34 protein-coding genes, 1 tRNA gene and 2 pseudogenes (1 of these 37 only partly in view) are annotated in these 40,812 nt (G+C 58.4%); 16 read left to right on the top strand and 21 right to left on the bottom strand.

The features are described 5' to 3' along the window. Positions 1-210 precede the first annotated feature (210 nt). The 10 genes and pseudogenes from CQW31_RS13495 (at position 211) to CQW31_RS13450 (ending at position 13,478) form a co-directional block, all read left to right on the top strand. On the top strand, positions 211-1,977 hold the full coding sequence (locus CQW31_RS13495; protein WP_099814685.1) for an NACHT domain-containing NTPase: 1,767 nt from the start codon (positions 211-213) through the stop codon (positions 1,975-1,977). A 266-nt stretch (positions 1,978-2,243) separates the two neighbouring features. Beyond that, a pseudogene (locus CQW31_RS13490) lies at positions 2,244-3,498 on the top strand (integrase domain-containing protein). 954 nt (positions 3,499-4,452) lie between these two features. After that, the gene (locus CQW31_RS13480) at positions 4,453-5,433 is read left to right on the top strand and encodes an integrase domain-containing protein (protein WP_099814684.1); all 981 of its coding nucleotides are present in this window, start codon (positions 4,453-4,455) and stop codon (positions 5,431-5,433) included. Then, positions 5,430-5,705, top strand: coding sequence for a hypothetical protein (locus tag CQW31_RS31635; RefSeq protein WP_099814683.1), 276 nt, complete (start codon positions 5,430-5,432; stop codon positions 5,703-5,705). The genes CQW31_RS13480 and CQW31_RS31635 overlap by 4 nt, the downstream gene beginning before the upstream one ends. 206 nt (positions 5,706-5,911) lie before the next feature. Further along, positions 5,912-5,979 (top strand) — tRNA-OTHER (locus tag CQW31_RS31155). Between the two features lie 42 nt (positions 5,980-6,021). Then, positions 6,022-6,756 (top strand): hypothetical protein, encoded by a 735-nt coding sequence (locus CQW31_RS13470; protein ID WP_099814682.1) that lies wholly within the window; start codon positions 6,022-6,024, stop codon positions 6,754-6,756. 668 nt (positions 6,757-7,424) lie between these two features. Further along, complete coding sequence (locus CQW31_RS13465) at positions 7,425-8,183, top strand: hypothetical protein (protein ID WP_099814681.1); 759 nt, start codon at positions 7,425-7,427, stop codon at positions 8,181-8,183. A gap of 1 nt (position 8,184) precedes the next feature. Then, on the top strand, positions 8,185-10,653 hold the full coding sequence (locus tag CQW31_RS13460; RefSeq protein WP_099814680.1) for a DEAD/DEAH box helicase: 2,469 nt from the start codon (positions 8,185-8,187) through the stop codon (positions 10,651-10,653). Positions 10,654-11,201: 548 nt separating this feature from the next. Beyond that, positions 11,202-11,585, top strand: a complete 384-nt coding sequence (locus CQW31_RS13455) for a nucleotide pyrophosphohydrolase (RefSeq protein WP_090365758.1) — start codon at positions 11,202-11,204, stop codon at positions 11,583-11,585. A gap of 24 nt (positions 11,586-11,609) precedes the next feature. Beyond that, positions 11,610-13,478 carry a DUF2075 domain-containing protein gene (locus CQW31_RS13450; protein ID WP_099814679.1) on the top strand — a complete coding sequence of 623 codons (1,869 nt, stop codon included), beginning with the start codon at positions 11,610-11,612 and terminating at the stop codon, positions 13,476-13,478. A 409-nt stretch (positions 13,479-13,887) separates the two neighbouring features. Here the strand turns inward: CQW31_RS13450 and CQW31_RS13445 are convergent, their stop codons facing one another. The 10 genes and pseudogenes from CQW31_RS13445 to CQW31_RS13400 form a co-directional block, all read right to left on the bottom strand. Beyond that, entirely contained in the window at positions 13,888-15,831 is a 1,944-nt protein-coding gene (locus CQW31_RS13445; RefSeq protein WP_099814678.1) for a response regulator, read from the bottom strand. Continuing rightward, positions 15,821-16,684: a sensor histidine kinase KdpD gene (locus CQW31_RS13440; RefSeq protein ID WP_054883954.1), complete on the bottom strand. Its 864-nt coding sequence runs from the start codon at positions 16,682-16,684 to the stop codon at positions 15,821-15,823. Before CQW31_RS13440 ends, CQW31_RS13445 begins: the two co-directional genes overlap by 11 nt. Beyond that, entirely contained in the window at positions 16,677-17,687 is a 1,011-nt protein-coding gene (locus tag CQW31_RS13435) for an ATP-binding protein (RefSeq protein ID WP_099814692.1), read from the bottom strand. Before CQW31_RS13435 ends, CQW31_RS13440 begins: the two co-directional genes overlap by 8 nt. Then, complete coding sequence (locus CQW31_RS13430; protein WP_054883953.1) at positions 17,684-18,088, bottom strand: anti-sigma regulatory factor; 405 nt, start codon at positions 18,086-18,088, stop codon at positions 17,684-17,686. Before CQW31_RS13430 ends, CQW31_RS13435 begins: the two co-directional genes overlap by 4 nt. Further along, a complete protein-coding gene (locus CQW31_RS13425; RefSeq protein ID WP_054883952.1) occupies positions 18,085-18,447 on the bottom strand; it encodes an STAS domain-containing protein in 363 nt (120 codons plus the stop codon). The genes CQW31_RS13430 and CQW31_RS13425 overlap by 4 nt, the downstream gene beginning before the upstream one ends. 4 nt (positions 18,448-18,451) lie before the next feature. After that, on the bottom strand, positions 18,452-19,303 hold the full coding sequence (locus tag CQW31_RS13420; RefSeq protein WP_054883951.1) for an STAS domain-containing protein: 852 nt from the start codon (positions 19,301-19,303) through the stop codon (positions 18,452-18,454). A gap of 281 nt (positions 19,304-19,584) precedes the next feature. Further along, a pseudogene (locus CQW31_RS13415) lies at positions 19,585-20,156 on the bottom strand (DUF1016 N-terminal domain-containing protein). A gap of 39 nt (positions 20,157-20,195) precedes the next feature. Continuing rightward, a complete protein-coding gene (gene gabP / locus CQW31_RS13410) occupies positions 20,196-21,587 on the bottom strand; it encodes a GABA permease (protein WP_054883950.1) in 1,392 nt (463 codons plus the stop codon). A 487-nt stretch (positions 21,588-22,074) separates the two neighbouring features. Next, positions 22,075-23,418 (bottom strand): MFS transporter, encoded by a 1,344-nt coding sequence (locus CQW31_RS13405; RefSeq protein ID WP_099814677.1) that lies wholly within the window; start codon positions 23,416-23,418, stop codon positions 22,075-22,077. 175 nt (positions 23,419-23,593) lie between these two features. Next, positions 23,594-24,544, bottom strand: a complete 951-nt coding sequence (locus CQW31_RS13400; RefSeq protein ID WP_099814676.1) for a 2-hydroxyacid dehydrogenase — start codon at positions 24,542-24,544, stop codon at positions 23,594-23,596. A gap of 99 nt (positions 24,545-24,643) precedes the next feature. Between CQW31_RS13400 and CQW31_RS13395 the strand changes: the two genes are divergently transcribed. Beyond that, positions 24,644-25,531 carry a LysR substrate-binding domain-containing protein gene (locus CQW31_RS13395; RefSeq protein ID WP_054883947.1) on the top strand — a complete coding sequence of 296 codons (888 nt, stop codon included), beginning with the start codon at positions 24,644-24,646 and terminating at the stop codon, positions 25,529-25,531. Between the two features lie 92 nt (positions 25,532-25,623). On the opposite strand, the gene gudD is transcribed toward CQW31_RS13395, so the two are convergent. Together gudD and CQW31_RS13385 are read right to left on the bottom strand one after the other, a co-directional pair. Further along, positions 25,624-26,979 (bottom strand): glucarate dehydratase, encoded by a 1,356-nt coding sequence (gudD, locus tag CQW31_RS13390; RefSeq protein WP_099814675.1) that lies wholly within the window; start codon positions 26,977-26,979, stop codon positions 25,624-25,626. Positions 26,980-26,998: 19 nt separating this feature from the next. Beyond that, positions 26,999-28,351, bottom strand: a complete 1,353-nt coding sequence (locus tag CQW31_RS13385) for an MFS transporter (protein ID WP_099814674.1) — start codon at positions 28,349-28,351, stop codon at positions 26,999-27,001. Positions 28,352-28,610: 259 nt separating this feature from the next. Between CQW31_RS13385 and CQW31_RS13380 the strand changes: the two genes are divergently transcribed. After that, positions 28,611-29,306 (top strand): FadR/GntR family transcriptional regulator, encoded by a 696-nt coding sequence (locus CQW31_RS13380; RefSeq protein WP_054883944.1) that lies wholly within the window; start codon positions 28,611-28,613, stop codon positions 29,304-29,306. 19 nt (positions 29,307-29,325) lie between these two features. On the opposite strand, the gene CQW31_RS13375 is transcribed toward CQW31_RS13380, so the two are convergent. The 4 genes from CQW31_RS13375 to CQW31_RS13360 form a co-directional block, all read right to left on the bottom strand. Continuing rightward, the gene (locus CQW31_RS13375) at positions 29,326-30,336 is read right to left on the bottom strand and encodes an NAD(P)-dependent alcohol dehydrogenase (protein WP_099814673.1); all 1,011 of its coding nucleotides are present in this window, start codon (positions 30,334-30,336) and stop codon (positions 29,326-29,328) included. 161 nt (positions 30,337-30,497) lie between these two features. After that, positions 30,498-31,088, bottom strand: a complete 591-nt coding sequence (locus CQW31_RS13370) for an HAD family hydrolase (RefSeq protein WP_054883942.1) — start codon at positions 31,086-31,088, stop codon at positions 30,498-30,500. Continuing rightward, positions 31,085-31,954 (bottom strand): acyl-CoA thioesterase II, encoded by an 870-nt coding sequence (tesB, locus tag CQW31_RS13365; protein WP_054883941.1) that lies wholly within the window; start codon positions 31,952-31,954, stop codon positions 31,085-31,087. Before tesB ends, CQW31_RS13370 begins: the two co-directional genes overlap by 4 nt. A 173-nt stretch (positions 31,955-32,127) precedes the next feature. Continuing rightward, positions 32,128-32,700, bottom strand: a complete 573-nt coding sequence (locus CQW31_RS13360) for a GNAT family N-acetyltransferase (protein ID WP_099814672.1) — start codon at positions 32,698-32,700, stop codon at positions 32,128-32,130. A 167-nt stretch (positions 32,701-32,867) separates the two neighbouring features. Between CQW31_RS13360 and CQW31_RS13355 the strand changes: the two genes are divergently transcribed. From CQW31_RS13355 to CQW31_RS13345, 3 genes are all read left to right on the top strand, one after another. Beyond that, a complete protein-coding gene (locus CQW31_RS13355; RefSeq protein ID WP_099814671.1) occupies positions 32,868-33,554 on the top strand; it encodes a histidine phosphatase family protein in 687 nt (228 codons plus the stop codon). Between the two features lie 38 nt (positions 33,555-33,592). After that, entirely contained in the window at positions 33,593-34,507 is a 915-nt protein-coding gene (locus tag CQW31_RS13350) for a histone deacetylase (RefSeq protein WP_054883938.1), read from the top strand. 149 nt (positions 34,508-34,656) lie between these two features. After that, positions 34,657-35,898: a TIGR03862 family flavoprotein gene (locus tag CQW31_RS13345; RefSeq protein ID WP_099814691.1), complete on the top strand. Its 1,242-nt coding sequence runs from the start codon at positions 34,657-34,659 to the stop codon at positions 35,896-35,898. Between the two features lie 120 nt (positions 35,899-36,018). Here CQW31_RS13345 and CQW31_RS13340 read toward each other — a convergent pair whose 3' ends face one another. The 5 genes from CQW31_RS13340 to CQW31_RS13320 all read right to left on the bottom strand — a co-directional run bounded on the left by CQW31_RS13340 (position 36,019) and on the right by CQW31_RS13320 (position 40,369). Then, entirely contained in the window at positions 36,019-37,350 is a 1,332-nt protein-coding gene (locus tag CQW31_RS13340; RefSeq protein ID WP_054883937.1) for a DEAD/DEAH box helicase, read from the bottom strand. Positions 37,351-37,405: 55 nt separating this feature from the next. Continuing rightward, positions 37,406-38,323 carry a drug/metabolite exporter YedA gene (gene yedA, locus CQW31_RS13335; RefSeq protein WP_054883936.1) on the bottom strand — a complete coding sequence of 306 codons (918 nt, stop codon included), beginning with the start codon at positions 38,321-38,323 and terminating at the stop codon, positions 37,406-37,408. A gap of 109 nt (positions 38,324-38,432) precedes the next feature. Beyond that, complete coding sequence (locus tag CQW31_RS13330; RefSeq protein WP_099814670.1) at positions 38,433-39,038, bottom strand: PolC-type DNA polymerase III; 606 nt, start codon at positions 39,036-39,038, stop codon at positions 38,433-38,435. 9 nt (positions 39,039-39,047) lie between these two features. Next, positions 39,048-39,527 (bottom strand): NYN domain-containing protein, encoded by a 480-nt coding sequence (locus CQW31_RS13325; protein WP_054883934.1) that lies wholly within the window; start codon positions 39,525-39,527, stop codon positions 39,048-39,050. Between the two features lie 68 nt (positions 39,528-39,595). Then, on the bottom strand, positions 39,596-40,369 hold the full coding sequence (locus tag CQW31_RS13320) for a DUF2076 domain-containing protein (protein WP_099814669.1): 774 nt from the start codon (positions 40,367-40,369) through the stop codon (positions 39,596-39,598). A 156-nt stretch (positions 40,370-40,525) separates the two neighbouring features. Between CQW31_RS13320 and CQW31_RS13315 the strand changes: the two genes are divergently transcribed. Then, positions 40,526-40,812, top strand: partial view of a YciC family protein gene (locus tag CQW31_RS13315; protein WP_099814668.1) — the beginning only. It continues 370 nt past the right edge of the window; the window shows 287 of its 657 coding nt (coding positions 1-287); it begins with the start codon at positions 40,526-40,528; the stop codon falls past the right edge of the window.

Genomic DNA, 40,812 nt, shown 5'->3' with positions numbered 1-40,812 from the left:
TTGCCGGCGTACTCGAAATCGGAAAAGCTCATCTGACTCATGGGATGGCAGACTTGTAGAAGGCAGTTGGACGGAGGGCTATTTCAGCACAGGTCAGATGGCCTGTGCTGACTTGATCGGAGAATCCCTAGGACGGATAGTGAAGCAATCCTGTTTACTTCAGAGGGAGAGTGATAGCATAACGCCTTTAACTCAACTGAGATTACCAGGATGGAACCTAATACAGTATCTGCGGCAAACTTTCTGGCAAAAAACTGGGACAAAATCTCAAGAATATACAAATCTGCAGACGAAGCACTGAAGATCAATATAAAAAGCGCTTATTCAACTTATTTAACAAGAGCCGCAGAAAAGCATTCCAAAGGTAAATCCTTTTTTATACGCCAGCCGACCGATATCTATAAGTACTACGTCCCAATTAGCCTTCAATACCAAGCAAAAGAAATCGAAGCACCTGATATTCAGAAATGTGTATCTCACAGCCGAACGTTGGTGATATCAGGAAGCGGTGGATCTGGAAAAAGCGTTCTACTCAAACATTTATTCCTGGACTGCATCAATAGCGGATTGTATGTCCCAATACTTTTGGAACTGCGCGACCTAAACCAGCAGTCTATCACACTTAAGGACTTCATAAGCGAAACATTAGAGGCCTATGGTTTCCGCATCGACGGAGGGTTGGTGGAGTCTTCTAAAAAAAATGGTACGTTTTGTTTTTTTCTGGATGGATACGATGAGGTAATCCATAGTAAGCGAACGAAGCTCTCCAGAGAGATCAAGCAGCTTTCAAATAAATATCCGAGCTGCCCAGTCATCATATCTTCAAGACCTGATAATACCTTATCAGGTATGGATGAATTCATGACGCTGTCAGTCGCACCATTGAATCTGAAGCAAGCGCAAGAATTGGTCAAAAAGTTGGAATTTGATGATGACATAAAAAACAATTTCTCGAAAGACTTAGAAGCCACTCTGTTTGAGAAACACAAATCTTTTCTGTCAAACCCGCTTCTTCTCTCCATCATGTTACTAACATATGGTGAGTACGCAACAATCCCAAACAAATTGAGTGTTTTTTACAACCAGGCCTTCGAAGCCTTATTCATTAAACACGACTCGTACAAAGGTGGATACAGTCGAGATTTTCTTACAAAATTAGATATTTTAGATTTCTCAAGAATTTTCTCAATATTTTCCTTGCAAACATATGACAAGCAGGTTTTTAGCGCCAGTAGAACCGACTGCTTGAAATACTTTGCGAAAGCACAAGAATCTACGCGCCTACAATTCAGCCCTGAAGACATATTATCCGATTCACTTAATGCTGTTTGTATGCTGATTGAAGACGGGCTTGAGGTGGCATTCACCCACAGAAGCTTTCAAGAGTATTTTGTAGCGCTGTATATATCCAGCGCAGCGCCGGATGTCCAGCAGCGCCTAGTAGATAGGTATTGGAACAGAATGCGCTCCGACGTGGTCATCCAGTTGCTACATGAAATCAATCCAGAACTGGTGGAGAGAACTTTAATAATTCCTGCCTTGGATCGAATGATAAAGAAAATAGGAATTAAAAATAAAGCTGGCATAACACACGCAGTCAAAATCTTTAAAACTTATTATAAAGCCCTCACAATCAGTAAAGATCGAATTGCCGCCACTTGCAACTCAATGAATGCCGATGAGATGGACGTAGTGCACTTTGCAGTCCAAAACTACGGAAAGTTTGTTCTGGCCACATCAGACGAGTATCAGAATCAGACTAAAACTTTGATCGAGAAATACTGTCCCACAACGAAAAATATTCGATATGAACGCAGTGAATTGAACATGCGAAACCAATGCTTGAAAGACTTATTAGCAGGAAAAGGTGGATTCTCCGTGGTCTACTATAACGCAGCCATTACGGTCTGGCGTGCGCTAAAAGAGAAGCATGATCGTCGCCTGGATCGGCTAGATGATCTTCTTACCTTGAAATGACAGGGTTTTGACAGCATTCACTCTGTAAACCCTGAATAATAGGGTCTCGACGGGGGTTCAAATCCCCCCGGCTCCACCAAATGATCAAAAAAAGACGTCCACGGACGTCTTTTTTTGTGCCTGCGATCCAGTAAATACGCGGCTTCCAGAGCTTTTGCGGTCTTTGGAGAGTTTTTGAGTTCCAGCCATTCGGGTATTCCAGACGGTATTCCAGCTCACCTGGTGCTAATCTTTGGAATACCGAATCAGTGCCTGAGGACAATCTCATGCCTGCTCAAAACCTCCGCCTCTCCGATCGACAGCTCAAGGGAGTCAAACCCGCGTCCAAGGATTACGTCCTCACGGACGGTGACGGTTTGCAGCTCCGCGTACGCAGCAACGGCTCGTTGCTGTGGAATTTCAACTACCGCGAACCGGTGACCAAAAAGCGCATCAACATCGGCTTCGGGACCTATCCCGAACTGTCACTGGCGAATGCACGAAAGATGGCAGTCGATGCACGCGAGCTGCTCGCCCAAGGCATCGATCCGAAGGTGCAGCGAAATACGCTGAATGAAGCCAAGCGCGCAGAAACGGAACACACCTTCGAGAACGTGGCCACCGCCTGGTTCGAGCTCAAAAAAGACTCGGTCACCCCGGCCTACGCCGAGGACATCTGGCGGTCGCTAACGCTGCATGTGTTTCCCGACTTGAAAACGACACCACTGGTGAAAATCACCGCGCCGATGGTGATCGCATTGCTTCGTCCTATCGAAGCGAAAGGCAGCCTGGAGACGGTCAAGCGTCTTAGCCAGCGGCTAAACGAGATCATGACCTACGGTCAATTCCGGCTTGATCTTCGCCAACCCGCTCAGCGGTATCCGAGCGGTATTCAAGAAGCCCAAGAAAGAGAACATGGCCGCGCTTCCACCCGAGGAGCTCCCCGAGCTCATGCTGGAGATCGCGAACGCCAGTATCAAACGCACCACCCGCTGCCTGATCGAATGGCAGTTGCACACGATGACTCGCCCTGCCGAGGCGGCAACCACTCGCTGGGCAGACATCGACTTTGATAGGCGGGCCTGGACCATCCCAGCAGAGCGGATGAAGAAACGCCGCCCACACAGCATTCCGTTGAGTGATCACGCTGTCGCACTGTTGTAGTCACTAAAGACTCACAGCGGCCATCGCGAATACGTCTTCCCGGCAGACAGAAATCCACGCACCCACGCCAATAGCCAAACGGCCAACATGGCGTTGAAGCGCATGGGCTTCCAAGATCGCTTAGTCAGCCACGGCATGCGCTCGATGGCCAGCACCATCTTGAATGAGCATGGCTGGGACCCGGAGCTTATTGAGGTCGCACTGGCGCATGTCGACAAGGATGAGGTGCGCAGCGCCTACAACCGAGCCGACTACATTGAGCGTCGCCGACCGATGATGGCTTGGTGGAGTGAGTACATACAGAAAGCAGCGACCGGTAGCTTGCTTGCCTCAGCGTACGGCCAAGTCAGAGACAAGAACGTGGTGCCGATACGCTAGTGCTATGCAGGCGCATCAACGCCAGCAACAACAATTGAGCGTTCAAGATTCAGGGCGAGCAGCCTCGCTTTTCCGCTTCTTAGCGCGGGTCCATCCAAACAGGGCTGCAAAGCCGCCCTGTTTGGATGGACCTTACTTTGAAGAGCTAAAAGCAACCACGCTGTCCGCGGTTCGCCACGGAGTTACACCGATGGACAATCGTTCTTCAAGTCCAATGTGACCCTGAATTTCGAACCTTGACCCGGTTTATCCACAGGCGTAGAACTGGCCTTGCAAGCGCTGTCGATGACAGCAACCCAGGTGACCCGAACCTTGAAGGTCACGCCGTTCTCGCGGTGGTTCTCCCCCCAAATGGCGATTCGCATCCGGTAGCTCGCCCGGTCACCTCCCCGGTGATGGATGCCTACTTCAGATCATGGCCCTCGTGCGCCAGACGACACTTGCTACTTCGCTGCCCTGCAGCAACCTATCCGCTTGGCAGAATCTTGCGCCAACCTGCGCCCGTCTCTTTCTCCTGGAAAGAGACGGGCGCTTCTAGCACTGCTGCAGCCCATATAGAACGGGGCGTTGCCGCAACCCTCCTCATGACAATCGGCGTGACAAACGCTGATGTCACCAGCAACAGCGCTGTAGATGATGGTGCCGCAGACCAGGGAATGGACTGCACCTGACTGACAGTCAGGCATGCCCCGGTCATCGCATTGCTGCTTACACCTGGCTCAGGATCTTCAGGCACTGGTCTCGTCAGCCAATGCAGCCTCCACCCGCCCACCGGTAACGGTGCTCAGGAGGCCAGATCATGAGATGCCCAAGCTCCCGGTCGTAAAGAGCCGTCAGTCCCGCGTTAGTGGACATCCCCACAGGTCGCAGGGGCCTTGATCCCTGATAACACTCAGCATTCTTGGCGGGATGACGTGGGGCGAGGACTGGAGAGCTGAACATGAGGTGACCGATATGGCTTTGGTGGGTAGACGCGATGGCCGTAATTTCGGCTACTGCAGGCAGTTGAGCTACGCGGGGCCGCAAGCGCTGAAAGAAATGTTTGGCGGTGGCCACTACGGCACGGTCAAGGCGCACAGTGATCGGTGTCAGGCATTCGTCAATTGGTGTCGCTCCGAACAGGGGCCCGGTATCAATGATGCGCGGCAGATTGATCGGAAAGTGTTGGCCGACTATGCGGCGGATCTGCGCGACGTGGTTGGGCGCGGTGACCTTGCTGTCAGCACCGCACAAAACCGCCTATCCAGTGTTAACAGGACCATGGCAGCGCTTCGCGGTGATCAATGCGTGAAATTACCCAGTCCGAGCAAAGCGTTGGGTATGCAGCGCACCGGAGTTCGCCAGTCGATGCCACAGGGCCAAAACCGTGAACAGGTCAAGCAGATCATCAATGCGCTTTGCAGCCAGCATCAGCTACGAGCCGCCGCGATCGTCCTGTTGGCGCGAGCCACCGGCATGCGTTTGCGTGAGGCCATCCTAGCTGACCTGCCACGGCTGAGCCGTGAGGCTGAAGACCTAGGCAGGATCAACATCCAGGACGGCACCAAAGGTGGCCGCGCTGGCGCCTCGGCGCCACGTTGGATTGCAGTGAACGACAATGTTCGAGTTGCTCTTGAGTTTGCACGGCAAGTGTCGCCTGCAAGTAGCCGCAACCTGATTGCCTCACACGAAAGCTACCTGAGTCTTCTGCAAGAAAGCATCCGCCCGGCGCGGGACATCCTGCATGCACACAACCTCAAGGGCTTCCATGAGCTACGAGCGGCGTACGCATGTGAACGCTATGAGCAAATCACTCAACACCCTGCGCCTATCAACGGGGGCCAATGTTGCCAAATAGATCGGCAACTTGATCGTCAAGCCCGAAGGCAAATCAGCTATGAACTGGGGCATGGTCGAATCGATGTGATCGCCGCGTACATCGGAAGGCAGTCATGAGTAAGCCATTCGATATGGAGCTGTTCTTGGCTGGCGTGCTGACCGGGTCACTTGCGACGCGGCAACGCCATCTGCGGCAAGCGAGTATTATCCGATCCACCATCGCCGAGCGATGGAAGCGAGAGACGCCTTGGGCTTGGAGGAGAAAACACTTGGCTTGGTTTCTTGAGCATAACCTGAGCAATTACAGTCTGGAAACTCGATATTACTACGTGCTGACTGCGAGGCTACTCGTTCGTAGGTTAAAGAAGTCATGGGTTTTCAGTTGCTGAGGGCGGCGTCCGCTCGAGAGTCGATGCACGCTGCATGATGGATTGATTGGTCACGCGATTTTCAAGGCCTCAGCGTGCACGAAAACTGCACTCATTTGAGTGATAACCTCTAAGCTAACCAACCAAATGAATACACTCTGTTCACGGACTACACCATGACATTTGAAAATGTTTGACAAGCCTTGAAAGATCATTATCATTCTGGGCGGGCGATGGTGTAAAGGTAACACGCTTCCTCGGAAGAGTATTGTGAGGTTCGATTCCTCACCGCCAAAGATCATTCTGAGAGTGATCTTTGGCGGTGGATATCTAATTTATGACTAGAAACCCTTCAAAAATCTACAAATACCATGTCGCTAACCTCAAAGAACTTGAACTAGCGATTTCACAGGTAGCTCGCTTAACAACAGCAGCTATCGCCTCCAGTGATCCTCAGCGAAGTCTAAGGACGCTCAATCGTCTCCATGCATTTTTAATTGGGTCGTGGGCTGAAACTAGGCTGAACAAACTCTTAAATGAAGAGTTTGGCTTCACCGATTCTGAGCGACAACGCATTGAGTCTTTCTCGACTCAGCTTGATCGATGGACAAATACAATCGATCTAGCATTTCGCAAACACCATAATAAGCCTAAAGCTGAACTTAACGCTGACAATATTGGTGTTGCGCACGCGGCTAGACGACATGCGCTGCACGATGTCCTTGAGAAAGAGCTACGTATCATCATTGAGATACGAAACAAGTTAGCACACGGTCAGTGGTTCTACCCGCTCAACAGCGACAACACGGCTGTCGAGCAGGAGAAATATAAGCTGATAAACAACGAAAATGCCTTATCACTTCGTATCAAATATTCGCTTGTTGGATATCTCGCTGATGCGACTCATGATTTGGTCGTAAGCCCTAAGACATTTGAGCGTGACTTCGAAAAACATTTCCGCGGATTATTCCAGGCACGTAAAAACTTAGTTACACGTAAGTACGCAGACTACGCGGCGCGCCTAGTACAGGATAGGCAAAGAGCGAGGCAAGCTAAGAAAAAAGTCGATTGATCACTCAGCATTCACATCGAAATGATCCTAAATTGCACCCCAAACAAAAGCCCGACCTTAGTGTTGGGCTTTATTTTTCCTGCAACAATGTGCTTTGAGGTTTTTTACCAAATTTAATGCCACAAGAGATTCATCTGAGTCTGACCCCAAGCATATTTAGCCCGATAAATTATATCTGCCAACACTGCACTGCCATTAAAAACAAAAGCTACAACTTTTAACTACATATGAAACACCCTCTATAAACCATCAATCCTTAACCACCTAATTTCAAAAATTTTCCTCGGTCATTGCAAGATAATGCACCTAACGCACCGTAATGCCATAGTGCCACACGCCTGTTTTTTGGTACTATGCAAGTGGTTAAGAATTTTTGAGAAGGTGAAGAAATGGATCTCCCCCTCGATCGGGACCCACTTATAGGGCTACCTATACTTGATTTTTCCGTTTGTGCATTTTCTCGTCCGGCTAAAGACGCTAAACCTATCGTCTCAGGATCGACTCTCGCTAAACCCGGTAATCTGAAAGATCGGCTAACGGACCTACAGCCCCCCGCTTTATCTCGTATAAGATATATCTGGAAATACTACACAGGCGAGGTTCTGCGAAATGACCTAAGACTTGTCGTGCCTACTATCTAACCTAGCTAACAAATCTGGGCTATTGAAATGCTTCCAGTCGAAATAAAGCCAATATCGCCACAGCACGAACTTCATGTCATTGACATAAAGTTGCTAGATACCAAAATCACAAAATACCTAGATGAATTTCTGGTATCAATATGTGAGGGAAGCTCTGACAGCGAACTAGAACTAGTAAAAATAAGGTTAAAGCAGTTCCTTGCGGATAAAGACGAAAATACTCGCATGGGAGCCACTGCTGAACTTTTCGCGCACCTATATTTGAGAACCGTTGGATACAAGCAAGAGTTCCTATTTTTCAATCTAGAAGAGGGCTCAATAAAAAAAGGTTTTGATGGATTTTTCTCTAAGGACTCCGAAACCTACCTGCTTGAAAGTAAATCCGGCTCTATCAACACCAAACAAATAAGCCATAAAGATAAGTTGAAGCATGCATATGCTGATTTGGCAAAATATGTTGCTGGAAAAAGTGATAAAGGCAAAAACAACCCATGGAAAAACGCCTACAATCACGCATCCCATGCAGATGTAGGGACAGAAAAATCAATAAGAAAGAAAATAAAAGCCCTTCAAGACATGTTTGACAAGGGCACATTTAACAAAATAAATGAGTTCAACATAATAACATGCTCAACGATATTCCTAAATAACTCATGGGAAGCAAAGATAAGCCATGAAATCCTAAGCGACAATAGCTTTGTGTTGAAATTCGACGGAAAGACCACAAAAGCCATGTGCTTAACAAAGTCAAGCCTTAGTAGCTTTATACAGTATCTGGAGAAGTAATATGCCAATCAGCCTAACTTGGCTAAAGGACAATGAACTCTTCTCGGAGGTCATGAGAAAAACCTCACTCAACATCGAGCTAGACGATAGAGAGCTGGAATTCATCCTAAGCTGTGCAATTGTATTTTTCGACGAATACAACGGTGACAAACGAAAATCTACCTATTTCGAAATAGCGTATTACATAACTTTGAAATGTGCCATAAACAATGATTACTACCAACCACTATTAGACGCAAGCTCAAACTTTGGCATCTATCCAGTAGCAAAGTACATATCAAAAAACAAGTTAACCGACAATTCAACGAGTACAAATTTCACTTTAGAATACCAGTTAGACAAATTCATTAGAAATGACATCACTGAAACCTACGAACAAAAAAAATATCGAGAACAAATAATTAGTAGTGACAGCAAAGAAAACTGCTATATAGCGCCCACCTCGTTTGGAAAAAGCACACTAATCACAGACATCATAAAATCAGGGAACCCCAAGACTGTTGCAATCATCGTACCGACCAAGTCGCTACTCATTCAAACATACAAATTAATCAAAGAAAACTTTCCGCAACGTCACGTTATATTTCATGATGAAATGTACGACGGTGAAGGGGAGTTTATTGCGATTTTTACCCAAGAGAGAGCGCTTCGGCTTTTAAAAAATAGCGACATTTCTTTCGAACTGCTAGTAATTGATGAAGCCCACAACCTATTCGAAATGGATGGACGCAGTATACTTTTGACTAGGCTGATACGTAGAAATCGCCTAAGGAATCCAAACTCAAAGAACTATTATCTATCCCCATTAATCTCTGACACAGACAATCTCAAAATACATGAAGGCCAAAGTTTTTTTGAGCGCCGCATATCAAGCAATATTAAAGAGCCAGAAATATATGAGCTCAGGACAAATGGGGATCAATATACATACAACAGATTCTTAGATGAGTTCTATAAATCTGGCTTTGAGGAAGACATTGTTAGGTACATCATAGGTAAGGGAAAAGACAAGAATTTTTTATATCTTAGGGCTCCCAAGAGGGTTGAAGAACTTTCTATGTTGCTAAGCAAGGGCCTTAAGTATAAAAACTCGGCCACACTAAATGAACTATCTGAAATCATTTCAAACAACGTTCACAGTGATTTTTATTGCGTAGATCACATAAAAAAGGGATTGATTTATTTACATGGGAAACTGCCAGACCTTATAAAGGAGTACTTGGAGCACAAATTCTCCAAAATCAAAGATTTAGGATACATGGTTGCAAATTCGGTAATTCTTGAGGGTGTCAATTTACCTATTGACAACCTTTACATCTTGAACACTTACGACCTTGATGCGAAGTCACTAACCAATTTAATCGGCAGAGTCAACAGACTTAACGATGTATTCGACGACAGCAGACGATCGCTTGAGAGACTCGTACCGCCCATACACTTTGTTAACTCAGACCAGTTTAACAGGAAGGGTGGAAAAATGGAGAACAAAATAAGACTTCTGAAAAACGGCGCATTCAAGGATAAAGTGGAAAACCCTCTACTACTAAGCTTTGATCTAGACAAAATCCATAAGACATTAGATGCGGCACGAGAAAACTCAGACCAAGAGGATATAAATCACCTAGAGCGCAAGATCAGTCAATTTGAATACTTGAAAAATAAAGAGGACTTTCTGATAAATCACGACGGAATTGAGGATAGCAAAGTAAAGCATACACTTATGGAATCAGGGATTTCTACTGTTTACCATAATGCAGAATCAATTTTCCAATTACTTGAACAGCGACTCTACACGATCCCTTCTAGCGAAGAGTGGGCTATCGCCGACGTAATTGATAAAGTTTACTTGTACTTCATCAAGTCTCTTGAAAGTCAGGTTTCAGATGCAGCATTCCTTCGTCTTCAGCACCCAAAAGCTCGCGATTTCTACAAGCTATTCATAAGAAATTTACATCGCTTAAATCTTAAAGATCACTTAGCAGAAACAGTCAAATTTTTCCATAGCATAAAATCTAACGAAAGCGGAAAAGAGTTCTTTATTGGTACGTCTTACGGTGAAATAGCCAAGACCAGGGACGATGGAACTTACGGAAACAACGTATATGTTGATCTTTCAAAAAAAACAGATAAGGAATTGGTAAATCTAGCACTTGTAAAAATAAAGATAGAAAGCGACTTTGTTTCTTATCAACTGAATGAATATGTAAAGGCTCTCTATGACTTGCGCCTTCTAACTGAAAATGAGTACAACCTACACATCTACGGAACCACCAAAAAAACAAACACTAAATTTGTCAAAATGGGAATAAGCGGAGCCTTAGTCAATAAGCTGGAACGTGACAAGCAGACAGACAATATCTCAATAACTGAGCTGGGCGAAATAAAATACAACGCCGACTTTTACAATTATCTAATCTCTCAAGATGACCTTACACAATTTGAAATCAGGAAATACATAGACATCAAATAAACTTTTTATAGATTGATATTAAAACCTGACCGCAGCACCTCAAATTCCCTCTTCTCATAAATCAGCTGAGGCAATCAAGAGGTGCAAGGGCATGAATAGAATGCAGTGCAAAATTATCCTTCCAGCTCTGAGCGTCCTGACGCACCCCAGTTCGATTCCAGCGAACTCCACAAAGAACCAAATAATATATAGCTACTGTATGGGGTACGCTCGAAAACCCACCAAATTCCAGCACCGCGAATCCTATGCCCTCTCAGCAAGAAACCGTTCGTCTGGTGCCAATTGCCATCACCTGCAACCAGAATCGGTCCAGCCTGAAAACCAACGAACAGAGCGAGAAAAGGCCGCTAGTCGGCGGGCGTGAGGTCGTCGCGGCCTATTTAGCCACGCTCAAAGTACCTAGCGAACACTGACGAGCAATGCGGCCAGCAGAAAGCGTGTGAGAAAAACACAAAAAAGCTGCGCAAGCAGCGAAAACTCTTACAATCTTAGGCCAGATTTCCTACACATTTTTTTGCCCCCCCCCCCGATACTCAAGAGATAGCTCCGTGAGTGACTCAGACACATCATCCGCACCACTGGTTGACGTAGTGAAGCTTGCCGCATCCCTTCAGCGTTTCGCAGATGATCGCGACTGGCAGCAGTTCCACTCCCCAAAGAATCTCATCCTGGCGCTCACTGGTGAGGTAGGAGAGCTGTGCGAGATTTTCCAATGGATGAGCGATGCCGATTCGCTCTCCGTAGCTAAAGATCCCGAAATCGGCCTCGCCGTAAAAGACGAATTGGCGGACGTACTGATGTACCTGGTTCGCCTGAGCAGCGTGCTCGGCATCGACCTCAACGAGGCGGTGACACGGAAACTCGCCTCGAACGGCCAGAAATACCCTGTGGATAAAGCCAAAAGCAGCAGCAAAAAGTACGACCGACTCTGAACAACTCGAATCCAAGGACAGCCCGTGATCGTCTACGCTGCGACCAAACAGCAATTTCTTAAAGACAACGATAACGATGACATTGAGGAAGTGATCCTCAGGCATTACAAGGAAGCTACCGGAAAGAATGTTGGCACATCGGAAATCAGGTCGTGGCAAGGATCCCTAACGTACATGGCCAAGGTCCTTAGAGATGAGGGCCTGCCGAGCGACGCAGGCCTGGCAATTGAATTGCACATTCCACAGTCGTCGAAGCGAATCGACTTTCTACTCACCGGTCGCGACGAAAACCAGGCAAAAAAGGCCGTACTGATAGAGCTGAAGCAATGGAGTAAGGCCAACGCCACAGCCAAGGATGCCATCGTCAAAACGGCGTTGGGTGGCGGCCTCATCGAGACCATTCACCCATCCTATCAGGTATGGTCATATGCAGCTCTGCTGGAAGGCTTCAACGAGGCGGTGTATGACAAAAGCATCGAAATCCGTCCGTGTGCCTACCTCCATAACTACGTCAGCGACGGGGTTATAGATTCAGCTCACTACGAGCCCCACATCAGCAAGGCTCCGCTGTTTCTGAAAGGCCCGGAAGAGCTCAGTAAACTCAGAAGCTTTCTGAAGAAGCATATAAGTCATGGCGACAACAAAGAGGTTCTTTACGAGCTGTCCGAAGGAAAAATTCGCCCGTCCAAGGCGCTAGCCGAAGCCCTCGGTGGGTTGATGAGAGGCAAACCCGAGTTCGTATTGATTGACGATCAGAAAGCAATTTTTGAGTCGGCACTGGCGGCGGCAAGCGAGGCCTCGGACCAAGCACCCAAGGTGATGATCATCGAAGGTGGACCGGGCACCGGGAAAACTGTTCTCGCTATCAATCTGCTGGTGAAGCTCACCGAATTGAAGCTGATGAGCAAATACGTCTCCAAGAATGCTGCCCCACGCAAGGTCTACGAAAGCAAACTGGTTGGCACCATCAAGCGCAGCCATTTCTCGAATTTCTTTTCAGGCTCTGGGGCATTCATCGACACTGAGCCCAACACATTCGATGCGCTTATCGTGGACGAAGCTCATCGGCTGAATGAGAAAAGCGGGCTTTATGGAAACCTTGGGGAAAACCAGATCAAGGAGCTGATTGATTCAGCTAAATGCTCAATTTTCTTCATTGATGAAGACCAGCGTGTAACCTTGAGCGATATCGGCAGCAAGCAGGCGATACGCGCCTTTGCAAAGGCCAAGGGTGCTGTGGTTGAAGAACACGTGCTGTCTTCGCAGTTTCGCTGCAGTGGTTCTGACGGTTACCTGGCATGGCTGGATGACACGCTAGGCATTCGCTCGACGGCAAATCCGACGCTTGAGACTCAAGAGTACGAGTTTAAGGTGTTCGACTCACCCCAAGCGATGCATGAAGCAATCAACGAGAAAAACCACGGAAACAAAGCTCGTGTGGTCGCGGGCTATTGCTGGCCTTGGTTGAGCAAGAAAGACCCCGCCGCCGCTGATATCGTGATTGGTGACTACAAACGCCAATGGAATCTGGATCAGGATGGCAGCCTATGGATCATCGCTGAAAACTCCATCGAGCAGGTTGGCTGCATTCATACCTGCCAAGGTTTGGAAGTCGACTACATCGGGGTGATTATCGGACCAGATCTGGTCGTACGTGACGGTCAGGTAGTGACCTCCCCGGATGAGCGCGACAAGCACGATAAATCGATTCGCGGCTGGAAAAAAATGATGAAAGAGCAACCTACCCTCGCGAAAAGTGAAACAGATCTGATCATCAAAAATACGTACCGAACCCTGATGACAAGGGGGATGAAGGGTTGCTACCTGTACTGCACCGACAAAGAGACGGCGCAATACTTCGAGAGTCGGCTTAGCCAACACAGCAATCATTGACGGTATCGTTTGCTAGGAGCCCCTGTGCCGGCGAGCGCAGGGGCAACAATCAACAGTGCGACCATCTGCTTTATCCCGATTCGTTTTTGGGCGCGGTTCTCAAAAAGCACCGTCCATCGGAATCCAGGCCACTCAGCGTTCCAACTGGTATTCCAAGCAAGTTGATCTAAAAATTATTTACTAGCCAAAACAGATAGATACCGACTTGTTTCAAATTACCCCGGCCCACCAAATTCCAAAAAAGAAGACGCCCTAGGGCGTCTTTTTTTGTGTCCGGATTCAGAAACCCATCGATCCGCAGGCGCTGCACTGACCCGCAGCATGCTCCGCCTGGCCTGCCAGGCCGGGCCGGGCCTTTACACAACGCCTTGAAACAACTTCAAGCCGCTCTGCTCTTGAGGGCGGCTGTTCAAACGCGCCCCACCGCCCGCCTCACCTTGTCCAGCAACTCGCCCAACCGAAACGGCTTCACCAGCATATCCATCCCCACCCCCAGAAACGCCTGCCGGTCCAGCGCTTCATCGGCATACCCGGTCATGAAAACCACCGGCAACCCTGGCCTGCAAACCCTGGCCATATCCGCCAGTTCGCGCCCGCTCAGGGTCGGCAGCCCCACATCGGTCAACAGCAAATCCGGCCCTGGTTCATGCCGCAGATGGAAAAGCGCCTCGTCGATCGTCGAAGCCAGTGTGCAGCGGTACCCCGCATCGGTCAGTGCCTCGGCCACCGACAGGCGCACCGAAGCCATGTACTCGACAATCAGCACATGCTCGCCATTGCCGCGGGCATCTTCCGCCACTTCGCGGTGCGGGGGCACGGCGATATCCTCGGTGGCGGGCAACATCAGGGTCACTTCGGTGCCTTCACCCAATACGCTGCGCAGCACTACGTGGCCGCCCGACTGCCGGGCGAAGCCGTATATGGTCGACAGCCCCAAACCGGTCCCCTGGCCCAGCGGTTTGGTAGTGAAGAACGGGTCGAAAACCTTGTCGAGCACATCAGGCTCGATGCCGCTGCCGTTGTCACGCACCGTCACCGCTACATAGGGACCGTCTTGCAGGTTGGGGTCGCCATGGACCAACGCCATACAGGTCTTGACCCAGATCTGCCCGCCCTTGGGCAGGGCATCACGGGCGTTGATCACCAGGTTGAGCACGGCACTTTCCAGCTGCACGGGGTCGACCAGGGCGATGGCAGGATGGGTAGACAAATCCAGGCTGAGGGTGACGCGTTCGCCGATGGTGCGGGTTAGCAGCTCCTCCAGCGAGCTGACGTGCTGATTGACGTCCACCGGCCGGGTGTCCAGCGGTTGCTGGCGAGCGAAGGCCAACAGGCGGTGGGTCAGCACGGCGGCGCTGTTGGCGGAACTGAGCGCTGCATCGACGTATTTCGGCACCTTTTCCATGCGGCCTTCGGTGACGCGTTTGCGGATCAGCTCGAGGCTGGTGATCACCCCCGTCAGCAGGTTGTTGAAGTCATGGGCGATGCCACCGGTCAGGCTGCCCAGGGCTTCCATCTTCTGCAACTGCAGCAACTGGGCCTCGGTGCGCGCGTGCTCGGCGACTTCCTTGGCCAACTGCGTGGTGGCGTCGTCCAGGCGCGCCAGATGCGAGCGTTCGCGATGGAGGTGCTCGGTGATGTCTTCGATGAACACCAGGCAAAGCCCAGGCGCGCGATACGGTGACAGCTGCCATTCGGTATCGCGCCGCTCGCCGTGCAGGCGCATGCCCAGGTTGCCGCGCCAGCGCTTGCCGGCGCGCAGGTGCTCGCGCAGTTCTTCCAGCACCAGTGCCTGGCCTTCGGCAAAGCACTCGCGCAGTTGCTGCGGGTCGCGGTTGTCCTGCATCAGGTGGGCGAATGCGTGGTTGCATTCATGCACCTTGAACTCGGCGTCGAGCACGGCGATAGGCGCCGATACGCTGCGGAAGATTTCCTGAAAACGCGCCTCGCTTTCGCGCAGCGCACGTTCGCTGTCGCGTACCCGCAACAGCGTACGCAGGGTGGCCAGCAATACGTCCGGGTCGACCGGGTGGATCAGGTAGGCATCGGCACCGGCGTTGAGGCCGGTGATGATGTCGCCGCTCTGGATCGATGCTGCCGACACGTGGATCACCGGCAACAAGGCTGTGCCCGGGTCCTGGCGCAGCAGGCGAACGATGTCGAAACCGCTCATGTCGGGCAGGTTGACGTCGAGGATGAGTGCATCCACCTGCTGCTCCCTGATCAGCGCCAACCCTTCGCCGCCGGTGCCGGCTTCGAGCACCTCATAGCCATGCACGCCCAACCGCCGGCGCAAGGCGTAGCGGGTAGCCGCGTTGTCGTCGACGATCAGCAGGCGCACATCAGGTTTCATCGGCGTTCTCCTGGGCCAGGGCCAGCGGGATGATCACGAAGAAGCATGAACCGATCCCTGGTTCGCTGGTCACGCCCACCTCACCGCCCAGCAGCGTGGCGAAGCGCTTGCACAGCGACAGCCCCAGGCCGGTGCCGCGCAGGCGTTTCTGCAGCGGCGAGTCGACCTGGGCGAAATCCTCGAACAAGGTGTTCAACAGCCCGGTAGGGATGCCGATGCCGGTATCGCTGACGGCGAAGCGGATCTTGTTTTCGCCTTGCAGTCGGGCAGAAACGCGCACCTCTCCGCGCGAGGTGAATTTCACGGCGTTGGAGATGAAGTTGCGCAGGATCTGCGCAAGCTTCTTGTCGTCGGTGTACAACCTTGGCAGGCCGACCGGCTCTTCGAAAATCAGGTCCACCGCGCTGGCGTCGACAATTGGCCGGAACATTCCGCGCAGGGCCGCGAACAGGTCGAGCATGTCGAACCAGGCCGGCGAAATGGTGATGCGCCCGGCCTCGATCTTGGCCAGGTCGAGGAGGTCGTCGACCATGTCCGACAGCTCGCGGGTGGCGGTACTGACGAACGCGACCTGGCGGTGCTGCTCTTCGGACAAGGGGCCATCCAGTTCGTCGGCCAGCAGGCTGGTGATGCTCAGGATCGAGCCCAGCGGTGTGCGGAATTCGTGGCTCATGTAGGACAGGAAGCGGCTTTTCAGGTCCGAAGCCTGGCGCAGTTGTTCAGCCTGGATGTCCAGTTCGGCATACAGCGCCAGCACGCCCTGGTTGGTCTCGTCGAGTTCGGCGCGCAGTGCCTGGTTTTCGGCCTGCAGGCGGGCGACCAGTGCCACTGGGTCGGTCAAGGGTTCAGCCATGGGTGGGCTCCAGGTCGACGACCAGCACTGTCACATCATCCCGCCCACGGCAGAAATCACGGTGCAGCACGGTCGCGATCACGGCCGGATGGCGATGCACCAGGCCAGGGTAGTCTTGAAGGTTCCAGCGCGATTGCAGGCCGTCGCTGTACAGGATGAGCAGGTTGCCGTTTACCTGAGCGTAGTCGAAGGCCTGCGCCTTGCGGTACTGGCCGCCGACAATGCCCGGCAGCGAGGCCAGGCCACGTGCCTGGGCGCCCTGGATCAGGCTGGCGCCGATATTGCCGATGCCGGCGAAGGACAGGCGGTTCTGGCTGGCATCATGCTGGGCGATGGCGACCGCGCCACCGCGGGTGCCGGCCATTGCCCGGTGCAGCCGCTCGATCAGCAGCAGCGGATCGATGAATGCATCGGCAGCGAAGGCCACAGCTCCTGCCTGCGCGGCCGTCTCGGCATCTGGCCCGTGGCCCAGGCCATCCACCAGCAGCGCGCTGAGGCGGTCGCCGTCGATCGCCACGTGCCAGGTGTCGCCACAGGCCGGGTCGTCACGCAGGGCGTGATGGCTCACGCCGATACGGATGTCGTGACCGGCGTCCTGGCGCCGGTACAAGCGCGCCATGATCACCGAACCTCGCGCATCGGTATATACGTCGAACACCTGCGCCAGGCGCGCAATGGCACCCAGGCCAATGCCTTGGGTGCCGCCGGTGGAATAACCGTCGGCCAGGCAGGTGGCGGTATCGAAGCCCTGCGCCCGGTCCACGGCCAGCAGTTCGACGCCGCAGCCGTTGGCGCCGGGTATCGCGCGCAGGTGCAGCTCGCCGCGTTGTGCATGCTTGAGCACATTGCTGCTCAGTTCGGTCGCCAGCAGGGCCACGCGCCCGGCATCTTCACTGTCGAAGCCTTGTTGCTCGGCCAGTTTCTGCGCCATGCGCCGGGCGTGGCCGACCTGGCTGCTGTCTTCCAGCGGCAACACCAGCGTGAGGCTGGCATGGATGTTCATGCCCATCGCGTGATCGTCACTCGTGTGCCCTCGCCTGGCGCGGTGTCCAGTTCAAATTCGTCGACTAGCCGCCTGGCTCCGGTCAGGCCAAGGCCCAGACCATTGCCGGAGGTCCAGCCGTCGGTCAGCGCCAGGTTGATGTCGGGGATGCCCGGGCCTTCATCGCGGAACACCAGGCGCAAGCCGGTTCGCCCGGCCTCTTCCAGCACCTGCCAGTCCATGTCGCCGCCACCGCCGTAGACCACGGTGTTGCGCGCCAGCTCGCTGACCGCGGTCACCAGTTTGGTCAGGTCCACCAGGCGCATGCCGCATTCGCCGGCCAGCTTGCGGGCCAATTGACGGGCCAGCACCACGTCCTGCTCGATACGCACCGGCAGACTGCCACTGTCATGGGCATTCATACACGCCTCACGGTCTGGCGCAGGCGCTGCATGCCACGCTCGACGTTCAATGCCGTGCTGACACCGGGCAGGTTCAGGCCCAGCTCCACCAGGGTGATGGCCACCGCTGGCTGCATGCCAACCACCATCACCTGGGCGTCCATCAGCCGCGACAGGCTGGCGATGTCGGCGATCATCCGGCCGATGAAGGAGTCGACCATGTCGAGTGCTGAAATGTCGATCAGCACGCCACGGGCCGAGGTGCTGCTGATACGGTCGGTAAGATCGTCCTGCAGGCGCATGGCCAGTTCGTCATGCATGTCGACCTGAATGGTCACCAGCAAGAATTCGCCCATTTGCAGGATCGGTATGCGTTCCATGGCCTTATCCCCGCTCGGCCAGGCTCACACCCAGGCGTGACAGGGCCAGTTTCAGCGCGTCGGCAAGGTTGGCCTTGGTGGTCAGCGTGCCCAGGTCGAGCCCCAGGTGAACGATGGTCTGGGCGATCTGTGGGCGCACCCCACTGATGATGCAGTCGGCCCCCATCAGGCGGATTGCAGTCACCGTCTTGAGCAGGTGCTGGGCGACCAGGGTATCGACGGTCGGCACGCCGGTGATATCGATGATGGCGATTTCCGAACCGGTGTCGACGATGCGTTGCAGCAACGATTCCATCACGGTCTGGCTGCGTTGCGAGTCCAGGGTGCCGATCAGCGGCAGCGCCACCACGCCGTCCCACAGTTTGACCACGGGGGTGGATAGCTCCAGCAGCTCTTCCTGCTGACGCTTGATCACCGCTTCGCGGGTTTTCTGGTAGGTGCGCATGGTGTGCATGCCCAGGCTGTCGAGCAGTTCAGAGATGGCCCACTGCTGCTCGGCGAGGCGCGCAGGCTCATCGCTGTAATGGGCCTGGAGCAAGCCAAACAACGGGCCTTTGAGGGCGAAGATGAAGAACACCGTCTGGTGCGAATCATGACCGAGCTGGGCGCGGCTGGCAGACAACTTCTCCAAAAAGCGCCGGGTTTCCTCCCATTCACCCGTGGCGACATTGCTGTCGCCATCCGATTGCATGCCTTGCGACAGCAGCTGGATGAATTCGCGGGCTTCCTGGTTGAGCGTCTGCTCTTTGATGTTGCGCGTGGCGCCGCTGGCTTCCAGGGCCGCAAGCCACCCATTGATCAGCTGAGCCTGGTTTACCTTGATTGCTTCCAACGTGCTGCCTTGCAATGCTGCCATGTGCCTTTCGCTCCTGTGCGTTAAGGTCGGCATCCTCAGGTGGGCGCCAGTCTGTTGAGAGTGACATCTTCACATTCAAATAGTTGTGGCGCACGGGAAAGATAGTTGCAATGGGCCATATCAGCGCGCTGTCTTCAACACCCAGGTGGGCAGCGAGCAGTTCAGCAGCGCACCAACAAGCTCAGCGAACACCAGGGCCGCGCTTCAGGCACAGCGTAGCAGCGCCTGGCATCCATCCATGAAGGCCTGCTGCACGAGGGGTACGATAGTTTGACCCGAGCTCAAGCGCCGTCATCAGAAACAGTTCCCAAGGCGTAGAACTCGTGCAACTTGGCCTGCAGTAGTGCCTTGTCTGGCAGTCGTGTCTGGTACTCCGCAATCAAAGCGGGTGACAAGCTGCGGTTGAGCGCGTATTCGACCACCTCGTCGTCCTTGCTGGAAGCCCACGAAGCAGAAGTCTCTCCCGGAAAACATCCATGGCAGCAGGATAATTCTGTCTCAGCGCTGCTGAGACTTTTGCCGGACTGGCGATGCTGCGTTCATACAACGCTGCCTTCAACTGTCGCTCAAGCTCACGCCTCGACCACCGCTCCTGAACGGCCATGCGCACATAGAACTCGCACTCATCGCACTGCTTGCACTGCCCCATGATGATGAGGTTATGACTCCAGAATAATTGTCGCACCAGTGGTGCGACTTTCTCGTCACCCTGATATGACTCGTAGAACTGACGCATCCGGAACAGATTCGCGCGGGTGAAACCGCGCAGCCCCGGCTGCGTTTGGGCGAGATGTGCGGCCAGTTGGCTGACCACCGAATCGCCCCAGTGTTTCAAAAAGCAAAGGGCACCCATCCACTGGGTGCCCTCGCCTTTGTTGCAAGGTGAATTCAATCACCCCATCGACCTCGCCCCCACCGTTTGCGCATGGCCCCGGGAGGTCACGATTCCCAGGAAGGAAATCACGATCGCCAGGCCCAAGGTCGAACTCACTTCCGCCCGGTGTTCAGGCGTGTACATCATCACGGCCAGCGCGCCGGCGATGAAAATGATGACCGCCCAGGTCAGGTACGGGAACAACCACATGCGGAACTTGAGCTCCGTGTTCTCGCGCTCCAGGCGGCGGCGCATGCGCAGCTGGGAGATGGCGATGACCATGTAAACCAGCAGCGCGATGGCGCCGGAGCTGGCCAGCAGGAACTCGAACACGCCCTTGGGTGCGAAATAGTTGAGGATGGCGATGGCGGCGCCGATCAGGGTGCTGCCGAATACTGCGGCGCGTGGCACGCCGACCTTGGAGGTCTTGTTCAGCAGCGCCGGGGCGTCGCCGCGCTTGGCCAGCGAGTACATCATCCGCGAGGCGATGTAGATCGACGAGTTCATGCAGCTGGTCACGGCCACCAGCACCACCAGGTCGACCATGAAAGCCGCATTGGGGATGTTCATGATTTCCAGCGCACGCTGGTAAGAACCCACCACTGCCAGCTGTGGATCGTTCCACGGCACCACCGAGATGATCACGAAGATCGACAGGATGTAGAAGGTGCTGATCCGCCAGATCACCGAACGGGTGGCCTTGGCGATGTTGCGCGATGGGTCGCTGGATTCGGACGCGGCGATGGTCACGGCCTCGGTGCCGATGAAGCTGAACATCACTGTGATGAACGCGCCGACCACCGCCGACCAGCCCTTGGGCACGAAGCCACCATGTTCGGCCATCAGCCCGCTCAGCCCACTGACTTCACGCTCGGGCAGCCAGCCCAGCAGCGCAGCGAAGCCAAGGCCGATGAAACCGAGAATGGCGGTGACCTTGAGGATGGCGAACCAGAACTCGAACTCGCCGTACTTGGCCACGCTGAACAGGTTGGTGCCCGCCAGCAACAGCACCGAGGCGAGGGCGAAGATCCAGCTGGGGATACCGGGGAACCAGGCGTTGAGCACGTGCCCTGCCGCCAATGCCTCGATCGGGATCACCAGCACCCAGAACCACCAGTACAACCAGCCGATGGTATAGCCGGCCCAGCGGCCGATGGCCTGGTCAGCGTAGGTGGAGAACGATCCCGTGTCCGGATGCGCCACGGCCATTTCGCCGAGCATGCGCATGACCAGTACCACCAGGGTCCCGGCCACGAAGTAGGAAAGTATGGTGGCTGGCCCGGCAGCCGCGATGGCGTGCCCGGAGCCTACGAAAAGTCCGGCACCGATGATGCCGGCAATGGACAGCATCGTTACATGACGTGGCTTGAAACCTTGTGCAAGGTTGCCATCAGATCCCACGGTGTTCATTGATCTTGTTCTCTTTTTGCTGACACAAGGAAGGACGGGCAGGCGTAGGCGAAAATATCTCCTTTCAAATCAGGAAGTCGACACGTTGCTGGTGCGCTGTTGTTGATCTTTGGCACACGTCACAGAGCAAGATGCCGGTGTGGTTCGGGCTTCATTTAAGCCCCGTAAGGCTGCGGGAAATTACACGAGAACGCCTCGGAACTGTTCGATCACGACAGGGCATTTCCCTGAGCGCCAGATGTCGCGAATGGCATATCCGATCACGCCAGGGATCCATCTGGCGCTTTAGTTTTCATCTGGATGTGTGTTGGCAGGCCCGGCCCTTTCGCGGGCACGCCCGCTCCCACAGGGACCGCACACATTTCAGATCTTGTGTAATACCTGTGGGAGCGGGCGTGCCCGCGAAGAGGCCGGTAAAGCCCATTCAAGTCTCAATGCAAACAAAAAAGCCCCGGTCTCCCGGGGCCTCTGTTGCTCAGGCGTCTGCCTACGCCTGCCCAGTGCGCTCGAAACGCCTGGCCAGCAACAGGTAAGCGAAGATCCCCAGCACGCCATGGGCGGCCACGAACCAGAGTGCGTTGTGGAACGAACCGGTGCTGGCAACCACGTAACCGATCACCAGCGGGGTGACGATGCCCGCGATATTGCCGATGCCGTTGAACACGCCACCACACAGGCCGACCATCTTCTTCGGCGCCACATCCGACAGCACCGCCCAGCCCACCGCCGCCAGGCCCTTGCCGAAGAACGCCAGGGTCATCAGAGCGATCACCGCCGCGTTGCCGTCCACATAGTTGGCCAGCACCAGGCTGGTGGACAGCGCCATGCCGATCACGAACGGGGTCTTGCGTGCCTTCGACGGGTGTACGCCGTGGCGGATCAGGCAGTCCGAAACGAAGCCGCCGAGGATGCCGCCGGTGAAACCGCAGATGGCTGGCAGCGCAGCGACCCAGCCGGCTTCCATGATGGTCATGCCACGGCCCTTGATCAGGTAGATCGGGAACCAGGTGATGAAGAAATAAGTGAGCGCGGTGATGCAGTACTGGCCCAGGTACACCGCCCACAGGTTGCGGCTGGTGAACAGCTGTGCGATCTCGGCACGGGTCGGTTTGCTCTTGGCGGTCTTGCGTTCCTTCTCCAGGTCGACCAGGGCGCCGCCCTCGCGCATGTAGTCCAGCTCTTCGCGGCTCAACCCCGGCGCGCTGTGCGGTTCGTGATAAAGGCGGAACCACGCCACGCTCAGCAGCAGCCCCAGCACGCCCATCCAGATGAACACCTGTTCCCAGCTCAGGCTGTGGGTCATCCATGCCATCAGCGGGGTGAACACCACCACGGCCATGTACTGCGCCGAATTGAACAAGGCAGAGGCCGTGCCGCGCTCACGGGTGGGGAACCAGCAGCTGACGATGCGTGAGTTGGCCGGGAACGCGGGCGACTCCACCAGGCCGAGCATGAAGCGCATGGAGAACAGCGTCACTGCCGCGGAAAACCCGGCCAGGCCCAGCCAGCCTACGGTGCCTTGCAGCAGCGTGAACAGCGACCACAGGACCAGGCTGAGGCCATACACCCGGCGCGCGCCGAAGCGATCGAGCAGCCAGCCGCCGGGGACCTGGCCCAGGGCATAGGCCCAGGCGAAGGCCGAGAAGATCATCCCCAGCATCACAGGGTCCAGGCCCAGGTCTTTGAGCACTTCGGTGCCGGTGATCGACAGGGTGGCGCGGTCGGCGTAGTTGATCACGGTGATGACGAAGATCAGCGCCAGGACCAGGAAACGATGGCGACCGACCCCGGCCACGGCCTGCGATGGGGCGACGGCGGATTTGCTGTTCATGTGGACCCTCTTGCTTCTCGGTGGAAGCGATTGTTCTTGTGCGGAGAAGGTGTGGCCCTTGGGCCTTGTGTTGCCTGTGCCAGCCTCTTCGCGGCTAAAGCCGCTCCCACAGGGAATTGCACAGGTCTCGATCCTGTGCGGCCCCTGTGGGAGCGGGTTTACCCGCAAAAGGGCCCTAGAGGTCGATCACCCGATTCGGCGGCATCTCGCCTCGGAAGCAGGCTTGAAGGTTGTTCAGCACCATGCGTCCCATTTCCAGCCGGGTCTGCAGCGTGGCGCTACCGCGATGGGGCTGCAGGCTCACCTGGTTCAGGTCACGCAACGCGGGTGGCACATACGGCTCATCGACGAACACATCCAGCCCGGCCCCGGCGATGCGCTGTTCACGCAACGCCTCGACCAGCGCGTGCTCGTCAACCAACTTGCCCCGCGACACATTGACCAGGTACCCCTCCGGCCCCAGTGCATCGAGCACCTGCGCCGTCACCAGCACCCGGCCGCCATCGGCTGAAGCCGACACCACCAGCACATCCACCGAGCGCGCCAACTCGATCAGGTCGGGTTCGTAGCGGTAGCCGGTTTCTGGCTGCTCGCGCCGCCCGTTGTAGGCAATGCGCATGTCGAATGCAGCGGCGCGCCGGGCAATGGCCTTGCCCACCTCGCCGAGCCCGACGATACCCAGTTCGATGCCGCTGACCTTGCGCGCCAGTGGCAGGTCCACCGTACCCCACAAACCGTCGCGCACCAGCCGCTCCCCTTCGCCCAGGCGGCGCAGGGTGCTGATGATCAGGCCCATCGCCAGGTCTGCCACATCAGCGGTGAGCACGCCCGGCGTGGTGGTTACGTGGATACCGCGGCTGGCCGCGTGGCGCAGGTCCACGGCGTCGGTGCCGATGCCACTGATGGCGACAATCTCAAGGCTGGGCAGCTGGTCCATCAGCGCGTTCGACAAGCCCTTGGCGCCGCCAGTGACTACCGCGCGAATGCGCGGGCCAACCTCGCCGAGCAGCTGTTGCGGGTGGTCATGCTGATACAGCCGATGCACCCGGTAAGTACTCACCAGTTGGGCATCAATGTCATCGGGTACGGGCTGGGTCAGCAGCACGTCGATGGCGTCGTTGTTCATCGTGGGCATCCGGCAGTTCGAAGACATGACTCGATGCTAGGCCCACATTTGATACAGGTCTAATATAGATGCTGGATTGAATAATTCAGGAATTGAATCATGGAGCTGCACCAGTTGCGCTGCTTCGTCGCCGTCGCCGAGGAGCTGCATTTCGGCCGCGCCGCCACCCGCCTGCACATGACCCAGCCACCGCTGAGCCGGCAGATCCAGCTGCTGGAACATTCTCTGGGAGTGCTGTTGCTGGAGCGCAACAACCGCCAGGCGCGCCTGACTCTGGCCGGGCAAAGTTTTCTCGAAGATGCCCGGCGTATCCTGCAAGTCGCCGAGTCGGCCAGCCAGTCGGCGCGGCGTATCGCCCATGGCGAAGCAGGTCGCCTGACGCTGGGCTTCACCGCCGTCGGCGCCTACAGCATGATCCCGCGCTTGCTGGTGCACGCCGGCCAGACCTTGCCCGACATCGAGTTACTGCTCAGCGAACGGGTCTCGTCCACCCAGGTGCATGACCTGGAAGCTGGCCTGATCGATGTCGGCCTGGTGCGCCAGGTGCTGCCCAGCGCCCGCGTGGAGTACCTGCCGATCCACCGCGAACCCTTCGTCGCCGCCCTGCCCGCCGGGCATGTGCTGGCGGCACGCGAGCGGCTCAGGCCGAGCGATTTCGACCAGCAGCCGTTCGTGATGTACAGCGCCAACGAAGGACGCTATTTCCATGACCGTATCGCCAATCTGTTTGCCCGGCATGAGGTGCAGCCGCGGTACCTGCACCAGCTGGGGCAGACGCATTCGATCCTGGGCCTGGTCAATGTCGGGCTGGGCTGCGCGGTGGTGCCGGCTTCGGCGCAGGCATTGCGGCTGGAACAGGTGGTGTTCAAGCCGTTGCTGGGGATGGAGCAGCAGGCGGAGATCTTTCTGGCGTTTTGCCGGGATAACCCGAACCCGGTGCTGGGGGGCTTTGTCGAGATGGCGCGGGCATTCTTTGAAGCAGGATAAATAGTGATGGTTTCTTCGCGGGCAAGCCCGCTCCCACAGGGTCTTGTGCAGTACCTGTGGGAGCGGGCTTGCCCGCGAAAGGGCCAGCAGCCTTAACGCACCAGGCAAGGCCGTTTGTTGTCGAAGCTCCAACCGGGAATCAGGAACTGCATCGCCACGCTGTCATCCCGCGCCCCCAGCCCCATGTTGCGGTAGCACTCGTGGGCCTTGGCCAGCTGGTCTTCATCCAGCTCCACCCCCAGCCCCGGCCGCGCCGGCACCCGCACATGGCCGTCGACGATGCGCAGCGGCTCACGGGTCAGGCGCTGGCCGTCCTGCCAGATCCAGTGGGTATCGATGGCAGTGATTTCACCCGGCGCCGCCGCCGCCACCTGGGTGAACATCGCCAGCGAAATGTCGAAGTGATTATTCGAGTGCGAGCCCCAGGTCAGGCCCCAGTCATGGCACATCTGCGCCACCCGCACCGAACCCTGCAAGGTCCAGAAGTGTGGGTCGGCCAAGGGGATGTCCACCGACTGCAGCTGGATCGCATGGCCCATCTGCCGCCAGTCGGTGGCGATCATGTTGGTGGCCGTCGGCAGGCCGGTGGCACGGCGGAACTCGGCCATCACCTCACGGCCCGAATAGCCGTTCTCGGCACCGCACGGGTCTTCGGCGTAGGCCAGCACATCGTGCTTGTCGCGGCACAGGGCGATGGCTTCTTTCAGCGACCAGGCGCCGTTCGGGTCGAGGGTGATACGCGCTTCGGGGAAGCGTTCGGCCAGGGCCGTTACCGCTTCCATTTCTTCCTCGCCACGCAGCACACCACCCTTGAGCTTGAAGTCGCTGAGGCCATAGCGCTGCTTGGCGGCCTCGGCCAGGCGCACCACCGCTTCCGGGGTCAGGGCCTTTTCGTGGCGCAGGCGGAACCAGTCGTCGTCGGCATCGGCTTCGTTGCGGTAGGCCAGGTCGGTTTGCTGGCGGTCGCCGATGTAGAACAGGTAGCCGAGCATCTTCACCGCCTCGCGCTGCTGGCCTTCACCCAGCAGTGCCGCCATCGGCACATTGAGGTGCTGGCCGAGCAGGTCGAGCAGCGCCGACTCGATGGCGGTCACCGCGTGCACGGTGATGCGCAGGTCGAAGGTCTGCAGGCCACGGCCAGCGGAGTCGCGGTTGGCGAAGGTCTGGCGCATGGCGTTGAGCACGCGCTGGTAGTGGCCGATCGGCTGGCCGACCACCAGGCTGCGGGCATCTTCCAGGGTCTGGCGGATCTTCTCGCCACCGGGCACTTCGCCAAGGCCGGTGTTGCCGGCACTGTCGCGCAGCACCACGACGTTGCGGGTGAAGTACGGGCCGTGGGCGCCACTGAGGTTGAGCAGCATGCTGTCGTGGCCAGCCACGGGAATAACGCGCAGGTCGGTGACGACGGGTGTGCTGGTGTGTACGGCGGGGTTGGTCTGCATGTTCATGGTCGTTGTCTCGCAGTCATCAGTGGGTCTGGCCCAAGGCCGAAGGCGCCTTGTGCTGGTCAGAGGAAGCGCCCTTTGGGCGAATGCGTACGAAGAAGACGGCGATGGCCGCCAGCACCGAAGTCACGGCCAGGCCATACAGCCCGCCCTGGATCGACCCGGTCTGCTGTTCGAGCAGGCCGAAAGTGGTGGGGGCAACGAAGCCGCCGAGGTTGCCGACGGAGTTGATCAAGGCGATCACGGCCGCGGCGATACGGGCGTCCAGGTAACCCTGCGGAATCGGCCAGAACAGCGACGAGGCCGACTTGAAGCCGATGGCGGCGAAGCACACGGCGACGAAGGCGAACACCGGGCCGCCAGTGGTGGACATGAACATGCCGATGGCAGCGACAACCAAGGCACCGGCAACCCAGGCCTGCTGGAACTTCCAGCGCGTGGAACCGGCAGCGAAGGCGTACATGGCGATGATCGAGATCAGCCACGGGATCGAGTTGAAGAAGCCGACCTGCAGGTCGCTGATATCGCCCATGCGCTTGATGATGCTCGGCAGCCAGAAGGTGGCGGCGTAGATGGTCAGCTGGATGCAAAAGTAGATCAGGCAGAACAGCACGATCTGGCGGTCCTGGAGCAGGCGCCAGGCCGATGGCTTGACCGCGCCCACGGCTTCACGATCACGCTGTTCGCGGTCGATGGTCGCCACCAGCGCGTCCTGTTCGGCCGGGCTAAGCCACCTGGCATCCTGCGGTTTGGAGTCGAGCCAGAAGAACACGAAGAAGCACAGGGCCACCGAGGCCATGCCTTCGATGAACAGCATCCACTGCCAGCCATGCAGGCCCAGGCCCTGGATCTGCATCAGCGCGCCGGCCAGCGGCCCGGAAATCAGCGATGCCAAGGCCGAACCGCTGAGGAAGATGGCAATCGCCTTGCCACGCTCGGCGGCCGGCAACCAGCGCGTGAAGTAGTAGATCACACCGGGGAAGAAGCCTGCCTCGGCCACGCCCAACAGGAAGCGCAGCACGTAGAACTGGGTTTCGTTCTGGACGAAGGCCATGGCGGTGGCGACCACGCCCCAGGTGAACATGATGCGGGTCAGCCACAGCCGCGCACCGACTTTCTGCAACAGCATGTTCGAGGGCACCTCGAACAGCGCGTAGCCGATGAAGAACAGCCCGGCACCGAGACCAAAGGCGGCGGCACTGATGCCCAGGTCGCTTTCCAGGTGCGGACGGACGAAGCCGATATTGACGCGGTCAAGGTAGTTGACGATGAACATGATGACGAACAGCGGCAGGACGTGGCGCCTGACCTTGGCCACGGCACTGGCCAAAGCGTCGCCTTCATTCCGGGCAGACGGAGCGAGGGTGTCGTTCACAGGTGTATCTCCCACTGATTGTTATTGTGCGGGTCGAGGTTGTCTGACATGACAGTGGAACGGAGCATAGGCGCAGCGAAGTTGTACGACAAGATGCCGACTATCACCTAAATGGCAAAATACAAGCTTATAACTCAGTAAATAGCGTAGAAAATGCTGCGGAAGCGATGGACGGCCCTGTACCGTGCAGAGAAAAAACGGGCAAAAAATATTTTTATCGATTAACTTGTCATACAAGCCAGTCAGCTCCGGACTACTCATGGATACTCCTGCCAAACGCAGCCACAGCCGCGCCCACGACCTGGTGTCGAGCCTGACCCAGCAAATCCTGCTGGGCACGTTCAAGCCGGGGGACAAACTGCCGTCTGAGAACACCCTGGTGCGCGAGCATGGCGTCAGCCGCACCGTGGTCCGTGAAGCACTGTCGAAATTGCAGGCCTCAGGCCTGGTGGAGCCACGCCATGGCATCGGCACCTTCGTGATGGAGCGCCAGGGCCAGGCGGGTCTGCGCGTGGGGGCGGAAAATGCCGCGAGCGTGCGCGACCTGCTGGAGCTGCGCATCGGCCTGGAGGGCCAGGCGGCCGCGCTCGCTGCCGTGCGCCGCAGCGACGAGCACCTGGTGCGCATGCGCAAGGCGCTGGATGACTACCAGGACCTGGCGGCTGCCGGTGACAGCTGCATCGAGGCAGACCGGCGCTTTCACCTGTTGATCGCCGAGGCCACTGGCAACCTGTATTTCAGCGAGATGATGGCGCAACTGGGCAACGGGTTGATCCCGCGTAACCGCATGGCCTTGGCCGAACGCGCCGGCGCCAACCTGGCGCGGCATGCCTACCTGGCCAACCTTGAGCATGAGGCGATCCTCAATGCCATCCGCCGGCAAGACCCGGACGCGGCGCGGGCGGCGATCTGCCTGCACCTGTCCAACAGCCGCGATCGCCTGCTGCCGGACTAGGGCCGCTGTCGTTGCCGTTTCACCAGGTCAGGCAGATCTTGCCGAAATGCCGGTTGCTCTCCTGGTAGCGGAACGCCTCGACGATCTGCTCCAGCTCGAAATGCTTGTCCACCACTGGCCGCAAGCCATTGGCATCGATCGCCCGCACCATCGCCTGCTGCTGCGCACGGCAGCCCACCAGCACACCTTGCAGGCGGATCTGGCGTACCAGTGCCTGCACCAATGGCAGCTGACCGGCTACACCGGTCAGAATGCCGATCAACGACACATGCCCACCAATGCGCGCGGCGATCATCGACTGCTCCAGGGTGGCCGGCCCACCCACTTCGATCACATGATCGACGCCGCGATTGCCAGTCAGCTCACGGGCCTTCTCGCCCCAGGCCGGGGTGCTCTTGTAGTTGATCAGGTGGTCGGCGCCGAGGGCCTTCAGGCGTTCGAGCTTGGCGTCGCTGGACGACGTGGCAATGACCGTGGCCCCGGCCAGCTTGGCGAACTGCAGGGCGAAGATCGACACACCGCCGGTGCCCTGCACCAGCACCGTGTCACCGGGTTTGAGGTGATCGTCGCTCATCAAGCTGCGCCAGGCGGTGAGGCCGGCCGTGGTCAGGGTTGCAGCCTCGGCGTGGCTGAACCCCTTGGGTGCCAGCGTGAACGAAGTGACCGGGGCCGTTACCTGCTCGCGGGCATAACCATCAATGCCATCGCCGGGCACCCGGGCAAAGCCTTCGACGTTGGCCTGGCCGTCGAGCCAGTCCGGGAAGAAGGTGCTGACGACGTTGTCGCCAACCTTGAATTCACTCACACCTGCGCCGACCGCGACCACTTCGCCGGCGCCGTCGGCCATGGGAATACGCCGCTCGCTCGGGCCCCACATGCCACTGACCACGGCGAAGTCGTGGTAGTTGAGGGAGCTGGCATGCAGTTGCACGGTGATCTCGCCCGGCTTGGGCGCAGGCGCCTCGCAGGTGCCGACTTCGACCTTGTCGTAGCCGCCGCCGGGTTGCACATAGATGGCCTTGCTGGTCATGACTGGGGCTCCATTCAGAGAAAGACTGGGGTTCAGCATAGCCAGTGTGGGCCTGTTCGCGGGCGTGCCCGCTCCAACAGATATTGCACTGGACTCGGGCCTGTAGAGATCCTGTGGGAGCGGGCGAGCCCGCGAAAGGGCCGGAACTGGCAACAGATAATTCAGCCCAGCATCACCCGCAACGCCCGGCAATCTGCTGCATGCCAATCCACCAGTTCCGGCCACGGGTTATCCGGCAAGTTCACCAGCACCGTGCGCGCCCCAGCGGCCCGCCCACAGTCCAGGTCAAAGCGATAATCCCCAACCATCACCAACTCGCCGGGCGCCACTCCCCAGCTACTGGCAATCTTCAACAGCCCATCCGGGCTCGGCTTCGGCTCGGCCTCATCGCGCCCGAGAATGTGCTCGACCTGGAAGCAGTCCGCCAGGCCGATCGCCTCCAGCGTCACATGCGCCAACTCCCGCGCATTGCGGGTCAGGATGCCCAGGCGGCAGCCACGTTCGGCCAGCTCACGCACCAGTTCCACGGCCCCGTTGGCCGCTGTCGAGGCAATCGCCAGGTCGCGCTCATGTTCCAGCAGCCAGGCATGCTTGGCCGCCGCTTCCGCCGCCGGCAGCGCCGCCAGATGGGTGAGAATGTCGTGCTCGGCCGGGATATCCAGGGCGACACGGATGGCGGCGAAATCGTGCACCGCCACGGTCAGGGTGCCGTCCATGTCGAACACCCAATTGCGGATTTCGGCCAGGCTCATGCCCAGTCCTTGCGGTGGCGAATCAGGCCTTCCTGGGTCGACGACGCCACCAGCTGGCCGGCGCGGTTGAAGATGCTGCCGCGGCAGAAACCCCGGGCATTACCAGCCCATGGGCTGTCGGTGGCGTACAACAGCCACTCATCGGCGCGCAGGTTACGGTGGAACCACAGCGAATGGTCGAGGCTGGCGATCTGCATGTCGCGCTGCCACACCGATTTGCCATGGGGCAGCAGCGACGTCGTCAGCAGGCCGAAATCGGAAGCGTAGGCCAGCAGGTACTTGTGCAGCGCCGGCACGTCAGGCAAAGAGCCGTCGGCGCGGAACCAGGCGTACTTCACCGGGTCGCCGGGCTGGGGGTTGAACGGATCGCGCTCGGTCACCGGGCGAATCTCGATCGGCTTGGCGCACAGCACCTTGTCGCGGATGCGTTCGGGCAGCTTGTCGGCGTGGGCGCTGGCCAACTCGACTTCGGTCGCCAGGTTTTCCGGGCCGACCACGTCGGGCATCTGCACCTGGTGCTCGAAACCTTCCTCGTCGTACTGGAACGACGCGCTGCAGGTGAAGATCGGCTGGCCCTTCTGGATCGCCGTCACCCGCCGGGTGCTGAAGCTGCCGCCGTCACGCACGCGGTCGACCGAGTAGACCACCGGCAAGCTGGCATCGCCCGGGCGCAGGAAGTAGCCGTGCAGCGAATGCACATGGCGCGCATCCTCGACCGTCTGGCTGGCCGCCGACAGCGACTGGCCCAGCACCTGGCCACCGTACAGCTGACGGAAGCCGAGGTCCTGGCTGCGGCCACGGAACAGGTTCTCCTCGATCGACTCGAGGCTCAACAGGTCGACCAGGTCGTCCAACACATGACTCATCGGGGGTTCTCCTTGTAGGAGCGAGCCTTGCTCGCGATGCGTAGGAGCGAGCCTTGCTCGCGATGCGCCGCTGAGCGGCGCTCGGTTTCACAGGCGCTGAACATCTTTCGGCAAGCACCTTTCAGGGATGAGGAAATGATACAAGGTTTGTCATCGACACCGTGCATGCCGGCTCATTCAGTGCGCAGGGTCTGCTCCCAGTGTGCGCGGTCGATGCGATACAGCACGTGAGGGCGCAGCGGGTGGCCGATGGGCAGGCGGGGGTGGTCGAAGCTGCCATTGACGTCCTGGACCATGCCGATGGCCTGCATGACTTTTTGCGACGGCAAGTTGCTCTCGCTAGTGAACGACACCACCTCTTCCATGCGCAATTGGGCGAAAGCACAACGCAGGCAGGTCCATGCCGCCTCGCTGGCAAAGCCCAGGCCCCAATGACGCCGGGCCAGGCGCCAGCCAATCTCCACCGCCGGGGCGAACGGCGCGTCGAAATTGACGTTGAGCAAGCCCGTCATGCCGATGAACGCCCCGCTGTCTTTTCGCTCAAGCGCCCACAGGCCGAAGCCGTATTCGTTGAAATGCCCGCGGATCCTGCCGATCAGCGCCGCCGCTTCGAGCCGCGTCATGGGCGCCGGGAAATAACGCATCACCAGCGGGTCGGCACACATTGCCGCAAATTCGCGCAGGTCGTCATCGTGCCATTGGCGCAGCACCAGGCGGGCGCTTTCCAGGTGGAGGATGGGGGTCATGAGAACAGCTCCGGTTTTACCCAATGGCATTTTACAGCGTAGGCGCGGCCAGGTTTGACACGCAACCGGCGGCGCCCAGAATGCAATTTTCACAACCCCTTCACTAGCCCCCGACAGACGGCTGAGCACAATGCCCCCACACCACCGCCGCGCCATTGGAGTGACGCATGCAGCCGAGCAACACCTTGGGCCATCCCGCCATCCACGCCCGTCGCAAGCGACGCATGTCACGCAAAGCCCTTGGTGCCGCTCTCGGTTTGTGCATGGTCATCGCAGCGGTCACCACCTGGCTGTCAACGAGGACCCATATCGTGGACCTTGGCAACGAGCGGCAGTTGAATGAAAGCGGCCTGCTGCAGGACTGGGCAGACGGTGCAGTGATCGTGATGATCCGCCATGCCGAACGTTGCGACAGCGCACCCGGCCCTTGCCTGAACGACCCTACGGGTATCACCGTGGCCGGCAGCGAGGCCGCCACCCGGGTCGGCCAAGGCTTGAAACAACTGGGCCTGGGCAATGCCGAGGTGCTCGCCAGCCCCAAAGTACGTACCCTGCAGACGGCGCACTTCATCCTTGGCCAGGCCGTTGCCAGCGAAGCCTGGCTGGAAAGCTGCGACAACCAGTTCGCCCGTGAAGCGCTGGCGCGCAAGCGTGCCGGGCATAACCTGGTGCTGGTCACCCACAATGGCTGCATCGACCACTTCGCCCGCCAGCAGGGCGTGGCCGGGGGTGAGCGTGAGAGCAACTACGCCAGCGCGCTGTTCGTCTCGGTGGACGCCAACGGCAAGGCGCGCATCCTTGGGCGCTTGAACGAGCCAGACTGGCAACGGGTATTGGCCAGCGTGGGGAAATAACTGGCAAGATCAGCGCTGGCCCCGATTGCGAACGTCCCATGCCGCTGCCGCTGATCTACCACGAAGACTACAGCCCGGAATTCCCCGCCGGGCACCGCTTTCCCATGGAAAAGTTCCGCCTGCTGCGCGACCACCTGGTGGGCAGCGGCCTGACTACCGACCAGGCCCTGCTGCGCCCGGACATCTGCCCCAACGACATCCTCGCCCTGGCCCATGACCGCAGCTACATCGAGCGCTACATGAACGGCGAATTGTCCGGCGAGGACCAGCGCCGCCTCGGCCTGCCCTGGAGCGAAGCCCTGGCCCGGCGCACCGTGCGTGCAGTGGGCGGTTCGCTGCTGACCGCCGAGATGGCGCTGCAGCATGGCATCGCCTGCCACCTGGCCGGTGGCACCCACCATGCCCACTACGACCATCCGGCCGGTTTCTGCATCTTCAATGACCTGGCGGTGATCAGCCGCTACCTGCTCGAAGCCGGGCGTGTGCACCGGGTACTGATCTTCGACTGCGATGTGCACCAGGGCGACGGCACGGCACGCATCCTCCAGGACACCCCGGACGCCATCACCGTGTCCCTGCACTGCGAACAGAACTTCCCGGCACGCAAGGCCCACAGCGACTGGGACATTCCCCTGCCACGCGGCATGGGCGACACGGCTTACCTGAAGGTGGTGGAAGACGCGCTGAACTACCTACTGCCGCTCTATCAACCCGACCTGGTGCTGTACGACGCCGGCGTCGATGTGCACAAGGATGATGCCCTGGGCTACCTGCAACTCACCGACGATGGCCTGGCGGCGCGTGACGAGCTGGTGATGCGCCATTGCCTGGGCCGTGACATCCCGGTGGTCGGGGTCATCGGTGGCGGCTATAGCAAGGACCGCGAAGCCTTGGCCAGGCGCCATGGCATTCTTCACCACAGTGCGGCGCGTGTCATAGGTTGTTCACAATGACTGTGGAACCGCTTGTGGATAACCTGCGGGAAAGGCGCTGCAGCCCTTGACCGGTGGGGGCTGCAGAACACTGATCATTTTTTGTTCAGTACGTGGATTGGCCCGGCTGCGCTAGAATGCGCAGTCTTTTCCACAACCTGCTGCCTACCATGCCCGATAAAAACCCCGCATCCCCTCCCCTGGCCGTCGTGATCGGCGGCGGCCCTGCTGGCCTGATGGCGGCTGAAGCCATGGCCCAGGCGGGCCTGGCGGTGGAAGTGTTCGATGCCATGCCTTCGGTGGGCCGCAAGTTCTTGCTGGCCGGCGTCGGTGGCATGAACATCACCCATTCGGAAGCTTATCCACAGTTCGTTTCGCGCTACGCCGAGCGGCAGGCTGAAATCGACGGGTTGCTGCGCGACTTCGATGCCGATGCGCTGCGCCTGTGGATCCACGGGTTGGGTATCGACACTTTTGTCGGTACGTCAGGCCGGGTTTTCCCCACCGACATGAAGGCGGCCCCGCTGCTGCGCGCCTGGCTGAAGCGCCTGCGTGACAATAATGTGGTTATCCACACCCGCCATCGCTGGCTGGGCTGGAATGCCGACGGTAGCTTGCGAATCGCTTATCCACAGGGGGAATTGCAGGTCAAGGCCAACGCCGTGGTACTGGCCTTGGGTGGCGCCAGCTGGGCAAGGCTGGGCTCCGACGGCGCCTGGCAGCCGTTGTTGGCCGAACGCACTGTGGATATCTCGCCGCTGCGGCCGAGCAACTGCGGTTTCGAAGTGGAGGGATGGAGTACGCTGCTTGTGGACAAGTTCGCGGGGGCGCCGCTGAAGAACATTGCCCTCAGCGTACCGGGCATGGCGCCGCGCAAAGGCGAGTTCATCCTCACCGCGCAGGGCGTCGAGGGCAGCCTGGTGTATGCATGGTCGGCTCAGCTGCGCCAGGCTATCGAGCATCAGGGGCAGGCCAGGCTGTTGCTCGACCTGTTGCCGGACAAGCCTGTGGACAAGATTGCCCAGGCGCTGGCCAAACCACGCGGATCGCGGTCGATGGCCAAGCATTTGCACAGCCAGTTGGGGATCGACGGGGTCAAGGCGGGGTTGCTGCGGGAGCTGACGGATCAGGCGACCTTTGCCGATCCTCAGGCGCTGGCGCGGGCGATCAAGGCCTTGCCGATCACGCTGGTACGCACGCGACCGCTGGACGAAGCGATCAGCAGTGCCGGTGGCGTGCGTTTCGAAGGGCTGGATGAAGGGTTGATGGTCCGCCGGATGCCGGGGGTGTTCTGTGCGGGCGAAATGCTGGACTGGGAGGCGCCGACTGGGGGGTATCTGCTGACCGCGTGCTTTGCCAGCGGGCTTCGTGCGGGACGAGCGGCGGTGGATTGGTTGGCGCGGCCTGCCTGATCGATTGCCGGGGCTGCTTCGCAGCCCTTTCGCGACACAAGGCCGCTCCTACAGAGGTACGCAATCCCCTGTAGGAGCGGCCTTGTGTCGCGAAAGGGCCGCAGAGCGGCCCCAGGGATCTCAAGGCTTACGCTTGCGCGGCCCGCCGTTGAAGCTCGGCACCTTGCGCACAGCCTTCACCGATGGCTCCGCAGCACCTGCCTCGGCACTGTCCATCCAGCGCCCCAGCCCACGCTTGGCGCTGTTCTCTTTCGGTTTCTTGGGCTTCTTCGGCTTCTTGATCACCTGGCCGCTGGCATCGGTCATCGGTACCCGGTGCTCAGGGATGAAGTCCGGCTCCTCGTGACGTGGCAAGGTCTGCCGTGTCAGCACTTCGATCGCCGACAGCATCTGCACCTCATCGGCACACACCAGCGAAATCGCCTCGCCCTTGTTGCCGGCGCGGCCGGTACGGCCAATACGGTGCACATAGTCCTCGGCCACGATCGGCAGATCGAGGTTGACCACTAGCGGCAGGTCGTCGATGTCCAGGCCACGGGCTGCCACATCGGTGGCCACCAGCACCTGGATCTCCCGCGCCTTGAAGCTGTCCAGTGCACGCTGGCGGGTGGCCTGCGGGCGGTCGCCGTGGATACCGTCGGCATTCACCCCGTCGGCCAGCAAGCGTTCGACCAACTGATCGACGCCATTGCGGGTCTTGGCGAATACCAGCACCTGCTTCCAGCGCTGCTTGCGCAGCAGGTGCATGAACAAGTCGGCCTTGCGTTTCTTGTCCACAGGCACCAGCCACTGCTTGACCGTGGTCGCCGCGGCGTTGCGCGGGCTGACTTCGATGCTCAGCGGGTCGTTCAGGGCCAAGCCGGCGAGCATGCGGATCTGCTCGGAGAAGGTGGCGGAGAACAGCAGCGTCTGACGCTTGCGCGGCAAGGCGGCATAAACCGACTGCAGCTCTTCGGCAAAGCCCAGGTCGAGCATGCGGTCGGCTTCGTCGAGCACCAGTGTCTGTACCTGATTGAACTTCACCGCATTCTGGCGGAACAGGTCGAGCAGTCGGCCGGGCGTGGCCACCAGCAGGTCGACGCCACGGCGCAGGCGCATCATCTGCGGGTTGATGCTGACCCCGCCGTAAACGGCATAGGTGCTCAATGGCAGGTTTTCGGCATATTCGCGCACGTTGTTGTGCACCTGCTCGGCCAGCTCGCGGGTCGGTACCAGCACCAGCGCACGGATCGAGTTACTGGCAACCTTCTCACCTTCCAGGGCAAGGCGCTGCAGCACCGGCAAGGCGAAACCGGCGGTCTTGCCAGTGCCGGTCTGGGCTGCGGCCATCAGGTCGCGGCCGGCCAGCACGGCGGGGATGGCCTTGGCCTGGACTGGGGTCGGGGTGGTGTAGTCCAGCTGCTGCAAGGTGCGCAGCAGCGGTTCGATCAGGCCGAGTTTGGCGAAATTCATGGCAATACCGTCAGGGGGTTCAGCGAAGGCGGCAAGTTTACCGCATCACCCCTGGCTACTTGCTGCAGATTTCGCCTTTCATCGGCTGCTCTGGCGCCTTGCGCCATTGCGGCAGGCCGATCAGCACCACCGCGCCGATGATCACCGCCATGGCCAGGCACTCCTCGGTGCCGATCTGTTCGCCGGCAAAGAGGATACCCAGCAGCACCGCCACCGCCGGGTTGACGTAGGCGTAGCTGGTGGCCGCTGCCGGCCGCACGTTCTTGAGCAGGTACATGTAAGCACTGAAGGCGAGGATCGAACCGAACAGCACCAGGTAAGCCAGCGCCCCCCAGCCGGCAAGGGTCGGCATCTGCGTCATGCGCTCACCGGACAGTGCACTGCCCAACAGCAATACCGCACCGCCTACCAGCATCTCGGCGGCACTGGCCATCGGGCCTTGGGGCAAAGGAAGGCTCTTGCTCCACACCGAACCGAACGCCCACGCCGCCGCAGCGAACACCACCAACGCCGCCCCCACTGGGCTGGCCTGCAGGTTGGAACCGAGGTTGAGCAAGGCGATACCCAGCAACCCGAGCAGGATACCGGCCCACTCCAGCCGCGAGTTGCGGTGGCCGAACAGCAAACCGAACAGCAGCGTGAACAACGGCACCGTCGCCACCGCCAGCGCTGCCACGCCCGAGGCCACACCCGCATGCTCGGCCACTGTCACCCCGCCATTGCCGCAGCTGAGCAACAGGAAACCGATCGCCCCTGCCGCACGCCATTGCGGCCAGGTCGGGGCCGGCACACCCCGCCAGCGCAGGAAGCCATACAGCAAACCGCCGGCGATGATGAAACGCACACCGGCCATCAGCATCGGCGGCCACGATTCGACACCGATGCGAATGAACAGGTAGGTGGAACCCCAGACCAGGTACAGGGCAATGAAGGCGCCGATGAGCAGCAGCGGAAAGCGACGGGAGGCAGGCATGGCAGGTAACTCAGAAATCCGTTTTCGGGTGACCGAGTTTAGGGCGGTGCACAGGTAAATATAAGTTACAAAACCGTGCGAAATGAACGGCACACTTTTGCTGCGCTCATCAGGCTAATTTGGCCAAGGTTTCACCAACCTTCGCGGCAGGCGTTTTCTGCAGGCGGCACAGCAATTCGTGGGAGAGTTGCTGGACGCCGTGGGCCTGGCGCAGTACGCCTGCCAGGTGTTGCAGCAGGTTGGCGGCCATTTCGGCATCGGCCATGGCCCGGTGTGCGGTACCGGTATGCGGCAACCCGGCCCACCGGGTCAGGGTACCCAGCTTGTGGTTCGGCGCCGCCGGCAAGAGGCGCCGTGACAGCAGCAGGGAACACGCGAAAGACTGCTGCCGGCTGCGGCCGATGCGGCTCAGTTCGTAATCCCAGAACTTCTGGTCGAAGGCGGCGTTATGCGCCAGCAATGGGGTACCTCCGACGAACTCGGCCACTTCGTTCATCACTTTATCGACCGGCGGCGCCGTGCGCAGCATGGCGGTGGTAATGCCGGTGAGCCCGGCGACGAAGGCCGGCACCGGCACACCGGCATTCATCAGGCTCTGATAGCGCTCGACAATGCGCCCGCCTTCCAGCATCACCACCGCCACCTCGGTGGCGCGGCAGCCGGCACCGGGCGAGATGCCGGTGGTTTCAAAGTCGATGACAGCGATACGTTCCATGAAAAAACCTTAGTGCTTGAGCAACAGCGCGCCCTCGATGGGCACATAACGGGTGGCGGCGCGAATCAGCGACAACGCTGTCAGGCCGGGCACGCCATAGACTACCGCCTCGGTGCCGTGGCGCTGGATGACCCGTTCCAGCAGCAGGTCGAAGTCACCATCACCCGAGGCCAGCACCACCTGGTCGACCCGGCTGGCGGCATCGATCACATCGAGAGTGATGCCCACATCCCAGTCGCCCTTGGCCGAACCGTCGCTGCGCTGGATGAACGGCTTGAGGCGCACGTCGAAACCGAGGTTGCGCAGGATCTGCTGAAATTGCTGCTGCTTGCTGTCACCGCGATCGATGGCATAGGCGACGGCCTCGACGATCTCGCCTTCGCGGCTGACCTCCTTCCACAGTGCGGTGTAGTTGAAGTGGCAGCCATGGGCCTGGCGCACGGTGTAGTAGAGGTTCTGCACATCGGCGAACAGCGCGATCTTTTTCACCACATACCCTCGACATGAAAAGGGGCGCAATGCGCCCCTTCGGAAATGCCAGCAGTATGCCAGACCGGTCAGACGAACGTATCGTCATCCGAGAAGAAGCCACCACCATCGTTGCCGTAGTCGGTATCGGCCCAGCCGCCCTGGTCATTGCCCCAGCCACCGTTGTCGGCGACCTGCTGCTGCGCCCCCTGGTCATTCCAGCCGCCGTTGTCACTGGCCGGTGCCGGCTCTTCCTTGATCACCTCGACCACCTCTTCAGGCTGCGAGTTGTGGTGGAACAGGCTGCTGATACCTTGCGCCAGCAACACGCCACCGGCGACGCCCGCAGCGGTCTGCATTGCACCACCGAGGAAGCTGCTGGCGCCGCTGCGCGCTGGCGCGGCGCCAAAGCCAGGCTGTTGCGGCTGTGCTTGAGCCTGCATCTGCGGCTGCGGTTGCGGCTGAGAGAAGCCTGGCGCACTCGGCTCGCGCCAACCGCCACCCGATGCTACCGGCGCACTAGGGCGCTGCGGCTGAACCGGCTCCGGATTGCGCGCACCGGCACCGAAGATGCTGGAGAGGAACCCACCGCCGCCATTGCCACTGCTGGCACGGGTCGCCTCAAGCTGGGCACGGGCCTGCTTCAGTTCGGCCTCCAGTTGCTTGTTCTGCTCATCCAGGCGCTTGATCGCGGCTTCCCGAACCAGGATCGCCTGGGCCATGTAGTAAGGCGCTGCCGGCTGCTGGCGGACATGCTCCTCGATCCGTGCCTGCGCCTGCGCATCGCGCGGCTGGCTTGGGTCTTCGGCTTGCTTGATGCGGCCGAACAGGCCGTCGATCAGGGTTTGTTCATCAGTGTTCATTGGGGCTACCTCATGGGCTAGCAGGACATCGGACATGGCAAAGATGGGGCGCCCGGCCCAAGGATTCAATCACCGCGCGGGTGAAACTTTTTTCAGCAAGCGACCGCTCTGGGCTAAAGTTAGGCCCCTGCTTTTACTGCCTTGCGATATTGACTGATGAATCCGCTGAGCGTTCTGCGCGACTCCCTGTACTTCTTCCGCCGCCACCTGGCCAGCATCATTCCGCTATGCCTGCCGCTAGTGGTGCTCGAAGCCCTCTCCACCCAGCTGCTGTACCGCCAGCTGGGCGAGCAGGCCTCGCCGGCCTACGGCATGCTGATCAGCCTGTTGTTCTATCCGCTGTACAGCGCGGCGCTGATCCTATACCTGGACACCCGCAGCAACGGCCAGGAGATTCGCAAGCGCGACCTGTTCGCTCGCGCCGTGCAGCTGTGGCCGCAACT

The sequence above is a fragment of the Pseudomonas sp. 382 genome (assembly GCF_002759075.1).
In the GTDB taxonomy this organism is placed as follows: Bacteria; Pseudomonadota; Gammaproteobacteria; order Pseudomonadales; family Pseudomonadaceae; genus Aquipseudomonas; species Aquipseudomonas vlassakiae.
This window is presented reverse-complemented; position numbering and strand designations above follow the sequence as displayed.

Excerpts from the sequence above, each read along its gene's own strand:
- CQW31_RS13350 (WP_054883938.1), top strand. The coding sequence starts at position 33,593 with ATGCCGCTGCCGCTGATCTACCACGAAGACTACAGCCCGGAATTCCCC.
- CQW31_RS13460 (WP_099814680.1), top strand. The coding sequence starts at position 8,185 with ATGCCAATCAGCCTAACTTGGCTAAAGGACAATGAACTCTTCTCGGAG.
- CQW31_RS31635 (WP_099814683.1), top strand. The coding sequence starts at position 5,430 with ATGAGTAAGCCATTCGATATGGAGCTGTTCTTGGCTGGCGTGCTGACC.
- CQW31_RS13480 (WP_099814684.1), top strand. The coding sequence starts at position 4,453 with ATGGCTTTGGTGGGTAGACGCGATGGCCGTAATTTCGGCTACTGCAGG.
- CQW31_RS13330 (WP_099814670.1), bottom strand. The coding sequence starts at position 39,038 with ATGGAACGTATCGCTGTCATCGACTTTGAAACCACCGGCATCTCGCCC.
- CQW31_RS13420 (WP_054883951.1), bottom strand. The coding sequence starts at position 19,303 with ATGGCAGCATTGCAAGGCAGCACGTTGGAAGCAATCAAGGTAAACCAG.
- CQW31_RS13360 (WP_099814672.1), bottom strand. The coding sequence starts at position 32,700 with ATGACCCCCATCCTCCACCTGGAAAGCGCCCGCCTGGTGCTGCGCCAA.
- CQW31_RS13445 (WP_099814678.1), bottom strand. The coding sequence starts at position 15,831 with ATGAAACCTGATGTGCGCCTGCTGATCGTCGACGACAACGCGGCTACC.
- CQW31_RS13495 (WP_099814685.1), top strand. The coding sequence starts at position 211 with ATGGAACCTAATACAGTATCTGCGGCAAACTTTCTGGCAAAAAACTGG.
- CQW31_RS13355 (WP_099814671.1), top strand. The coding sequence starts at position 32,868 with ATGCAGCCGAGCAACACCTTGGGCCATCCCGCCATCCACGCCCGTCGC.
- CQW31_RS13470 (WP_099814682.1), top strand. The coding sequence starts at position 6,022 with ATGACTAGAAACCCTTCAAAAATCTACAAATACCATGTCGCTAACCTC.
- CQW31_RS13370 (WP_054883942.1), bottom strand. The coding sequence starts at position 31,088 with ATGAGCCTGGCCGAAATCCGCAATTGGGTGTTCGACATGGACGGCACC.
- CQW31_RS13380 (WP_054883944.1), top strand. The coding sequence starts at position 28,611 with ATGGATACTCCTGCCAAACGCAGCCACAGCCGCGCCCACGACCTGGTG.
- CQW31_RS13345 (WP_099814691.1), top strand. The coding sequence starts at position 34,657 with ATGCCCGATAAAAACCCCGCATCCCCTCCCCTGGCCGTCGTGATCGGC.
- gudD (WP_099814675.1), bottom strand. The coding sequence starts at position 26,979 with ATGAACATGCAGACCAACCCCGCCGTACACACCAGCACACCCGTCGTC.
- CQW31_RS13405 (WP_099814677.1), bottom strand. The coding sequence starts at position 23,418 with ATGAACAGCAAATCCGCCGTCGCCCCATCGCAGGCCGTGGCCGGGGTC.
- CQW31_RS13425 (WP_054883952.1), bottom strand. The coding sequence starts at position 18,447 with ATGGAACGCATACCGATCCTGCAAATGGGCGAATTCTTGCTGGTGACC.
- CQW31_RS13400 (WP_099814676.1), bottom strand. The coding sequence starts at position 24,544 with ATGAACAACGACGCCATCGACGTGCTGCTGACCCAGCCCGTACCCGAT.
- CQW31_RS13465 (WP_099814681.1), top strand. The coding sequence starts at position 7,425 with ATGCTTCCAGTCGAAATAAAGCCAATATCGCCACAGCACGAACTTCAT.
- tesB (WP_054883941.1), bottom strand. The coding sequence starts at position 31,954 with ATGAGTCATGTGTTGGACGACCTGGTCGACCTGTTGAGCCTCGAGTCG.
- CQW31_RS13375 (WP_099814673.1), bottom strand. The coding sequence starts at position 30,336 with ATGACCAGCAAGGCCATCTATGTGCAACCCGGCGGCGGCTACGACAAG.
- CQW31_RS13430 (WP_054883953.1), bottom strand. The coding sequence starts at position 18,088 with ATGAATGCCCATGACAGTGGCAGTCTGCCGGTGCGTATCGAGCAGGAC.
- CQW31_RS13340 (WP_054883937.1), bottom strand. The coding sequence starts at position 37,350 with ATGAATTTCGCCAAACTCGGCCTGATCGAACCGCTGCTGCGCACCTTG.
- CQW31_RS13395 (WP_054883947.1), top strand. The coding sequence starts at position 24,644 with ATGGAGCTGCACCAGTTGCGCTGCTTCGTCGCCGTCGCCGAGGAGCTG.
- CQW31_RS13320 (WP_099814669.1), bottom strand. The coding sequence starts at position 40,369 with ATGAACACTGATGAACAAACCCTGATCGACGGCCTGTTCGGCCGCATC.
- yedA (WP_054883936.1), bottom strand. The coding sequence starts at position 38,323 with ATGCCTGCCTCCCGTCGCTTTCCGCTGCTGCTCATCGGCGCCTTCATT.
- CQW31_RS13435 (WP_099814692.1), bottom strand. The coding sequence starts at position 17,687 with ATGAACATCCATGCCAGCCTCACGCTGGTGTTGCCGCTGGAAGACAGC.
- gabP (WP_054883950.1), bottom strand. The coding sequence starts at position 21,587 with ATGAACACCGTGGGATCTGATGGCAACCTTGCACAAGGTTTCAAGCCA.
- CQW31_RS13440 (WP_054883954.1), bottom strand. The coding sequence starts at position 16,684 with ATGGCTGAACCCTTGACCGACCCAGTGGCACTGGTCGCCCGCCTGCAG.